49 protein-coding genes and 2 pseudogenes (2 of these 51 cut by a window edge) are annotated in these 56,581 nt (G+C 73.4%); 22 read left to right on the plus strand and 29 right to left on the minus strand.

The window, feature by feature from the left end:
* The 5 genes from QSK45_RS32350 to QSK45_RS32370 all read right to left on the minus strand — a co-directional run.
* On the minus strand, positions 1-34 hold the start of the coding sequence (locus QSK45_RS32350; RefSeq protein WP_285562459.1) for a class F sortase. Its footprint begins 647 nt before the window's first position; 34 of the gene's 681 nt are visible here — the first part of the coding sequence; the start codon lies at positions 32-34; its stop codon lies beyond the left edge, outside the window.
* Positions 21-695, minus strand: a complete 675-nt coding sequence (locus QSK45_RS32355) for a hypothetical protein (RefSeq protein WP_285562460.1) — start codon at positions 693-695, stop codon at positions 21-23. Before QSK45_RS32355 ends, QSK45_RS32350 begins: the two co-directional genes overlap by 14 nt.
* Before the next feature lie 144 nt (positions 696-839).
* On the minus strand, positions 840-3,071 hold the full coding sequence (locus tag QSK45_RS32360; protein WP_285562461.1) for a molybdopterin oxidoreductase family protein: 2,232 nt from the start codon (positions 3,069-3,071) through the stop codon (positions 840-842).
* Positions 3,072-3,154: 83 nt separating this feature from the next.
* Positions 3,155-3,772 carry a TetR/AcrR family transcriptional regulator gene (locus tag QSK45_RS32365; RefSeq protein ID WP_285562462.1) on the minus strand — a complete coding sequence of 206 codons (618 nt, stop codon included), beginning with the start codon at positions 3,770-3,772 and terminating at the stop codon, positions 3,155-3,157.
* A 64-nt stretch (positions 3,773-3,836) separates the two neighbouring features.
* Positions 3,837-4,415: a hypothetical protein gene (locus QSK45_RS32370; RefSeq protein WP_285562463.1), complete on the minus strand. Its 579-nt coding sequence runs from the start codon at positions 4,413-4,415 to the stop codon at positions 3,837-3,839.
* A gap of 239 nt (positions 4,416-4,654) precedes the next feature.
* On the opposite strand from QSK45_RS32370, the gene hmgA reads away from it, so the two are divergent.
* From hmgA to QSK45_RS32385, 3 genes are read left to right on the plus strand one after another with little or no spacing between them, the layout of a single operon-like run.
* Positions 4,655-5,974: a homogentisate 1,2-dioxygenase gene (hmgA, locus tag QSK45_RS32375; RefSeq protein ID WP_285562464.1), complete on the plus strand. Its 1,320-nt coding sequence runs from the start codon at positions 4,655-4,657 to the stop codon at positions 5,972-5,974.
* A gap of 44 nt (positions 5,975-6,018) precedes the next feature.
* Entirely contained in the window at positions 6,019-6,768 is a 750-nt protein-coding gene (locus QSK45_RS32380; RefSeq protein WP_285562465.1) for a GntR family transcriptional regulator, read from the plus strand.
* A 26-nt stretch (positions 6,769-6,794) separates the two neighbouring features.
* Positions 6,795-7,952: a type ISP restriction/modification enzyme gene (locus tag QSK45_RS32385; RefSeq protein ID WP_285562466.1), complete on the plus strand. Its 1,158-nt coding sequence runs from the start codon at positions 6,795-6,797 to the stop codon at positions 7,950-7,952.
* Positions 7,953-7,961: 9 nt separating this feature from the next.
* Here the strand turns inward: QSK45_RS32385 and QSK45_RS32390 are convergent, their stop codons facing one another.
* On the minus strand, positions 7,962-8,672 hold the full coding sequence (locus tag QSK45_RS32390; RefSeq protein ID WP_285562467.1) for a TetR/AcrR family transcriptional regulator: 711 nt from the start codon (positions 8,670-8,672) through the stop codon (positions 7,962-7,964).
* 61 nt (positions 8,673-8,733) lie between these two features.
* On the opposite strand from QSK45_RS32390, the gene QSK45_RS32395 reads away from it, so the two are divergent.
* Genes QSK45_RS32395 through QSK45_RS32405 form a run of 3 tightly spaced genes read left to right on the plus strand, consistent with a single transcriptional unit; the run spans position 8,734 to position 11,812 of the window.
* Positions 8,734-9,735: an ATP-binding cassette domain-containing protein gene (locus tag QSK45_RS32395; protein ID WP_285562468.1), complete on the plus strand. Its 1,002-nt coding sequence runs from the start codon at positions 8,734-8,736 to the stop codon at positions 9,733-9,735.
* The gene (locus QSK45_RS32400) at positions 9,732-10,511 is read left to right on the plus strand and encodes an ABC transporter permease (RefSeq protein WP_285562469.1); all 780 of its coding nucleotides are present in this window, start codon (positions 9,732-9,734) and stop codon (positions 10,509-10,511) included. The genes QSK45_RS32395 and QSK45_RS32400 overlap by 4 nt, the downstream gene beginning before the upstream one ends.
* Before the next feature lie 47 nt (positions 10,512-10,558).
* Positions 10,559-11,812 (plus strand): CaiB/BaiF CoA transferase family protein, encoded by a 1,254-nt coding sequence (locus QSK45_RS32405; protein WP_285562470.1) that lies wholly within the window; start codon positions 10,559-10,561, stop codon positions 11,810-11,812.
* A 94-nt stretch (positions 11,813-11,906) separates the two neighbouring features.
* Here the strand turns inward: QSK45_RS32405 and QSK45_RS32410 are convergent, their stop codons facing one another.
* Both QSK45_RS32410 and QSK45_RS32415 read right to left on the minus strand, forming a co-directional pair.
* Positions 11,907-12,176, minus strand: coding sequence for a hypothetical protein (locus QSK45_RS32410; protein ID WP_037658345.1), 270 nt, complete (start codon positions 12,174-12,176; stop codon positions 11,907-11,909).
* A 605-nt stretch (positions 12,177-12,781) separates the two neighbouring features.
* Complete coding sequence (locus tag QSK45_RS32415; protein ID WP_285562471.1) at positions 12,782-13,585, minus strand: SGNH/GDSL hydrolase family protein; 804 nt, start codon at positions 13,583-13,585, stop codon at positions 12,782-12,784.
* A gap of 273 nt (positions 13,586-13,858) precedes the next feature.
* Here QSK45_RS32415 and QSK45_RS32420 point away from each other — a divergent pair, with 273 nt between their 5' ends.
* The 5 genes from QSK45_RS32420 (at position 13,859) to QSK45_RS32440 (ending at position 20,811) form a co-directional block, all read left to right on the plus strand.
* Complete coding sequence (locus tag QSK45_RS32420) at positions 13,859-14,242, plus strand: hypothetical protein (protein ID WP_285562472.1); 384 nt, start codon at positions 13,859-13,861, stop codon at positions 14,240-14,242.
* A gap of 409 nt (positions 14,243-14,651) precedes the next feature.
* On the plus strand, positions 14,652-15,473 hold the full coding sequence (locus QSK45_RS32425) for a glycosyltransferase family 2 protein (protein WP_285562473.1): 822 nt from the start codon (positions 14,652-14,654) through the stop codon (positions 15,471-15,473).
* Positions 15,470-16,462, plus strand: a complete 993-nt coding sequence (locus tag QSK45_RS32430; RefSeq protein ID WP_285562474.1) for a glycosyltransferase family 2 protein — start codon at positions 15,470-15,472, stop codon at positions 16,460-16,462. The genes QSK45_RS32425 and QSK45_RS32430 overlap by 4 nt, the downstream gene beginning before the upstream one ends.
* Entirely contained in the window at positions 16,455-17,264 is an 810-nt protein-coding gene (locus tag QSK45_RS32435; RefSeq protein WP_285562475.1) for a polysaccharide deacetylase family protein, read from the plus strand. Before QSK45_RS32430 ends, QSK45_RS32435 begins: the two co-directional genes overlap by 8 nt.
* A complete protein-coding gene (locus QSK45_RS32440; protein ID WP_285562476.1) occupies positions 17,257-20,811 on the plus strand; it encodes a lipopolysaccharide biosynthesis protein in 3,555 nt (1,184 codons plus the stop codon). The genes QSK45_RS32435 and QSK45_RS32440 overlap by 8 nt, the downstream gene beginning before the upstream one ends.
* 3 nt (positions 20,812-20,814) lie before the next feature.
* Here QSK45_RS32440 and QSK45_RS32445 read toward each other — a convergent pair whose 3' ends face one another.
* On the minus strand, positions 20,815-22,173 hold the full coding sequence (locus tag QSK45_RS32445) for a glycoside hydrolase family protein (RefSeq protein ID WP_285562477.1): 1,359 nt from the start codon (positions 22,171-22,173) through the stop codon (positions 20,815-20,817).
* Between the two features lie 119 nt (positions 22,174-22,292).
* Between QSK45_RS32445 and QSK45_RS32450 the strand changes: the two genes are divergently transcribed.
* Together QSK45_RS32450 and QSK45_RS32455 are read left to right on the plus strand one after the other, a co-directional pair.
* Complete coding sequence (locus QSK45_RS32450; protein WP_285562478.1) at positions 22,293-23,387, plus strand: DUF5925 domain-containing protein; 1,095 nt, start codon at positions 22,293-22,295, stop codon at positions 23,385-23,387.
* Between the two features lie 15 nt (positions 23,388-23,402).
* Positions 23,403-24,170, plus strand: a complete 768-nt coding sequence (locus QSK45_RS32455) for a DUF72 domain-containing protein (protein WP_285562479.1) — start codon at positions 23,403-23,405, stop codon at positions 24,168-24,170.
* A gap of 8 nt (positions 24,171-24,178) precedes the next feature.
* Here the strand turns inward: QSK45_RS32455 and QSK45_RS32460 are convergent, their stop codons facing one another.
* A complete protein-coding gene (locus tag QSK45_RS32460; protein ID WP_285562480.1) occupies positions 24,179-24,553 on the minus strand; it encodes a GntR family transcriptional regulator in 375 nt (124 codons plus the stop codon).
* Positions 24,554-24,624: 71 nt separating this feature from the next.
* Here QSK45_RS32460 and QSK45_RS32465 point away from each other — a divergent pair, with 71 nt between their 5' ends.
* The gene (locus QSK45_RS32465; protein WP_285562481.1) at positions 24,625-25,554 is read left to right on the plus strand and encodes a GNAT family N-acetyltransferase; all 930 of its coding nucleotides are present in this window, start codon (positions 24,625-24,627) and stop codon (positions 25,552-25,554) included.
* Positions 25,535-26,035 (plus strand): ribonuclease FAU-1 family protein, encoded by a 501-nt coding sequence (locus tag QSK45_RS32470; protein WP_285562482.1) that lies wholly within the window; start codon positions 25,535-25,537, stop codon positions 26,033-26,035. The genes QSK45_RS32465 and QSK45_RS32470 overlap by 20 nt, the downstream gene beginning before the upstream one ends.
* Before the next feature lie 53 nt (positions 26,036-26,088).
* Here QSK45_RS32470 and QSK45_RS32475 read toward each other — a convergent pair whose 3' ends face one another.
* From QSK45_RS32475 to QSK45_RS32485, 3 genes and pseudogenes are all read right to left on the minus strand, one after another.
* A complete protein-coding gene (locus tag QSK45_RS32475) occupies positions 26,089-26,709 on the minus strand; it encodes a class I SAM-dependent methyltransferase (RefSeq protein ID WP_285562483.1) in 621 nt (206 codons plus the stop codon).
* Between the two features lie 261 nt (positions 26,710-26,970).
* The gene (locus QSK45_RS32480) at positions 26,971-27,831 is read right to left on the minus strand and encodes an esterase/lipase family protein (protein WP_285562484.1); all 861 of its coding nucleotides are present in this window, start codon (positions 27,829-27,831) and stop codon (positions 26,971-26,973) included.
* 159 nt (positions 27,832-27,990) lie between these two features.
* Positions 27,991-28,413: pseudogene (locus QSK45_RS32485) on the minus strand (MarR family transcriptional regulator).
* 11 nt (positions 28,414-28,424) lie between these two features.
* Between QSK45_RS32485 and QSK45_RS32490 the strand changes: the two are divergent.
* Positions 28,425-28,780: pseudogene (locus tag QSK45_RS32490) on the plus strand (cupin domain-containing protein).
* On the opposite strand, the gene QSK45_RS32495 reads toward QSK45_RS32490, so the two are convergent.
* The 8 genes from QSK45_RS32495 to QSK45_RS32535 form a co-directional block, all read right to left on the minus strand.
* On the minus strand, positions 28,734-29,759 hold the full coding sequence (locus tag QSK45_RS32495) for a DNA polymerase Y family protein (protein ID WP_285562485.1): 1,026 nt from the start codon (positions 29,757-29,759) through the stop codon (positions 28,734-28,736). The pseudogene QSK45_RS32490 and the gene QSK45_RS32495 sit on opposite strands and share 47 nt — an antisense overlap.
* Positions 29,756-33,208, minus strand: coding sequence for a DNA polymerase III subunit alpha (locus tag QSK45_RS32500; protein ID WP_285562486.1), 3,453 nt, complete (start codon positions 33,206-33,208; stop codon positions 29,756-29,758). The genes QSK45_RS32495 and QSK45_RS32500 overlap by 4 nt, the downstream gene beginning before the upstream one ends.
* Positions 33,209-33,461: 253 nt before the next feature.
* Positions 33,462-34,544: a S1 family peptidase gene (locus QSK45_RS32505; RefSeq protein WP_285562487.1), complete on the minus strand. Its 1,083-nt coding sequence runs from the start codon at positions 34,542-34,544 to the stop codon at positions 33,462-33,464.
* Between the two features lie 354 nt (positions 34,545-34,898).
* Positions 34,899-35,798: a S1 family peptidase gene (locus QSK45_RS32510; RefSeq protein ID WP_285562488.1), complete on the minus strand. Its 900-nt coding sequence runs from the start codon at positions 35,796-35,798 to the stop codon at positions 34,899-34,901.
* Between the two features lie 216 nt (positions 35,799-36,014).
* Positions 36,015-36,797 carry a DUF1684 domain-containing protein gene (locus QSK45_RS32515; protein WP_285562536.1) on the minus strand — a complete coding sequence of 261 codons (783 nt, stop codon included), beginning with the start codon at positions 36,795-36,797 and terminating at the stop codon, positions 36,015-36,017.
* Between the two features lie 1,282 nt (positions 36,798-38,079).
* Entirely contained in the window at positions 38,080-38,841 is a 762-nt protein-coding gene (locus QSK45_RS32525) for an amino acid ABC transporter ATP-binding protein (RefSeq protein WP_285562489.1), read from the minus strand.
* A gap of 26 nt (positions 38,842-38,867) precedes the next feature.
* Complete coding sequence (locus tag QSK45_RS32530; protein ID WP_285562490.1) at positions 38,868-40,625, minus strand: FAD/NAD(P)-binding protein; 1,758 nt, start codon at positions 40,623-40,625, stop codon at positions 38,868-38,870.
* Complete coding sequence (locus QSK45_RS32535) at positions 40,622-41,479, minus strand: amino acid ABC transporter permease (RefSeq protein WP_285562491.1); 858 nt, start codon at positions 41,477-41,479, stop codon at positions 40,622-40,624. Before QSK45_RS32535 ends, QSK45_RS32530 begins: the two co-directional genes overlap by 4 nt.
* Before the next feature lie 440 nt (positions 41,480-41,919).
* Here QSK45_RS32535 and QSK45_RS32540 point away from each other — a divergent pair, with 440 nt between their 5' ends.
* Positions 41,920-42,861, plus strand: a complete 942-nt coding sequence (locus QSK45_RS32540) for an ABC transporter substrate-binding protein (protein WP_285562492.1) — start codon at positions 41,920-41,922, stop codon at positions 42,859-42,861.
* 6 nt (positions 42,862-42,867) lie between these two features.
* Here the strand turns inward: QSK45_RS32540 and QSK45_RS32545 are convergent, their stop codons facing one another.
* A complete protein-coding gene (locus QSK45_RS32545; protein ID WP_285562493.1) occupies positions 42,868-44,058 on the minus strand; it encodes a DUF5685 family protein in 1,191 nt (396 codons plus the stop codon).
* A gap of 267 nt (positions 44,059-44,325) precedes the next feature.
* Here QSK45_RS32545 and QSK45_RS32550 point away from each other — a divergent pair, with 267 nt between their 5' ends.
* Positions 44,326-44,763: a cell division protein SepF gene (locus QSK45_RS32550; protein WP_285562494.1), complete on the plus strand. Its 438-nt coding sequence runs from the start codon at positions 44,326-44,328 to the stop codon at positions 44,761-44,763.
* A gap of 37 nt (positions 44,764-44,800) precedes the next feature.
* On the opposite strand, the gene QSK45_RS32555 is transcribed toward QSK45_RS32550, so the two are convergent.
* Positions 44,801-45,985: an acyl-CoA dehydrogenase family protein gene (locus QSK45_RS32555; RefSeq protein WP_285562495.1), complete on the minus strand. Its 1,185-nt coding sequence runs from the start codon at positions 45,983-45,985 to the stop codon at positions 44,801-44,803.
* Positions 45,986-46,072: 87 nt separating this feature from the next.
* Positions 46,073-47,875 (minus strand): MFS transporter, encoded by a 1,803-nt coding sequence (locus QSK45_RS32560; RefSeq protein ID WP_285562496.1) that lies wholly within the window; start codon positions 47,873-47,875, stop codon positions 46,073-46,075.
* A 256-nt stretch (positions 47,876-48,131) separates the two neighbouring features.
* Between QSK45_RS32560 and QSK45_RS32565 the strand changes: the two genes are divergently transcribed.
* Positions 48,132-49,460 carry a hypothetical protein gene (locus tag QSK45_RS32565; RefSeq protein WP_490993650.1) on the plus strand — a complete coding sequence of 443 codons (1,329 nt, stop codon included), beginning with the start codon at positions 48,132-48,134 and terminating at the stop codon, positions 49,458-49,460.
* Positions 49,461-49,698: 238 nt separating this feature from the next.
* Entirely contained in the window at positions 49,699-50,724 is a 1,026-nt protein-coding gene (locus tag QSK45_RS32570; protein ID WP_285562497.1) for a phosphatase PAP2 family protein, read from the plus strand.
* 100 nt (positions 50,725-50,824) lie between these two features.
* Here QSK45_RS32570 and QSK45_RS32575 read toward each other — a convergent pair whose 3' ends face one another.
* A complete protein-coding gene (locus QSK45_RS32575; RefSeq protein WP_285562498.1) occupies positions 50,825-51,040 on the minus strand; it encodes an I78 family peptidase inhibitor in 216 nt (71 codons plus the stop codon).
* 498 nt (positions 51,041-51,538) lie between these two features.
* Positions 51,539-52,192, minus strand: a complete 654-nt coding sequence (locus QSK45_RS32580; protein WP_285562499.1) for a LysM peptidoglycan-binding domain-containing protein — start codon at positions 52,190-52,192, stop codon at positions 51,539-51,541.
* 539 nt (positions 52,193-52,731) lie between these two features.
* Here QSK45_RS32580 and QSK45_RS32585 point away from each other — a divergent pair.
* Together QSK45_RS32585 and QSK45_RS32590 are read left to right on the plus strand one after the other, a co-directional pair.
* Positions 52,732-53,514 carry a DUF8842 C-terminal domain-containing protein gene (locus QSK45_RS32585; protein ID WP_285562500.1) on the plus strand — a complete coding sequence of 261 codons (783 nt, stop codon included), beginning with the start codon at positions 52,732-52,734 and terminating at the stop codon, positions 53,512-53,514.
* Between the two features lie 62 nt (positions 53,515-53,576).
* Positions 53,577-53,975, plus strand: a complete 399-nt coding sequence (locus QSK45_RS32590) for a hypothetical protein (protein WP_285562501.1) — start codon at positions 53,577-53,579, stop codon at positions 53,973-53,975.
* A 61-nt stretch (positions 53,976-54,036) separates the two neighbouring features.
* Here the strand turns inward: QSK45_RS32590 and der are convergent, their stop codons facing one another.
* The 3 genes from der to cmk form a co-directional block, all read right to left on the minus strand.
* Entirely contained in the window at positions 54,037-55,518 is a 1,482-nt protein-coding gene (gene der / locus QSK45_RS32595; protein WP_285562502.1) for a ribosome biogenesis GTPase Der, read from the minus strand.
* A gap of 93 nt (positions 55,519-55,611) precedes the next feature.
* Positions 55,612-56,322 (minus strand): lysophospholipid acyltransferase family protein, encoded by a 711-nt coding sequence (locus QSK45_RS32600; protein ID WP_395482583.1) that lies wholly within the window; start codon positions 56,320-56,322, stop codon positions 55,612-55,614.
* Positions 56,280-56,581 carry the end of a (d)CMP kinase gene (gene cmk / locus QSK45_RS32605; RefSeq protein ID WP_285562503.1) on the minus strand. Its footprint extends 394 nt past the window's final position, so 302 of the gene's 696 nt are visible here — the last part of the coding sequence; its start codon lies beyond the right edge, outside the window — the gene reads right to left on this strand; its stop codon occupies positions 56,280-56,282. The genes QSK45_RS32600 and cmk overlap by 43 nt, the downstream gene beginning before the upstream one ends.

A 56,581-nucleotide genomic window follows, 5' to 3' on the forward strand; every position in this document is an offset into this window, starting at 1 on the left:
ACCAGGGCCTGCGTCCGCGCCTACGCGGCGCCATGCGGCCGTCGGCGGCTGCGCCGGAGGTACGCGGCTCCGCCGACCGCGATCAGGCCCACCGCCGCGGCGGCGCCCACCGGGGAGTACGCGGCCGCGGTGTCGACCAGTCCGCCGCCGCCCGCGTGCACCCCGCCCTGCGGGCCGTCGTGGTCGCCGCCCTCGCCCCAGCTCGTGTCGTTGTGCTGCTGCGGGTCCTCGTGCTGCTGCGGGTCACCGATCTGACCGGGCGCGCCCTGGGCGCCGTTCTCCCGGCAGTTGACCCGGAAGACCTTCTCCTTGAGGGCGCCGGCCACCGTCCAGGTGATCCGGTACTGGCCGTCCGCGAGCCCCAGCGGGTCGGTGTGTCCGGCGCCCGCGGCGAGCTGGATGGTGCCGGTGACGGTGGCCGCGGTGGGCAGCGGAGGCTGCGGCGTGATGGTGTAGGCGATGACGGGCAGCACGTCGAAGTTGACGGCGTCGAGGTAGAACCGGCAGACCGTGGGGTCGTCCTTCGAGACGCCGAAGGGCGTGCCGACCCGGTGGACTCTGATGTCGCCGTTCTCCCCTTGGGCCATGGCAGTCGGTGCCGCCACCCACGAGGCGCCCGCCGCGGCGAGTGCGGTCAGGACGACGGTGGCGCCGGCGCGGGTGCCGGCGGTGCGTGGGAATGTCCGGGTGGGCATGCGCATTTCCTCCGAGTCAGACGATTTTCATACAAATCGATCTCGTCTGGACTCTGCCCAATGCACACGGACGCCGACGGCACCGACGCCCGGCGCGCCGTCAGATATCCCCCTGGCGGCGCAATGTGAGGGAACGTCCGTACGTCAGGGGGCCGCGGCCAACTCGACGGGGATGCCGTTGAGGACGGCGTTGCCCGACAGCGGGTCGAGCAGGGTGCCGTCGAGGAGTTGGTTGACGTTGACGCCCGGGGTGGTGGCCGCGTGCGCGAGCCGGGCGCCGGGGCGGTCGTGACCCCAGCCGTGCGGCAGGCTGACCACGCCGGGCCGCACGGCGTCGGTGATCTCGGCCGGTGCCACCAGCTCTCCACCGGCGCCCTTGACGCGCACCCGCGCGCCGTCCCGGATGCCGAGCCGGGCCGCGTCCTCGGGGTGCACGTGCAGGGTGCAGCGGTTGCTGCCGCCGGTGAGGACGGGGACGTTGTGCATCCAGCTGTTGTTGGAGCGCAGATGGCGGCGGCCGACGAGGACCGGTCCCGCGGGGCGCTCGTCGCGGGCCGCGCGCAGCCGGGGCAGGTCGGCGGCGATCGGTGCGGGCAGCAACTCCACTTTGCCGCTGCGGGTCTTGAGGGGCCCCGGGAGGCGCGGGCGCAGGGGGCCGAGGTCGATGCCGTGCGGGTGGGCGAGGAGCACGGCCAGGGTCAGCCCGTCCGGCCGGGCGCCGAAGCCGTCGCCGTAGGGGCCGAGGCGCAGCATCATGTCGAGCCGGCGCTCGGGTCCGGTCCCGCCGGTGAGCGAAGCGGCGAGTTCGCCCGGATCGCGGCCGTACACGGGCGAGCCGGGGTCCCGTACGGCCTTGCCGAGGGCCTGCTCGACGACCATCGCGTCCACGGCGCCGGGGTCGGCTCCGTGCATGCCGGTGGCCGCGAGGGTGAGCCGGGCGAGGATCTCGGTCTCGGCCATGCGGCCGGGCTCCAGCGGGATCGCGGGGCGGGTGTAGCGGACCTGGTTGCGCACGGCGAAGGCGTTGAACGCGAAGTCGTGGTGCGGGCTCTGCGAGGGCGGCGGCGGGGGCAGCACGACGTGGGCGTGGCGCGAGGTCTCGTTGAGGTACGGGTCGACGCTGACCAGGAAGTCGAGGGAGCCGAGCGCCTTGTCGAGGCGGTTGCCGTCGGGCGCGGACAGCACCGGGTTGGCGGCCACCACGATCAGCGCCCGGATCGGCTCGCCCTCCTCGGTCGCGGTGTCGATCTCCTCGGCGAGCGCCGCGAGCGGCAACTCGCCCTTCGCCTCGGGGTGCCGGCGTACCCGCGAGTGCCAGCGGCCCAGCGCGAAGCCGTGACCGGGGCCCGGCGGGCGGGGGGTCCTGGCGGTGGCGGCCAGCGGGAAGAGGACGCCGCCGGGCCGGTCCAGGTTGCCGGTGAGGATGTTCAGCACATCGACCAGCCAGCTCGCGAGGGTGCCGTGCGGGACGGTGCAACTGCCGATGCGGGCGTAGACGGCGGCGGTGCGGGCGGCGGCGAGTTCGCGGGCGAGGGCGCGGATCTCGTCCGCCTCGACGTCGCAGGCGGCGGTGACGGACTCGGGGGTGAAGTCGCCGAGCGCCGCCCGGAGTTCCTCGATGCCCTCGACATGGGGGGCGAGGCCGCCGAGGTCCACCAGGCCCTCGGTGAAGAGCACCTGCGCCATCGCGGCGAGCAGCAGCGCGTCGGTGCCGGGCCGGATCGCCACGTGCCGGTCGGCGAGGCGGGCGGTGCGGGTGCGGCGCGGGTCGACCACCGTCAGGTGTCCGCCGCGCGCCCTGAGTGCCTTGAGCCGGCCCGGGAAGTCGGGGGCGGTGCACAGACTGCCGTTGGACTCCAGGGGGTTGGCACCGATGAGGAGCAGGTGGTCGGTGCGGTCCAGGTCGGGTACGGCGATGGCGTGGGCATCGCCGAACAGCAGCCCGCTGGAGACGTGCTTGGGCATCTGGTCCACCGTGGAGGCGGTGAACAGGCTCCGGGTGCGCAGGGCGCCGAGCAGGACCGGCGGGTAGAGGGCGCCGGCCATGGTGTGCACGTTCGGGTTGCCGAGGACGACACCGAGCGCGTCGGGGCCGTACCGCTCCACCACGGGGCGCAGCCCGGCGGCGACCGCGTCGAACGCCTCCTCCCAGCCGGCCTCGCGCAGCCGGCCGTTCTCCCGCACGAGGGGGGTGCGCAGCCGGTCGGGGTCGCCGTCGACGGCCCCGAAGGCGGCGCCCTTGGGGCAGACGAAGCCCTTGCTGAAGACGTCCTCGCCATCGCCGCGGGCGCCGGTGACACGGCTGCCCTCGATGGTGAGGGTCAGTCCGCAGGTGGCCTCGCACAGCGGGCAGATGCGCAGGGCGGTGCGGGACACGGGTCCTCCCGGAGGGTCGGCGACGGCACGACGGGGAGCCTACCGACCGGTTGGCATGTTCGGGAGCCCCTGCGGCCGGCCTCTCAGTCGAACAGCCGCCCCAGGTACGCCCGCAGCAGTTCCCGGGTCTCGCGGATGATCGCCTCGTCACCCTCCGGATCGACCCGGAAGGCCAGCTGGACCAGGGTGTCCGCGCTCTCCACGGCGATGAGGAAGGCCCGCCGCAGGTCCTCGTCGGGGGCGCGGCCGATATAGGCGGCGAGCAGCTCCGAAAGCCGGTCGGCGACCCGGCTGTTGGGCTCGGCGCGGCGGACGCCGACCGGGATCTGGTTGCCGAAGTCGACCAGGGAGAAGCCGGGCGCGGTGCGCTTCATCGCCAGGTACTCGTCCAGGACCGCGTCCATCGCGGCCCGCCAGTCCCCCGCCACCGACCGCTCCAGGCGCTCGGTGACGTGCGCGGTGAACAGCTCCAGATTGCGCTGCGCGAGCGCGTCGACCATCTGCCGTTTGTTGCCGAAGAAGCGGTAGACCGAGCCGATGGGCACGTCGGCGCGCAGTGCGACGGCGCGGGTGCTCAGTCCGTCGTAGCCCACCTCGTCGAGGAGTTCGGCGCAGGCGTCGAGGATCCTGGCCAGCCGTTCGGCGCTGCGCCGCTGGACGGGGGCGCGGCGGAGCGAGGTCGCGTGGGGCACGGGCTTCATGATGCCTTTCCGCCGGGGTCCGGTGAACCTGGTCCCAGGGTACGGAGAAGCGCGGCCGAAGCCCTCAGCCGTCCGACTGGCGGTCGGCGCCCCGGCCGGACGGCCGGGGCGCCCGGGTGACGGACACCGTTATGTCGGCGGTGCTCTGGACCGGTTTCCCGTGGACGGCCCACACCGTGCCGTCGTCGGCGTACAGGCGGGCGGTGACGTGGTGGGTGCCGTGCGGGACGAGCCGGGCGGGCAGCCGGTACTCGGGGCTGTGCAGCCGGGCGACCCGGCGGCCGTCCACGAAGAGACAGGCGAGCCCGCGCCCGGTCACCGCCCTCGGGCGGGCGCCGGGCGTGGAGACCCGGAAGTGCCGGAAGGTCAGCCGCACGTCCCAGCCGCCCGCGGTGTCCGGGGTGATCTCGACGCCGACCCGGGGGGCGTCCCCGCCGCCCACCTCGCGCAGATGACGGCCGGTGCCGTCGGTGTCGTCCAGCACCTTGCCGACGGGCGAGGGCGAGTCCACGCCCGCCGCGCCCGTGCCGCCGCCGGTACCCGTGCCCCCCTGCGCCGTACCGCAGCCCGCCGCGCCGAGCGGCAGCAGGAGGCACACCGCGAGCGCGGCCAGGCGTCCTCGGGTCTCCCTCGTCCACGACATGCCCGGGAGCGTAGAACACCGCGCCGGGCCCGGGAATCCGCCTGAAGTCGGGTTCCGGGCCTACCCCGGAGGGAGGAGGGGCCCTCGGTGGGCGGAACGCCCCGGAGTGCGCCCCTTGGACCTGCCGGACCACGGCACCCACCCGGCCCGCCCCCTTGCGCGCGGCTCCCCGCATTCCTACGGTGATGCATAGGAATCCGCGGATGTACTCAGAAGCGCAAAGGAGCGTGGGGAAGACCATGAGCGGGGACGCGCGCAAGACCGCCGAGGGGCTGTCCTATCTGACCGGGTTCGGCAACGAGCACGCCTCGGAGGCGGTGCCGGGTGCCCTGCCCGAGGGCCGCAACTCGCCCCAGCGCGCGCCGCTCGGCCTGTACGCGGAGCAGCTCAGCGGCGCGGCCTTCACCGAGCCCCGCGCGTACAACCGCCGCTCGTGGCTGTACCGGATCCGCCCGTCGGCCGCCCACCCGCGGTTCACCCGTACCGCCAACGGATCGATCCGTACGGCACCCTTCAACGAGACCGTACCCGACCCCAACCGGCTGCGCTGGAACCCGCTGCCGGAGCCGGCCGCGGGCACCGACTTCCTCGCCGGCCTGTGGACGCTCGGCGGCAACGGCGACGCGACCCAACGCGCGGGCATGGCCGTGCACCTGTACCACGCCAACGCCTCGATGGAGCGCGTCTTCTCCGACGCCGACGGCGAGTTGCTGATCGTCCCGGAGCGCGGCGGGCTGCTGCTGCACACCGAGTTCGGGCGGCTGCACGTGGAGCCCGCGCACGTGGCGCTGATCCCGCGCGGGGTGCGGTTCCGGGTGGAGCTGCTGGACGAGTCGGCCCGCGGCTACGTCTGCGAGAACTACGGGGCGCCGTTCCGCCTCCCGGAGCTGGGCCCGATCGGCGCCAACGGCCTCGCCAACGCGCGGGACTTCCGCGCGCCGGTCGCCGCGTACGAGGAGACCGAGGGCCCGGTGGAGGTGGTGAACAAGTTCTGCGGCAACCTCTGGACGGCCCGCTACGACCACTCGCCCCTCGACGTCGTCGCCTGGCACGGCAACCACGTGCCGTACGTGTACGACCTGCGCCGCTTCAACGTGATCGGCACCATCTCCTACGACCACCCGGACCCCTCCGTCTTCACGGTCCTGACCGCCCCCTCGGACACCCCGGGCCTGGCCGGCGTCGACTTCGTCGTCTTCGCGCCGCGCTGGCTGGTGGGCGAGGACACCTTCCGGCCGCCGTACTTCCACCGGAACGTGATGAGCGAGTACATGGGCCTGATCGAGGGCGCCTACGACGCGAAGACCGCCGGCCCGGGTGGCTTCGTGCCCGGCGGCGGCTCGCTGCACAACATGATGTCGGCGCACGGCCCGGACCGGGAGACGTTCGAGCGGGCGAGCGCGGCCGAGCTGACGCCCCAGAAGATCGACGACGGCCTCGCCTTCATGTTCGAGACCCGCTGGCCGGTGACGCTCACCCCGCACGCGGCCCGCGCCGACCACCTCCAGCAGGGCTACGACGACGTGTGGCGGGGCCTGACGCCGGACTTCCGTATCTGACACGCGTGTTGCGCCCGTTGTTGCCGACCGGTACGGATATCAGCGTGACCTCCTTCGCCCCTGACTCGATCGTCCTGAACCGCAAGCTGCCGCTCTGGTATCAGGTGTCGCAGTCGCTGCGCGCCTCGATACTGGGCCGCTCGCCCGCGGACCCGCTGCGCCTGCCCACCGAGGAGCGCCTCGCGGAGCACTACGGGGTGAGCGTGCTGACCATGCGCCAGGCGCTGAAGGAGCTGGAGGACGAGGGGCTGATCACCCGGCACCGGCGGCGCGGCACCTTCATCGAGCCCGATGCCCGGCGCGGCACCCCGGTGCGGCTGCTGGGCTCGGTGGACGCGATCGTGGCCCAGCAGTCCGGGATGCGCACGGAACTGCTGGGCCACGGGCCCGCGCCGGTGCCGGGCGGGCTCACCGACTGCTTCCCGGACCTCACCGAGGTGGCCACGTACCACCGGCTGCGCTTCGACGAGCAGACCGACGAGCCGACCAACCACGCCGTCAACCACGTGCGCCCCGAACTGGCGGCGCGGATCGACCTGGAGGACCTGGTCCGCTGGCCGATGACGAAGGTGCTGCGGGACGTCGTCAAGGCCGACATCAGCCGCATCACGGACACGGTGGAGGCCCGGATCGCCGACCCGGAGACCGCCCGCCTCCTCCGGGTCCCGCTGCTCAGCCCGATCCTGCACTACACCGGCATCACCTACGACACCGAGGGCCGGGTGCTGGACGTGGCGGTCATCCACTACCGGGGCGACCGCTTCTCCTTCACGGTGACCTTGGACGCCACCTGACCCGCCCGCGGGTCCCGGCCCGTACGATGCCCAGCGTGCCGTACGACGACGACGCTCCGCTGCTGGCGGACCTCATGCCGTGGTCCGTCGCACCGCTGCGGCCGGGCCGCACCTGGCCGACCGCGCCCGACCCGGCCTCGCTGAAGGCCCGCTGGGACACCCTGCTGAAGGCCGGACCAACGGACCGCGAGGCCCTGTTCGAGCCGAGCAGGGCCCGCACCCTGCACTCGGCCGTGGGCCAACTGCCCGGTCAGCCGACCGGCACGGAGCGCCTGGCCCGCGCCGGGGGACCCTGCGCGGAGCCGGTCCGGGTCCTGGCGGGCCCCTTCGACGAGCAGTGGCTGATCCCGGACCACCGGCTGCTCGACGCGGCCCGCCCGGAGCTGTGGCGCGTGGCGGACGCCGACCAGATCTTCCTGGTGGAGACCCCGGACGACCGCCACCCCCTGCTCGCCACGTCCCTCCTGCCCACCCTGCGCACCGGCCGCGTCCGCCCCCTCCACCGCCGGCCGGGCGCCGCGGAACCCAACCTGGCCCCCGGGCTCCTGGACCACCTGACGGCCCGCCTCGGCGTCCGGGTCACCCCGCTCGACCTGCTGTGCTGGTTCCTGGCCACGACCCGCCCCGACCACACGGTCCCCCTGACCGCCGACCCGGGACTGTGGTCGGCGGGAGTGGAGTCGGGCCGACGCACCCTGTGGCTGCTGCGCCGCGACGGCGACCGCCCCAAACTGCCGGGCGGGCGCCGCCCCTACGTCCGCGCGCCCCTGCCGCCCCGCCCCTCGGCCCTCCGCTACGAACCCGAGGAGCAGACCCTCCACCTGGACGAGGGCCGCGTCTCCCCCGTCCTCCCGGAGGTCTGGGACTACCAGCTGAACGGCACCCGCGTCCTGGAGTCGTGGTTCACCTCCCGCACGGCCGCGGCGGCTCCCGGCACGCTGGAGACGATCCGCCCGGCGGCCTGGCCGCAGTCCTGGACCTCGGAGCTGCTGGAGCTGATCACGGTGCTGGCGCTGCTGGCCGGACTCCACCCGCGGCGAGCCGAGCCGGAGGTGACCTCACCGATCACCGCGGACGATCTCCGGCGCTCGGGCGTCCTCCCGCCGCCACCCGCGTCCCGCCGACCCGCCTCGGTCCTGGACCGCCCCGAGGAAGGCCCGGAGGGGCAGTTCGCCCTGTTGTAGCCGGTCCGGCTAGTGCGGGGAGTAGGCGTCCAGGACCCTTCCCAACGCCCGCTCGAAAACCGCCTCCATGTCCACCGGCCCCGGGTCCTGCGCGAACGCCTCCGCCAGCCTCGGGTACTTCCCGGACGCCACCTGCCGCGCCAGGTACGCCCCCCGCACCGCGGTCTCCTCGTCCTGCGACCACGGCAGCGCCCGCACCCGCTCGGCGGTGTCCAGCTCGTTGCGCACGTACGTCGTCACCACACCGTTGACCATGGCGATGAGTTCGAGCTTCGTCCCGTAGGGGGCCTCCAGCGGGTCCAGACACGCCAGGCAGTGCTCCAGGTACCGCAGCGTGTGCGGACTGAACCCGTACACCGGCGACATGAGCCGCGGCATCCACGGATGCCGGCGCATCAGCGACCGCGCCTGGTGCGCCACGCGCATCAGCTCCGCCCGCCAGTCGCCACCCGGCTCCCACAGCACGTGCTCCGCGGCGACCGCGTCCATCATCAGCTCGTACAGGTCCTCCTTGCGCGGCACGTAGTTGTACAGGGACATCGTCCCGCACCCCAGCTCCGCCGCGACGTGCCGCATCGACACGGCGTCGAGCCCCCGCGCGTCGGCGATCCGCACGGCCGCGGCCGCGATGTCGTCGCGGCTGTACGCCGGTCTCGGCCCACGCCCGGTGCGCTCGGGGCGCGCCCAGATCACCTCGGGTACGGCCCCTCGGACTGCCATGTCATCACCTCGGCCACCATCCTAGTTACGTACACCGTACGTAGTGCGCTATGGTCCCCTCATGACGACTACGTACGCTGTACTTAGTGAAGGGCTGGAGAAGCGCTTCGGCGGCACCCACGCCCTGCGCGGGCTCGATCTGGCGGTCGCGCGGGGCACCGTCTGCGGCCTGCTGGGGCCCAACGGCGCCGGGAAGACCACCGCCGTGCGCCTGTTGACCACGCTGCTGCGGCCGGACGCCGGCTCCGCGCGGATCGCCGGGCACGACCTCGTGCGGGAGGCCGCCGCCGTACGGAGCCTGATCGCGGTCACCGGGCAGTACGCCTCGGTCGACGGCGATCTGACCGGCCGGGAGAACCTGCGGCTGTTCGCCCGGCTGCACCGGGTCCGCGGGCCGGCCGCGCGCGCCGACGAGCTGCTGGAACGCTTCGGGCTCACCGGGACCGCCGACCGCAAGGCCTCGGCCTGCTCGGGTGGCATGCGGCGCCGCCTCGACCTCGCCGCGAGCCTCGTGCGCCGCCCGGAGGTGCTCTTCCTGGACGAGCCGACGACCGGCCTCGACCCGGCGAGCCGCGGCGACATCCGGCAGGCCGTTCGGGAACTCGCGGCGGACGGCACGACGGTGCTGCTGACCACGCAGTACCTGGAGGAGGCCGACCAGCTCGCCGACGACATCGCCCTGATGGACCGGGGCCGGATCGCGCACACCGGCTCGCCCGCCGAACTCAAGGCGCTCATCGGGTCGTACGCCGAGGCCGTGGTCGCCCATGCGGACGCGCTCGGCACGGCGGCCGCCGTACTGGACCGACTCACCGGCCGGGAACCGGCGTTCGACCGCGAGCGCACCGCCGTCGGCGTCCTCACCACCGACCCCACGCTGACCCTGCCCCGGCTGGTGCGCGAACTCGACGCCGCGGGCGTGCCGTTGCTCGACGCGAGCCTGCGCCCGCCCACCCTGGACGACGTCTTCCTGCGGCTCACCGGAACCCGGGCCGAAGCCGGAACCGGAACGGGAGCCGCAGCCGGTCGCGCCGCCGGCACCACCGAGGAGCACGCCGCATGAGGGCCCTCGCGTACGACGGACTCGCCCTGACGGGACGGCAGTTGCGCCGGGTCCGCAACAGTCCCGGCCTCGCGGTCCTGACCCAGATGATGCCGATCAACATGCTGCTGTTCTTCGGGTACGTCTTCGGCAGCGCACTGGCGATGCCCGGCCGGGAGTACCGCGCCTTCCTCGTGCCGGGTCTGCTGGCCGCGACCGCGGCGGGCGGGCTGATGACGGGGATGTTCCAGGCCGCCGCGGACACCCACCGCGGGGTGAGCGACCGGCTCCGCACGCTGCCGGTGAGCCGGGCCGCCGTGCCGCTCGGACAGGCGGTCGCGGACCTCGTCGTCACCGCCGTCGGCACCGTCCCGCTGCTCCTGGTGGCACTCGCGGTGGGATGGCGGATCGAGGGGCCGGCTCCCGAGGCCGCCGGCGCGGTGGGGCTGCTGCTGCTCTTCCGCTTCGCCTGCACCTGCGCCGGCGTCTGGCTGGGCCTGCTCACCCGCAGCGAGGAGGCGGCCGGGCAGCTCGGCGCCGCCTCCTTCGTGCTGCCGCTGCTGTCCGACGCGTACATCCCGACGGACCATCTGCCCGGATGGCTGCGCACGCTCGCCGAGTGGAACCCGATCAGCGCGGTGACCACCGCCCTGCGGGACCTGTTCGGCAACGCGCCCGTGCCGCGCGGCGCCGCCTGGCCGGTGGCCCATCCGGTCGCCGGCTCGCTCGGCTGGAGCCTCGTCCTGATCGCGGTGTTCCTGCCGCTCGCGGTGCGCCGCCACAGCCGCGGGGAGTGACATACGCGGTACTGACAAACCCGCCCAAGGGGGAGATCATCCACCCCATGGAACACCCCGTGGAGCACCAGCCGCCGCCCCTGGAGGGCATCACCGTCGTCGCCGTCGAACAGGCCGTGGCCGCGCCCTTCGCGACCCGGCAGCTCGCCGACCTGGGGGCCCGGGTCATCAAGGTGGAGCGGGTGGACGGGGGCGACTTCGCGCGGGGCTACGACACGGCGGCGGGCGGCCTCGCCTCGCACTTCGTGTGGTGCAACCGCGGCAAGGAGTCCATCGCGCTCGACCTGAAGGACCCGCGCGGCCTGGACGTCGTACGGCGGCTGGTCGCGGACGCGGACGTGTTCGTGCAGAACCTGGCGCACGGGGCGGCGGCCCGGCTCGGCCTGGACGCGGCGACCCTGTGCGCGGCGCAACCGCGACTGGTCGCCGTGGACATCTCGGGCTACGGCCCCTCCGGGCCGTACGCGGACAAGCGTGCCTACGACATGCTGGTGCAGTGCGAGGCGGGTCTGGTGTCGGTCACCGGGACGCCGGAGCAGCCGGTGAAGGCGGGTATCCCGGCGGCGGACATCGCGGCGGCCATGTACGCGTTCTCGGGGGTGCTGGCGGCGCTGGTCCGCCGGGGCGCCACCGGGCGCGGCGGGCCGGTGGAGGTGTCCCTGCTGGACTCGCTGGCCGAGTGGATGGGACATCCGCTGCACCACACGATGCACGGCGGCGAGCCCCCGGCGCGCACCGGTCTCGCGCACCCCGTCATCGCGCCCTACGACGTCTACGCGACGGCGGACGGCGGACGGGTGCTGCTGTCGGTGCAGAACGACCGGGAGTGGCGACGACTGACCGAACAGGCCATGGAACAGCCGGAGTTGGGGACGGACCCGCTGTTCGCGACGAACGCGGCACGGGTCGCGCACCGGACGGAGACGGACGCGGCGGTGGCGCGCGCGCTCGGCGCGCTGGACGCCGACGAGGCGATGGCCCGCCTGGAGAAGGCGGGCATCGCCTGTGCGCGGCTACGGGATCTGCGCGAGCTGGCGGAGCATCCCCAACTGGCGGCCCGGGACCGCTGGCGTCAGGTGGGTTCGCCGGTGGGACCGTTGCGGGCGCTGCTGCCGCCCCTCACGCTGCCGGGCGGGGACGAGGCGCGGATGGGCGACGTGCCCGCGCTCGGACAGCACACCGGGGCGCTGCTGCGCGCCGTGGGGATGACGGACGACGAGATAGCAGCGCTGTGCCGGGACGGTGTGGCGGCCGAGGCGCGGGCCCTGGAGCGGGACCAGGACCGCCGGTTCGCCCGGTGAGCGCCGGGTGGGCGCTCAAGGGGCCGAGCAGTGGCCGGATCGGGGCCGGATCACGACCGGATCGGGGCCGGCCCAGCGGCCGGCCGGTGACCGGCTAGTGGCCGCCGAACAGCGAACGCCGCAGTCGGCGCAGCGGTGCGAACAGGGAGACCCGCCTCACCCGCGCGCCCCGGTCGCTGTGCGTGCGCCGGGTGTCCCGCGCCGTCAGCTCCCGCATCAGCGAGGTCGCCTCGACGGTCTTCTGCTGCGGTATGGCGGGACCGCCCAGCACCGCCAGATGCCGGTCGAGGCGCGAACTGGTCGCGCTGCTCCCGCAGGTGATCGCAGGGACCCTGGCCCTGCTGCGCACTGTTATCTGTTCCATGTCACTCCCCACCCGTACGAGTCCACCCGGCCCCGGGCAGAGTAACCCTATCTCCCCACCAGGGCACGCGTGTATCGCGCCTACAGGATTCACCTTTCCCGTAAGGGGGTTGACCATCCCGCGCTGACTACTCTCCGAATCCGACCGGTTTCAGGGCGAGTTGGACAACCGGCTGGCCGACGGCTCGCACCGGTTCGCCGCACCCGGCCGATCATCACGGCGTGTGACGGCCACCGGACCCCGACCCCCTCGCGACCAAGGGCGTGTTCGGCCCCGCGGGGCCCCGGGGCGGCGACGGGCCCCGCGGCGGTCCGGAAGCGGTCACTCCGCCGCCGCGGCCGCGGGCGCCCGCACCGGTCCCGGCGCGGGCGGAGGAGGCGGCGTGGAAACGGCCGGGAACGTGGCCCATCTCACGTGCCCGGCCGGCCCGCCGGCGGAGGCCCCGTCGGCCAGGGTCCCCGCCGCCGCGGCGGGGCGACCCCGCCGGCGGTGCGGCGGGGTCGCCCGGGAGGTACCAGGTATCACGTCGACGCCTCGGGCCGGTCCGCGAGTTCACCCTGACGGGCGGGCCCGGTGGTGCGCCGTACGGTGCTCACCCGAACGGGTCAGCCGGCGGCGTTGGTGAGCACCGGCAGGTAGCCACCGGACTGACCGTCGGCGGTGGGGTGGTACGACTCGGTCAGGTCGAGCCAGTTCGTGCTGTGGAGCCAGGAGCTGCCGGAGCAGATCTCGTGGGTGGAGAAGGGGGTGCGGACGTCACCGAAGACGAAGCCGTGCGCCGAGACGCGGGTCTGGATGGTGTTGTCCAGGATGTCGGCCGCGTCGTTGATGGCCGAGCGCTTGGTGTCGGACAGGCCGAGGCAGGTCTGGCCGAGCAGGTAGAAGCGCGGGTAACCGACCACGACCACACGGGCGTTGGGCGCCTTGGAGTGGATGGCGTTGTAGACGGTGTCGAGCTTCCCGGGCAGCGTGGAGGTGATGTACGACTCCGCGCTGGAGATGGCGGACAGGCAGGTGCTGTCCGAGTACAGCACGCACGTCTGCATGACGTTCGCGAAGCCGGCGTCGTTGCCGCCGATGCTGATGGACACCAGCGAGGTGGAGGAGTCGAGCGAGCCGAGCTGGTTGGCCATCACGTCGTCCGTCGTGGCGCCCGAGCACGCGTTGAAGGCGAACGAGGCCGGGCTGTGCGCGGCGTTCCAGAGGTAGGCGGCGGCCTTGGTGCTCCGGTCGCAGGAGCCGCTGGAGCTGATGTAGCTGCCGGAGCCGACGCCGGAGGCGTAGGAGTCGCCCAGCGCGACATAGCCACCGCTGTTGGAGGCCGCCTGCGCCGACACGGCCTGCGTGAAGCCGAGACCGAGGGCGAGGAGGAGTGGAGCAACGAATCCGACAAGTCGGGAACGTCTCATGGTATCTCCCAGGTGAGCAGGAAGTCTGCGGCAACTTAAGTAGCAACTACGCGCGTTGACCGGAAGTGTTCATGCCAAGAATTTTTGACTCTCAATAAGACCGACTTCAAAGATTTACTGCTCATGTATTGCGCGTACATGTCAAATGTGTTGACGGCCTCTCAGGCACGTGCTCCCGCGGGGTTTCAGGAGGGGTCGGCCGGTCTTGACGCCCCCTCGGCTCTGCGTCACATTGAAGCCCGGCATCCGGCGCTCCGGGGGGCGAAGTCGCCAATGCGCACCTTGCGGATCAACAGGGACCTGTCGCCGCTGCTCACGGGAGCCGCCGCCGCCGTCGCGACGGCCGGCGCGCTGCTCGCCCTCGCCGGCTCCGAATCCGCGCTGCGCGGCCCGTGCGCGCTGCTGTTCCTCCTGTCCGCGCCGGCCGCGGCGATCGCCACCGCCCTGCGCGGCCTCGACCCCTTCGCCCGGACGCTGTGCGCGCTCGGGGGCGCGATCGTCGTCGACATGCTGGTGGCCCAGGCGATGCTCGCGCTGCACCTCTGGTCCGTCCGGGGCGGGGTGGCCGCGGTCGCCGTACTGAGCCTGCTGTTCCTGCTCCCCGCGCTTCTCCGGAACCGGGTTCGTCGCGGCTCTCCAGGACCGGATTCCGAGTAAAAGCACATAAGAGTGAGCAAGGTGAGCCACTGTTACGCAACGGACCAATCATGGGAAAGGTGAGACACCTTCCAGGTCTTGCCTTTCGGGCTCAACCGTCAATACCGTCATACATCTCAACCGCATCGGTTCGCCGACGCACGGCCCATGGGGAGGGCCGGGCGCCCCGGTGACACCGGTGCGGAGCGCGGTAGGGGGGTGCCGTGCCCGGTGACCGCGAGCGGTGACCGGGCCGGGCCGCGCGACCGGCCGTCGTCGCTCGACCGGCGGCCCGGACAGCTTCGCCAAGCTCGTCCACGGGCACGGAGTTCCGCTCGCCGTGCCCTGGAGGAGAACCCCCCTTTCGAACCGGACCCTGAGCCGGGCCGCCCCGGGGCGGGCGGTCCACCGGACGAGAGGGAAGACAACCATGAGTTCAGCGCTGCGCCCGCCGAGTCCGGGCCGCGAACCGCTGCTCGTCCCGCACTACCGGCCCATCTCCTCGCACCTCGCGATCACCCCGCCGGTGAGCGTGGTGATCCCCGCCATGAACGAGGCGAGGAACCTGCCCTACGTCTTCGAGAGTCTTCCCGACTGGATCCACGAGGTCGTCCTCGTGGACGGCAACTCCACCGACGGGACCGTCGAGGTGGCCCGGTCCCTGTGGCCGCGGCTCAAGGTCGTCCCGCAGCGCGGCCGGGGCAAGGGGGACGCCCTGATCACCGGGTTCGGGGCATGCACCGGCGACATCATCGTGATGGTCGACGCGGACGGCTCGGCCGACGGCGGCGAGATCGTCAGCTACGTCTCCGCGCTGGTCTCCGGCGCCGACTTCGCCAAGGGCTCCCGCTTCGCCAACGGCGGCGGCACCGACGACATGACCTTCGTCCGCAAGCTCGGCAACTGGGCGCTGTGCACGGTCGTCAACCGCAAGTTCGGCGCCCGCTACACGGACCTCTGCTACGGCTACAACGCGTTCTGGCGGCACTGTCTCGACAAGATCGACCTCGACTGCACCGGCTTCGAGGTCGAGACACTGATGAACATCAGAGTGGTCAAGGCGGGCCTGAGAGTGCAGGAGATCCCGAGCCACGAGTACCTGCGCATCCACGGCGCCAGCAATCTGCGGGCGGTGCGCGACGGGCTGCGGGTGCTGGGGGTGATCCTGCGCGAGCGCTCCAACCGGCGTGCCCTGCGGCGCCGGGTGCGCCACTCCCCGCTCCTCAGGGCCCGGCGGGGAGAGGTGTCTTGAGCGGTCCCGGCATCTCCGTCGTGATCTGCGTGTACACCGAGGACCGCTGGGAACACATCCTCGCGGCGGTCTCCTCGGTGCGCGCGCAGTCGTACCCGGCACGGGAGACCCTCCTGGTCGTGGACCACAACCCGGCCCTCCGCGCACGCCTGGAACGCGCGTACCGGGACGAGGAGCAGGTGCGCGTGCTGCCCAACTCCGGCCCGCGCGGCCTGTCCGCGGGCCGCAACACCGGCATCGCCGCCTCCCGCGGCGAGGTGATCGCCTTCCTGGACGACGACGCAGTGGCCGAACGGGACTGGCTGCGCCGCTTCGCCGAGGCGTACGCCGATCCCCGGGTGCTGGCCGTCGGCGGCCGCACCGAGCCGGTCTGGGCGTCCGGCCGGCGGCCCGTCTGGTTCCCGGAGGAGTTCGACTGGGTGGTGGGCTGCACCTACCGGGGCCTGCCGCCGGGCCGGGTGCGGGTCCGCAACGTCCTCGGCGGCAACGCCTCGTTCCGGCGCACGGCGTTCGAGGCGGCGGGCGGCTTCGCCACCGGCATCGGGCGCGACGGCGGCCACCGCCCCCTCGGCGGCGAGGAGACGGAGCTGTGCATCCGCCTCGCCCGCGCCCGACCCGACGCCGTGCTGCTCGTCGACGACCGCGCGGTGATCCACCACCGCGTGCCCCGCCCCCGGGAACGCTTCGCCTACTTCCGCTCGCGCGCCTACGCCGAGGGCCTGTCCAAGGCACTGGTGGCGCGCAGCGTCGGCGCGGCCAGGGGCCTGGAGTCCGAACGCCGGTACGCCACCCGGGTGCTGCCCGCCGGTGTCGTCCGCGGACTGCGCGACGCCCTGCTCGGCCGGCCGGGCGGCGCGGGCCGCGCGGGCGCCATCGTCGCCGGTGTGCTCACGGCCGCAGGAGGGTTCGCGGTGGGGAGCGTACGGGCACGGCGGGGCTCGTACGCCTTCGCGAAGACCGGCGGCCGGACCGGGGGTCCGCATGAGTGACCTGCCCGTACCGATCCTCATGTACCACTCCGTGGCCGACACGCCCAACGACGCCACCCGGACGCTGTCGGTCAGCCCCGAGGCATTCGCCGAACAGATGGCGCTCATCGCGGAGTCGCGCTTCACACCGGTCACCACCACCGAGCTGGCGGCGCACTGGCGCGGCGGCCGACCGCTGCCCCCGCGTCCGGTGCTGATCACCTTCGACGACGGCTACGAGGGCGTCCACCGGCACGCGCTGCCCCTGCTCGCCCGGCAGCACTTCCCGGCCACGCTGTTCGTCTCCACCGGCTGGCTCAGGGGCGCCCACGACACCGGGGGCGGCCTCGACACCATGCTCGACTGGCCCCAGGTGCGCCGGCTCGCCGCCTGCGGGGTGGAGATCGGCGGGCACAGCCATACGCATCCGCAACTGGATCAGCTGGACGACGGCGCGCTGGCCGAGGAGCTGAGCCGGTGCACGGAGATCGTCGCCGGTGAACTCGGGGCGCGGCCGGTGTCGTTCGCGTATCCCTACGGCTACTCCAGCCGCCGGGTGCGCGCGGCGGTGCGCGCGGCCGGGTACGCGCAGGCGCTCGCCGTCGGCAACGGGCTCGCCCGCCGCGCCCAGGGGCCGTACGCGCTGCGCCGGGTCACGGTGCGGCGCGGCACGGACGCCGAGGAGTTCACGCGGCTGCTGCGGGGACGCGCCCTCGGCCGGACCTTCGCCCGGGACCGTGCGCTCACCCGGGGGTACGCGCTCGTGCGCAGGGCACGGCGGGCCGGCCTGATCGTGGGGAAGGCTGGTCGTCCCCTTGGCTGACACCACCACCGCACCCGGGCCCGAGGCGGCGAGGGCGCCCGGCACCGGCCACTCCCCGGGCGGCGGCCCGCTGCTCCGCAACGCGTACGCGCTGATGCTGAACACCGGCGTCTCCGCCGTCCTGGGCCTCGGCTTCTGGCTGGCCGCGGCGCACTACTACTCCGATGCCGCGGTCGGCCGGGGCTCGGCCGCCATCGCCGCGATGAAGCTGCTCGCCGGGCTCACCTCGGTGACCCTGACCGGCGCCCTGGCCCGGTTCATCCCGGTGTCCGGGAAACGCACGGGCCGGTTCCTCCTGCGTACGTACGTGGGCAGTTCACTCGTCGTGGCGCCGGCGGCCGGGGTGTTCCTCCTGACCCTGGACGCGTGGGGGCCCTCGTACCGCTTTCTGCACGGCCCGCTGCCCGGCCTCGGCTTCGTGGCGGCCGTGGTCGCCTGGAACGTGCTCACCCTCCAGGACGGGGTGCTGACCGGGCTGCGCAGCGCGCCCTGGGTGCCGGTGGGCAACACGGTCTTCTCGGCGGTGAAGCTGGTGCTGCTCGCCACGTTCGCCGTCGCCGTCCCGGCCGCCGGGGTCTTCGTGTCGTGGGTGGCCGCGATCGCCACCTCCGTGGTACCGCTGGGCTGGCTGGTGTTCCGGCGCCTGGTGCCCCGGCACGTCGAGGCGACCGCCGGCCGGGTGGGACCGCCGCGGGCGCGGGAGATCGGGAGGTTCCTGGCCGGGGACTGCACCGGCTCCCTGTTCTCGCTCGCCGTGGTCTGCCTCGTGCCGGTGATCATCGCCGCGCAGGTCAGCTCCGAGGAGAACGCGTACTTCTACATCGCCGCCACCATCGGCGGCACCTGCAACCTGCTCGCCGTCAACATGGGCGCGTCCCTCACGGTCGAGGGCTCGCACGACCCGGAGCGGCTGGCCGCCCACGCCCGCGCTGCGCTCCAGCGGATGGCCCGGATCATGCTGCCGATCAGCGCCGTGCTGTTCGCCGGCGCGCCCTGGGTCCTCGGCGTGTTCGGCGCGGGCTACGCCGGCGCGGCGACCCCGCTGCTGCGCTGGTTCGCCGTCGGCATGCTGCTCCGGGTCGTCATGGAGACCTACTTCGCGGTCCTGCGCGCCCGAAGCCGCACCGCCGGACTCGCCTGGCTCCAGGGTCTGTTGTGCGTACTGGTCCTCGGTCTCACCCTGCTGCTCCTGCCGCGGATGGGGCTCACGGGGGCGGGGGTCGCCGAGGTCTCCAGCCTGGCCGTCATCGTCTCGCTCACCGCGCCGCGGCTCTGGCGGACGGTACGGGCCGTGCCCGCGCCGGGTTCCGGGTCCGTGCCGGACGCGGCGGCGCCGGACGGGGATCTTGCGGACCTGGGGATGAGCGAGGCCCCGGTGCGGCGCAGGGCGCCGGCGTGGGCGCGGGCGCGGGTTGCCGAGGGAGCCGTACCCCTGGCGCGGCCCGCGCCCTCCCCCCACCCCGCGCCCTCGGCCTTCTCGCCGCCCCCGCCCCCGGCGGAGACCGCGTCCCCGTCGGACGCCGCGCCCCCGGCCGCCTCCGCTCCCCCGCCCCGTCCCCCGCACCGGCTCTCCGGACTCCCGCTCACCTGCCTCCTGGCCGCCGCCCTCCTCCTGTACTGGCTGCCCGCCCTGCGCCTCGGCGAGACCGATCTGGACCGGATGGGCGGCCTGGGCCTGGTCTCCGTCCTGCCGTTGCCCACCCTGGTCGGCGCGGCCCTGCTCGTGGTGGTCTTCGCCGGGCTTCTGCGGCAGCGGCGTGAGCACCGGGCCCTGCTGCTGGTGACCCTGCTCGCCACGGTCGTCTCGCTGCACGCGCTGCCCGCGGTGATCGAGCCCGAGCCCCGGTTCGCGACGGCCTGGCAGCACCTGGGCTTCCTCGACTACATCGACCGCACCGGGTCCGCCGTCCCCGACCTGGACGCCCGCTGGAGCTGGCCGGGCTTCTTCGCGGTGGCCGCGTTCGCCGGCCGGGCGTGCGGGGTCACCGACTTCACCGGGGTGATCCGCTGGTGGCCGACCGCGATCCAACTCGCCTACCTGGCGCCGATGGCGCTGCTGACCCGGTCGATGCGGGCGCACTGGCGGGCGAAGTGGACCGGTGTCTGGCTGTTCGCGCTGTGCGGCTGGGTCGGCCAGGACTACTTCTCGCCGCAGAGCTTCACCTTCCTGCTGTACCTGCTCTTCGTGGCGATCCTGCTGGTCTGGTTCCGCCCGCCGCGCGCGCTGTCGGCGAGGCTGCGGCCGGGCGAGGCGGAACCGGCACCGGCCGACCGGCGCCGGCGCACCGTGCTCCTCCTGCTGCTGACCGGCCTGTACGCCGCGACCGTGCCCGCGCACCAGCTGACCCCGTTCATGATGCTGGGTGTGCTCGCGGCCCTCGTCCTGCTGCGCCGCTGCGAACTGCGCGGCCTGCCGCTGCTGTTCGCGGTGGTCGTCGCGCTCTGGCTGGGCTTCATGGCCGAGCCGTACTGGTCCGGGCACTTCGACGACCTCTTCGGCGGCGTCGGCGGGGTCGGCGGCAATGTCTCCAGCTCCGTCGCCGGCCGTATCCAGGGCGGCGATCCGACCCACAAGCTCGTCCTCTACACCCGCGTCCTGCTGGCCGGTGCCGTGCTGGCACTCGCCTGCGGGGGCTGGTCGCGCCGACGCCTGCACCGGTACCGCGAGCGCTCCCTGCTCGTGCTCACCCTCGTCCCGTTCCTGGGCTTCGGCATGCAGTCGTACGGCGGTGAGATGGCCCTGCGCGTCTTCATGTTCGCGGTGCCGGGCGCGGCCCTGCTCGGCGCCCTCGCGCTCTTCCCGCGCGCCGGCGACCGGCCGGGGCTCGCCCCGGTGGCCGCGCTGCTCGCCGGGCTGCTGCTGATGGGCGGCTTCCTGGTGGCCCGCTGGGGCAACGAGCCCTTCGAGCGCACCCGGCCCGGCGAGGTCGCGGCGATGGACTGGGTGTACGCCCATGACCGGCCGACGGTACGGCTGCTGTGGCTGAGCGAGGACACGGTGGACGACGTGACCCCGTCGCTGCCGTGGGGCGCGAAGGACATGGAGCGGGTCGACTACGTCCCGACGCTCGCACCGGCCGACCCGGCTCGGGTGTCCGGGCTGGTCGAGGCGCTGAAGGAGGCGGGCCCGCGCTCGTATCTGATGGTCGACCGGAGCCAGGTGACGTACCTGCGCCTGGCCGCGGGCTATCCGGCGGCCTGGCAGCCCCGGCTCACCCGGAGCCTGGACGCCCGGCGGGACCTGACGAAGGTGCTGGTCAACGATGACGTCTCGGTGTACGCCCTGCGCGGCCGGCCCCCGGGACCGGTCCCGCTGCCACGACCCGGGCCGATCGGACCCCGGGTGACCTGGACACCCTGGTCGGTGGTGGGCGCACTGGCCGCCGTCGTCCTGACGCTGGTGCTGGCCGCGCGCGAGGTGGCGCGGGTGGCGGTGCGGCCGGGAGTGCGCCGGCTGCGGCTGCTCCAGGGGAGTCTCTGGTTCTGCGTGCCCTTGCTGGCGGTGGTGCTGGCCGTGCTGGTGCAGCGGTTCCTGACGCTGAAGTGAGGATCAGCGGTCGAGCCACCTCACCTCGTACGGCCGGAGCCGGAGCCGTCCGCCGTCGACCCGCGCACCGGTCGTACGGCCGCGGGTGTTGACGACGAGGACGGTACGGTCGCTCGCCAGGACGCGCAGGCCGGGCGCGGCGGCCGGATCGACGGAGACCGTCCGGTACGTCGTGCCGGGCGGGAAGGCCGCCGCGAACCGGGACACCAGGTCGTACATGGGCAGGGGTCGTCCCCCGTCGGCGCGGTCGGTCGGGGTCCACAGGCAGCCGGGGCAGCCGGGGCCGGTCCGCTGCTCCGGGTTCCAGTAGAAGCCGGTCTCGGCACCGCCCCTGACCAGGGCGATCATGCCGGCGGCCTGGACGGCGACCCGGTGCGGCTCGGACCAGCCGGCGGCGCCGTCGCCGGGCTCCACGTAGTACTCGGCCCACCACAGGGGCAGGCCGTGGGTCTGCCGCCGCACCCACGCCCCGACGGCGGTCAGCTTGTCCGTGGCGGTGAACTCGTCCGGCCGCGGAGCGCCGCCGCGGGGGTAGCTGGCGCCGTCGACCACGGTGAAGTCGGCACCGGCCTTGTGGGTGTTCCAGTAGGAGAAGGCGTCGAGGACGCGCTGGTCCATCGCGCCCCAGGCGCCGCGTACCGCCGGGGAGGCGTGGGGGTCGTCCGGGGCGACGCTGTCCATCGCCGGATAGGGGCCGCCGACCATGACGTCCTCGCCGGTCTTCTTCAGCGCGCGGTACACGAGGTTGTACAGCCGGGTGTACCCCTCGTAGTCCCAGCGGTTCCCGGCCTCGTCCCAGAAGCCCTTGAACTCGTTCCAGACGATGAAGTGCCGCACGTCCGGGTAGCGCCGGGCCACGGTCGCGGCGAGGTCGGCGAAGTCCTGGTAGTGGGCGGGGGCGGGCGCGGTCTCCAGGGCGGACCGGCTCCAGTCGGTCCGGTCCGCGCCGGACTCGCCGCCCTTCATCCAGTCCGGGGCGCAGCACAGGGTGATCACCGGGGTGCCGCCGGAGGCGCGGACGAAGCCGACGCGGTGGTCCAGGGCGCCGAAGTCGTAGTGCCCGCGCGACGGTTCGGGGTTGTCCGCGCCCCAGCCCATGATCGCCTGGTCCTGCGCCAGCCCCCCGCCGGACCTGAGCAGTCGCCGTACCCGGGCGGTGGCGGCGGGGTCGCCGCCGTCGGCGCTGAACCGGGTGTGGGTGAAGCCCCAGCCGACGGCGGCGCCCGGCGGTGCGGAGCCGCCCGCCCTGCCCGGCGGGCCGCCGAGCAGGACCGGCGGCACGGCGAGCACGGCCGCGATCCCTCCGGACAGGACGAGGAGCCGCCACCACCGACCGTAGGATTCCCACCCCTGACATGCCATCAAGGGCAACGGTAACGGCGCGGTACGGGGCTTGGGCAGACCCGGGGCGACCCCGGGACACCCGGGACAAGCGGTGGAAATGCCGTGCACGGAGGGCACCGGTGACGGATCATGGCGGCATGCCTGCGAACCCGCACGACGCTCTGCCGATCCGGCTCCACGTCGACGATTCCGACTCGCCGTCCGACGTCGTCGACGCGCTGTTCCTCGGCCGTTTCGCGACGGGCGAGCAGCCGTACTCGCACGCGGTGAACATCGACCGCGTGCGCTCCGGCGCGACCCTGCTGCCCGAGGGGGCGAAGGTGCTCCGGGTCGCCCGGGACGACGACCGCAGCGCCACCCTCGCCGAGGGCGACGGCTGGACCCTGCTGGTCTCCCGCTGGAGCCGCGGCGCGGACGTCACCGTGACCGCGACCAGCGCCGAACTGGCCCAGGAGATCCTCGACCGGGCCACGGACGGCGCGGCCGACGAGCCCGAACCCCAGCCGGAGAACGTGACGATGGGGTTCTGGTACGTCTCCCCGCGCCGCGGCCCGCACCGCACCACCCGCCAGATCTCGGCCGGCACCTGGTCCGAGGTCCGGTCCAACTACACCGCGCCGGTGGCCGAGGCGATGGACCGGCTGATGAAGACCACCCCCGAGGACATCGCGGGCCGCCTCCTGCTGCTGCACGGCCCGCCGGGCACCGGCAAGACCTCGGCGCTGCGCACCCTGGCCCGCTCCTGGCGGGACTGGTGCCAGGTCGACTGCGTCCTCGACCCCGAGCGGCTCTTCTCCGACGTCGGCTATCTGATGGACATCGCGATCGGCGAGGAGGACGGCGCGGGCAAGGGCCGCTGGCGGCTGCTGCTCCTGGAGGACTGCGACGAGCTGATCCGCGGCGAGGCCCGGCACACCGCGGGCCAGGCGCTGTCCCGGCTGCTGAACCTCACCGACGGCCTGCTCGGACAGGGCCGCAATGTGCTGGTGGGCGTCACCACGAACGAGGACCTGGAGCGGCTGCACCCGGCCGTGGTCCGCCCCGGCCGCTGCCTCGCCCGCATCGAGGTGGGCCCGCTCACCCGCGACGAGGCGGTGCACTGGCTCGGCACCGAGGAGGGTGTCGGCCGGGAGGGGGCGACCCTGGCCGAGCTGTACGCCCTGCGCCGGGGCACCACGCCGACCTCGGTGCCGGGTGCGCGCAACGGCGCGGACGCGGGGCTGTACCTGTAGTGCTTTCATGAAGGCGTGACCTTGTTCGTCGGCACCTCGGGGTGGCAGTACAAGGACTGGCGGGACCTCGTCTATCCGGCCGGGGTCCCGGCACGGCTGTGGCTGGAGGAGTACACCCGGCTGTTCGCCACGGTGGAGATCAACAACGCCTTCTACCGGCTGCCGTCGTACGACCATTTCGCCGCCTGGCGGGCACGGGTGCCGCCGGACTTCGTGGTCGCGGTCAAGGCCAGCCGGTTCCTCACCCACATCAAGCGGCTCAGGGAGCCCGAGGAGCCGGTACACCGGCTGATGACCCACGCGGCGGGCCTCGGCGACCGGCTCGGCCCCGTCCTGCTCCAGCTCCCGCCGACCCTGCGCGCCGACCCGGCCCTGCTGGACGCCTGCCTGGCCTGCTTCCCGCGCGGTACGAGGGTCGCGGTGGAGCCCCGTCACGACTCCTGGTGGACACCGGAGGTGCGCGAGGTCCTCGCCTCCCGGGGCGCGGCCCTGTGCTGGGCGGACGTCCTGTCCCGCCCGGTCACCCCGTGGCGCACCACCGACTGGGGCTACGTCCGCTTCCACCAGGGCCGGGCCCAGCCCTGGCCCCGCTACGGCCGCCGCGCCCTGGAGACCTGGGTCGACCGCGTCGCCACGGCGTTCCCCGACGGCGAGGACGTCCACGCCTACTTCAACAACGACCCGGGCGGCGCGGCGGTGGCGGACGCGGTGACGTTCGGGAGGGCGGCGCGGCGGGCGGGGCTCGCGGTGACGCGGGTGCCGGAACCCGCGCGGCTCCGCTGACGCCCCGGCTACCCCTGTCCCCCGTAGGCGGCCCGCAGGGCGTCCCGCACCGCGGCCAGCGCCTCCTCCTCCCCCAGCCCCAGCCTCCGCACCCGGTCGGCGTACGCCTGCGCGGCCGACGACGCCTCGCGCTCCGCGGCGGAGCCGGCCGCGGCCACGTAGGTGCCGCGGCGCCCCCGCGTCTCGATCACCCCGTCGCCCTCCAGCGCCCGGTACGCCTTGGCCACCGTGTTCACCGCGAGCCCCAGGGACTCGGCCAGCCCTCGTACCGTCGGCAGCCGGTACCCCACGGGCAGCACCCCGGACCGCGCCTGCTCGGAAATCTGCGCCCGCACCTGCTCGTAGGGGGGCGCGCTGTCATCGATGCGGATCTTCAGGCTCACGGCCCCGATTCTCCCGTACGGACGGAAAATGAGAGGCATCCCCGGCGCATCTCCCCGTACGGTCCCTGCCCATGACACTGATCGTCCGTGACCTGCGTCCCGACGTGCCGGCCGACCCCGAAGGCTTCGCCCGGGTGCGCCGACTCGCCCTGCCGTACATCCTGTTCACCTCGGAGTCGGTCCGGCACAACGCGCTGCACACACATCCCGACGCCCACTACCGGCCCCTGGTCGCGGAGGAGGACGGCGAGATCATCGGCACCGCCCAGGTCCTGCTGGCGTACGACAGCAGCGAGCCGGGCCAGGGCGTGCTGAACATCTACGTCCGGCCGGACCGGGCGGGCCGCGGCGCGGGCGGGCTGCTGCTGCGCACGGCCGAGGAGTACCTCGCCTCGCTGGGCGCGACCAAGGTGCTCGGCTGGGTCCTGGACGAGCCGGCCAACCGGGCCTTCGCCGAGCGGCACGGCTACCGGGCCAGCCGGTCCGCGCACTTCCTGCGCCTGGACCTGGTGGCCGCCGGCCTGCCGCCGCTGCCGCCCACCCCGCCGGGCGTCGAACTGCGCTCGGCCGCGGACTTCGCGGACGACCCGCGCCCGCTGTTCGAGCTGGACGCGGAGACGCTCCAGGACGAACCGGGCGACCTCGACTTCGAGTCCCGGGGCTACGACGACTGGCTGGCGCGCACCTGGGACCATCCGCTGCTGAACCGCGAGCTGACCATGGCCGCGTGCGTCGGCGGCCGTCCCGTCGCCTTCAGCACGGCCTACACCGACGGCGACGGCCGGTACTCCACCGCGATGACGGGCACCGCCCGCGCCCACCGCGGCAAGGGACTGGCCAAGCTCGCCAAGCTGCACTCCCTGCACCGGGCCCGTGCCGCCGGCGTCACCGAGGCGTTCACGGGCAACGACGCGGGCAACGACCCCATGATCGCGATCAACAAGTGGCTCGGGTACGAGATCTGCGCGACGGAGGTGCACCATGTCCGCGAACTCGGCTGACCCGACTGCCGACTTGACGGTCGTGCTGGTCAAGGGCGGCCGCACGAAGATCCGTTATCCGGCCACGCTGCTCGGGGACGACGGCACCCGGGTCGTGGTCCGGGCGCCCTGGGCGGGCTCCGGCACCCGCGACTTCGGGTTCGTACGCTTCGAGCCGGGCGATGTGTTCACCGAGTACTACTGGCGCGACCGGTGGTACGCGGTCAAGGAGGTGCGCGCAGCGGACGGCTCGGTCAAGGGCTGGTACTGCGACATCACCCGGCCCGCGGTGCGCACCGGCACGGAGCTGGTGGTCGAGGACCTGGACCTGGACCTGTGGCGCTCGGCCGACGGCGGGGACGTACGCCGCCTGGACGAGGACGAGTTCGCCGCGAGCGGGCTGGCCGGGACGGACCCCGAGGCCGCCGCGGCCGCCGTGGCCGCTCTCGCCGAACTGGAGCGGCTCGCCCGCGCGGGCGGCTTCGGCGACCTGCTGGCGTGAGCGAACGGCGGGCTTCCGCGGGGAGCGGCCGGCCCGGTCCGCGGCCGGCCGCCTCACACGGTCGCCACCACCGCGTACCGCTCGTCCGTCACCTCCTTCCCCCACAGCACCGCGTCACCGGACAGTCGCTCCACGCGTGCCCCGGCCGTCAGCGGCTCCAGCAGCGCGGTGAGCCGGTCCGCGGGTACGCCGACGGGGTCCGCCTCACCCCAGACGCCCTCGACCAGCACGAACCGGCCGCCGGGGCGCAGCAGGTCCCGCCAGTGCCGCAGGACACGGGCCTGGTCGGGCAGCGCCCACAGGACGTGGCGTACGAGGACCACGTCGAAGCGCCGCTCCCCCACGGGCGGGGCCTCGGCGGGTCCGCGCAGCACCTCGGCCCCGTGCCCGGCGAGCTTGGCGCGGGCCAGCTCGGTCATGGCCCGGGACAGGTCGACGGCCGTCACCCGGTGCCCCCGCTCCGCCGCGAGGAGCGACATGCTGCCGGTGCCGCAGCCGAGGTCGAGCACGTCGGCGGGGTGTCCCGGCAGCCAGGAGCGGAGTCTGGCCGACCATGCGGCCCGCACGCCGGGATCGCGCAGGCCGTGGTCCGGCTCCTCGTCGAAGTCCGCGGCCCGCGCGTCCCAGTCCACGGCACGGGCGGTCGTACCGCTGTGCTCACGTTCATCTGCCATGACCGGAGAGTGACACACGCCACTGACAGTCCCGGGCGGACGAGGAACGCTCGCCGAAAGCGCCTGCCTCCGCGCGAGCGCGGCACCCGGTGGGCACCGGAGGAGGCAGCCATGCGCCGGACACCCGTGCGGAAGCCGCCGAGGAGGACGGACAGCCGCCGGGGCCGCGAAGGGGCGGAGGAACGCCCGGCGGGTCGCCCGGAGGTGTGCGAGGACACCGCGCGGACGTGGTGGCCCGACGGCTGAACCCGCGCCCGCTCGTCAGCTGAGGGCGGAGGCGCAGGTGGTGGCGCTGGCGTGCGCCGGGTCGAGGGCGTTGGCGACCTCGTGGAAGGCGATGCGGTCGGTCAGGGCGATCACCACGTGTTCGGAGAGGTCCAGCGGGCACAGGTCCTGGAGCAGGACGTTGTGGACGTCGGAGCCGCTGAGGTACTGGCTGCGCCAGGGAGTGGCCACCTCGTCGTACTTGGTCGCGATGACCGTGTAGTGCACTCCGGGGACGGTGTCGCCGCCCGCGTTGAGCTGGGTGAGGAAGGCGGAGTCGGGGATCTGGTCGGCGAGGCCGGGGGTGGTGGCCTTGATCAGGTCCGCCGCGCCGGGGAAGTACGGCAGCAGGTTGGTGAGCCCGCTGAGGGTGGCGCCGTGGTTGTCGGGCGCGATGCCGACGAGCGCGTTCACCTTGTCCGCGCCGCCGAGGAACTTCAGGTAGTAGCGGGGCATCATGCCGCCCTGGGAGTGTCCGACGAGGTCGACCTTGGCGGCGCCGGTGGCGGAGCGCACCTGGTCCACGAACGTGGCGAGCTGCGCGGCCGACCGGTCGATGGGGCCGAGGCCGAAGAAGACGGGTACGCCGGGGAGTTGACCGTAGTCGAGGGAGAAGACGCAGTACCCGCGGGCCTCCAGGTAGGGAGCGAGGCCGAGCCAGTTGTCGACCGAGTTGCCGAGGGTGCCGTGGACCAGGACGACGGGGCGCGGATGGGCGGTGGAGGGTTGGCAGGAGTAGTCGTTCCAGCCGCTGTGGGGGGCGGTGTCGGCGTGCGCGGCCGTGGCGGGCAGGGTGACGGCGGCGGCGGACAGGAAGAGGGCTGCGAGGGGTCTGAGCACTCGCTTCCAGGGCAGCATCGGGTGATCTCCTTGCGGCTCAAGGGGGAGTACGGCGGCCTTGCCCTGTGATCCGGATCACGAGGATGCTGTTCATCCGTCAAGTTACGGGCGGGTAGCCCACGGGGGAAGTTACGCGCAAGTAAAACTTCCGGCGTCAACCAGTCGCGCGACGCCCCGTCACCGGACGGGCCGTACCGGCCCGTAGGGCGCGAACTTCGCCAAGTCGGCCCGTGGGGACCGCACTTCCCCCTCGACCGGCAGCCCGGCCCACCCCCCGGCGGCCTCGGCCGCCGTCTCCTCCGCCGCCCGGGTGCGGGCCCGTCCGCGCTCGGCCGGAACGATCACCCGCGCCCGCGCGTCCCCCAGGACGAGGCCGCCGCTCGGCGGACCCCTGGCGCACCACGTCGTCCACCGGCCGGCTCGTCGCCTGCTCGGTCACCCCCGAGTGCGCGGCGGGTCCGGTGACGGTCGTCCCGTCCGGCGCGAGCCGCGCGGAGGCGAACCCGTGCGCGGGCCGCGGGCCGGCGAACCCGCGCGCCGCGACCCGTCATGGATGCGCTGTGTGAGATCGCCCGCCACGTCGGGCAGGGCGGCGGACAGGGCCGTGACCGATCCCCGCCACGCCCGTCCGCCCGTCCGAGGCCGTGGCCCATGAGATCCACGGCGTCCGCTTCGTCCCCTACGCCACCCCGCTCACCGGCGGCAGACGGCCGTGCGCCCGGCGCGGGGAGATCCTCCATCCGCTCGTCGGCCAACCGCTCGTCACTCTCGACGGCCGCACCGAGCGCCGGCGCGCGGGCGACACAGTGATCGTCGACGCCGGGCCACCCCAGGTGTGGAGGACCCGACCGACCACACGGTCCTCTCCCGGACCACCACCTCCGTCGGGCTCACGGGTGAACCGGCGGACGGCAGCCGGATCACCCCGCCCTGGGCCAACCGACCCCGCCCGAGGTGTCACCGGTGAAGCGCGCCGCCGCGGCGGGCCGGACCGCGTCCGGACCGAACCGGCGGCGGGCCCGGTCCGCCGCGGCCTCGGCGGCGCGGGCGCGGGTGTCGGCGGGGTCCAGGGAGAGCTGGTGGTAGGCGTCGGTGGCCGGGCGCAGGCCGTCGGCGCGCAGGGTGAAGGCGCGGACCCGGGCCCGTTGCAGGCCCAGGGAGGACAGCAGGTCGAGGGCCACCGCGGCAAGGGCGGGCGAGTGGTCGGTGGGCTCCGGCAGGGTGCGCGTCCGGGTGCTGGAGCCGCGGTCGGCGTAGCGCACGGTGAGGGTGACCCGGCCCGCCACCCGCCGCTCGCCACGCAGGAGTTGGCCGATCCGGTCGGCGAGCCCGAGGACCGACCGGTGCTGTTCCGCGGGATCGAGGCAGTCCCGGTCCAGCACGCGGTCGGCGGTCAGCTGGGCCACCGGCTCCCTGGGCATGACGGGGCGCGGGTCGTGGCCGCGGGCGCGTTCGGCCAGCAGCCGGGCGGTGCCCGCGCCGAGGAGGCGTTGCAGGGTCGCCGGTGGCAGGTCGGCGACCTGGCCGATGGTGTGCAGACCGTACCTGCCGAGGGTGGTCGCCGTGACGCGTCCGATCCCGGGCAGCGCGGTGACCGGCCGGGGGTGCAGCCATGCGGCGGCCCGTTCGGCGGGGACCCAGGTGGTCTCACCCGGCGCGGACGCGTCGGCCGCCATGGCCGCCACCATGCGGTTGCCCGCCAGCCCGGCGCTGCTGTCGATGCCGTAGAGCGCCTTCAGGCGCATCATCGTCATCTGGACCACGTCGTAGGGAGACAGGCCGAAGTACCGGAGCGCCGAGGTCAGGTCCAACTGCACGGCGTCGGGCGGCATCTCCTGCACATACGGAGTGATGCCAGACACCAGTTCGATTACATGGCCGTACTGCTCCTCGCTCAGCGAGCCGTGCAGATACAGATGGGCGATGTGCCGCTGACGGGTGCTCATCCGGCGCTCCCCGGACTGGTGTAACCGAACTTCTTCAGGTCGGCCGAGCGGCTGCCGGCGGGCAGCAGATCGGCGTACGGGTGCAGGCGGGCGCCGGTGGTGCCGTTGGCCAGGGTGCGCCGCGGCTGGGCGGGGGTCGGGTGCGGGTGGCGCTCGCCGAGGAGGGCGAGCGCGGCCTCGGGCCCGTGGTCGCGGCGGGCGGCGGCGATCCGGTCCAGGTCCCAGGCCATGGTGCCGACGACGGTACGGCGGGTGCCGCGCACCTGCACCGTGCCGCGCACCAGCAGCAGCCCGCTGTGGAAGACGGTGTACGCGCAGGCCGGGTGGGAGTCCTCGAAGAACGCCAGGTCGACCAGGCCGGAGCCGTCCTCCAGGGTGACGAAGATGATCCGCTTGCCGCTGGCGATCGGCGGAGTCTGGGTGGAGGCCCGCACCCCGGCGACGAGGACCTGCTGACCGGCGCGCAGCCCGGCCAGGTGCGCCGCGTCGGTCGCGCCGACCTCCCGCAGCAGCCGGTGGTGGTGCTCCATCAGGTGCCGGGAGACATCGATGCCGAGGCTGTTCAGCTCGGCGCCGAGCGCCTCGCGGCCGGTCATCTCCGGCAGCCCGCTCGGCTCCGAACCGCCGACCGCGCCCGCGATCAAGGGCAGTTGCCCGGTGCCGGCGGACCGGTTGCGGGCGGCCCGGTGGAGTTCGGCGATCTGGAGCAGCAGATCGCGCCGGGTGAGCCGGCCGTCGTGCAGGGGACCCAACGCACCGATCTCCGCGAGGCGTTCGGCGACCGGGCGGCTGGGCCGGGCCCGCTGCCAGAAGTCCGACAGCGATGCGTACGGCTGCCCCTCCTCGATCCGCGCGCACTCCTGTTCGCCGATCCCGCGCACGGCGGACAGGGCGAGGCGCACGCCCCACCGGTCGCCGTCGGCCTTCTCCACGGTGTGCCGTGCCCTGGACCGGTTGACGTCGACGGGCAGCACCGGCACCCCGCGCCGGCGCGCGTCGGCGACCAGGACCCGCTTGGGCCACATCCCGGGGTCGTGTTCGAGCAGCCCGGCCAGCAGGAAGGCCGGATGGTGCGCCTTGAGCCAGGCGCTCTGCAGGGCCGGGACGGCGAAGGCGACCGCGTGCGCCCGGCAGAAGCCGTACGCCCCGAAGGCCTCGACCGTCCTCCACACCTCGTCCCGTACGGACGCGCCGTAGCCGCGCGCGCGGGCCCGCTCGTGGAACCACTCCCTGATCTCGGGCAGTCGTTCCTTGTCGCCGAGCGCCCGCCGGGTGATCTCCGCGAAGGCCCGGTCGCAGCCGGTCAGCACCCGCAGCGTCTCGATGATCTGCTCGTGCCAGATGGTCACGCCGTAGGTGTCGGCGAGCACCGGCTCCAGGTCCGGGTGGGCGTACGCGGGCGTGCCGCCGTGCCGGGCGGCGATGTACCGCTCGGGCATGCCGCCCGCGACCGGCCCCGGGCGGAAGAGGCTGATGTCGGCGATGACGTCCTGCTGGTTGCGCGGCTGGAGCCGGGACAGCAGGTCCTGCTGGCCCGGCGACTCCAGCTGGAACAGGCCGAGGGTCTGGCTCTCCTGGATCAGCTTGAACGCGAACACGTCGTCCAGCGGCACCTGCTCGGGGTCGTCCAGGTCGATGCGCTCCCCGGTGGTCCGCTCGATCTCGGCCACGGCGTGGGCCATCGCGGACTGCATCCGCACGCCCAGGACGTCGAGCTTGATGTTGCCGAGCGCCTCGATCTCCTCCTTCGCGGCCATGGCCATCGGGTAGTCGCCCTGCGGGGTGGGCTGCACCGGCAGCCGGTCCAGCAGGCCGGCGTCGCTAATGACCACGCCGCAGGGGTGCATGGCCATGCCGTGGACCAGGGAGTCGAGTCCCTCCGCGAGTTCCCACAGCGGGCCGTACCGGCGCGCCTCGGCAGCCAGTTGGCGCAGTTCGGGAAGTTCGGCGAGGGCGCCGGTGATGTCGGAGGCGCGCAGGTGCGGGAAGCTCTTGGCGATCCGGTCGACCTCCGCGGGCGCGATGCCGAGGGCGAGGCCGGTGTCGCGCAGGGCCCGGCGCGCCCGGTAGGTCTCGGGCATCGCGGTGACCGCGACCCGCTCCTTGCCGAACCGGTCGAAGATCGCGTCGTAGCACTCCAGGCGGCGCGCGGACTCCACGTCGATGTCGATGTCGGGCAGCGAGGCCCGGCGCACACTGAGGAACCGTTCGAACAGCAGACGGTGGTCGAGCGGGTTGGCGGTGGCGATGCCCAGCGCGTGGCAGACCATCGAGCCGGCGCCCGAGCCGCGGGCCGCGACCCGGATGCCCTTGGCGCGGATGTCGGCGACGACCTGGCCGACGGCGAGGAAGTACGAGTCGTAGCGCAGCCGGGAGATCACGGCGAGTTCCTCGTCGAGGCGGGCGAGCGCCGCCGGATCGTGGTCGAGGCCCCGGCGGGCGAGGCCCTCCTCGCAGCGCCGGCGCAGCAACCGGGCGGCGCCGTCCGCCCCGGGCCCGGCGCCGAAGAGCGCGGGCTCGGGGAAGTGCCGGGTGCCGAGGCCCAGGTCCGCGGCGGGGTCGAGGGCGCACCGGGCCGCCGTGGCCGCGGTGTCGGCGAGCAACCGGCGGGCCCGCCGCTCGTCGGCCCCGGCGCACTCGGCGACCATGCGCGCGAGGACCGTCATCGCCCGCTCGTCCTTGATCCAGCGCTGCCCGCTGTCCAGGCGGCGCCGGTCGATGGGCCTCAGCAGCCGGGCGGCGTCCAGGACGTCGGCGAGGCGGTGCTGGGCGGGGTCGGCGTAGCGGACGGCGTTGGTGAGGACGGCGGTCGTGCCGGTGCGGTCGGCGAGCGCGAGGGTGCGGGCGGCGAGGCGGAGGGAGCCCGGACCCACGCCAAAACGTTTCTGCGCGACGACTTCCAGCCGGACCTCTCCCCCGAAGACCTCCCGCCACGGCGCCAGCAGCCGTACCGCGACATCCTCCCGGCCCGCCGACAGCGCCCGCACCGGCTCCGAGAGCGGGCCGAGCAGGACGATCAGACCGGGGCCGCCGTGCTCCCGCAGCGCGGTCCACGGCACCACGGGCGCCCGGCCGCCGAGGGCGTCGGCGTGCGCGGCCGAGGTGATCCGGCACAGCCGCGCCCAGCCCTCACGGTCCCGGGCGAGCAGCACGACCCGCAGCGGCGGCTCGGCCACGTGGGCGCCGCCATGCGCCGGGGTGCGGCGCCGCCGGCCGGGCGGCGGCGGGGCGAGCGCCTCCACCGCGAGGTCGACGCCGAAGACCGGCCGCACCCCTTCCTTCGCACACGCCCGCGCGAATCGGACAACGCCGCTGACGGTGTCCCGGTCGGTCAACGCGAGAGCCGTCATGCCCCGCTCGGCGGCCCGGCGCGCCAGCTGCTCCGGGTGGGCGGCGCCGTAGCGGGCGGAGTAACCGGACGCGACATGCAGATGAGCGAAGCCCGCCATGTCGCACCTCCCTCATCCACCCCTTTTCAGCCATACGCCCGATACGTTCATCGTACGCTCGTTCGAATACTGTAACTCCATCGACGTTGGTCGGCGAGCTCATTCGAACAGACGAGTGATTGTTCACGGCGAGTGAGCAGGGAGTGAGGGAAAGTGAGCGGTGGCCGAAAGGCGACATCCCGTCCCGAGGGTTCGGGACGGGATGCCGCGGGAGCCGTTCGACCGCGGGAACGGCCGGCCGGAACGGCTTCGGTCAGCCGATCTCGGTGCCGGTGGCGGAGAGAGCCGCGGTGACCGGCTGGAAGAAGGTCTCCCCGCCGGAGGTGCAGTCGCCGCTGCCACCGGAGGTCAGGCCGATCGCGTCGCTGCCGGAGAACAGGGAACCGCCGCTGTCGCCGGGCTCGGCGCAGACGTCGGTCTGGATCAGCCCGCTGACCGTGCCCTCCTGGTAGTTGACGGTGGCGTCCAGGCCGGTGACCGTGCCGTCGTGCACATGGGTGGTCGACCCGCTGCGCGTGACCTTCATGCCCACCGTGGCCTCGGCGGCGCCGGTGATCTGCCGGGTCGAGCCGTCGTAGAGGTCGACCTCGCTCGGGTGGGCGGCGTCCGAGGTGTACTTGACCAGGCCGAAGTCGGTGCCCGGGAAGTGGGACTCCGCGTTCTGCCCGATCTCGTCGCCGTCGGCGTCCGACCAGGTGGAGATGGACGCGGTGCAGTGCCCGGCGGTCAGGAAGTACGGCTGCCCGTCCTTGACCACGTTGAAGCCGAGCGAGCAGCGGCCACCGGATCCGCCGATGGCGTCGCCGCCGGCGATGAAGGGTTTGAACTCGCCCTGGAAACGCTTGAGTTCGGCCTTGTCGCCGAGCCCGTCGACCACCTTGCCCAGCTTGTCCCAGCGGGCGCCGGTGACCGACTTGTCGGCCGTGACGACGACCTTGTTCGACACCGGGTCGATGGACCACGACGTGCCCGGGATGGTCGCGTCCTTCTTCAGCGTCGCACGGGCGCCGTCGAGCTGGGCCAGCGTGTGGGTGACGATTCTGGCCTCGGCGCCCTTGGCCTCGACGGCCTTCGCGGCGGTCTTGTCGAGCACGTTCACGACGAGGCTCCTGGCCTTGGCGTCGTAGTAGCTGCCCGCCGCGTCCGAACCGAGGTGTGCGCTCAGTTCGGAGGCCAGCGTCGCGGCCGCCGGAGCGGACAGCGGCCGGGGCCGGGACACCGGCTTCGCGGGCTCGCTGGCGTTCGCATTCTGCAAGGTGACACCCGCTGCGGCCAGTGCGGCGACACCCGCGCCGACCATGACGAGTCGGCGCCCGGGTATGCGTCGGTGCTTCAACTCACGTCCTCCTGTGGGGGGGGATGGCCGTCCAGGTTGTGGGGACCCGACGGCCGGAAGGCTGGTTGACGGGCGCCCACTCTTCCGAAACCCACAGGGGACACACAAGGCCGAGTTCCGGACGCACGACGGAGGGGCTTGCCCGAGCCCGCTCGCGGATGACCGGCCGTCACCGCCGAGGAAATTTCGTGGCGCAAACACTACGAGCGAGTAGCCCTCACCCGACCGTGACGGCCCCTCATGGCCTGTTCCTTTCGCCGCCCTCGCCCTTCCTTCACGAGGCGGGCATGAAGAGGCCCCCGCACACACGCATGGGTGCGGGGGCTCGTGGCAGCCGGCCTAAGCCGGGGCCGGTTAGGGGAGCGTGACGCCGTAGTAGCTCAGCGCCTCGGTCACCGGCTGGAAGAAGGTCGTGCCGCCGGAGGTGCAGTCACCGCTGCCGCCGGAGGTCAGACCGTAGGCCACGGTGCCGTTGTACAGCGGGCCGCCGCTGTCGCCGCCCTCGGCGCAGACCGTGGTCTGGATCAGGCCGGAGACGATGTCGCCGCTGCCGTAGTTGACGGTGGTGTTGAGCGCGGTGACCTTGCCGCTGTGCGTACCGGTGGTGGAACCGCGCCGGTAGACGGTCTGGCCCACGCTCGGGGTGGCCGCGCTGGAGATGGTCTGGCTGCCGACCGCGCTCGGGTGGGAGATCGAGGAGTTGGTGTACTTGACGAGCGCGAAGTCGTTGCCCGGGAAGCTGTAGCCCACGTTGGTGCCGAGCACCGTGCTGTGGCTGGAGTTGCTGTACCAGGTGGAGGCGACCTGGCCGCAGTGCCCGGCGGTCAGGAAGTAGTACGTGCTGCCGCTGTGCACGTTGAAGCCGAGCGAGCAGCGGTACTGGCCGCCGTAGATGGCGTCGCCACCGCTGATCAGCTTGTTGAACTTGCCGGCCGTGCGCTTGATGGTGAGCGCGCCCGCTTCGGCGCCGGCCTGCTTCTTGATCTTGGCGATCCCGGCCTGCGAGACCGTGCTGTCGACGGTGACGACGACGTGGTTGTTCTTGGCGTCGACGGCCCAGGCGGTGCCGGGGACGTCCGCCTTCATCACCGAGTCGCTCGCCCGGGTGAGCTGCGCGGCGCTGAAGGTGTGGGCGTCGCTGGCGCTCGCGGTGGGGGCGGCGAAGGCGGCTGCGGCCAGGAAGCCCGCGGCCACGGCGATCAGCCGGGTCCGTCTCGCCGAACCGGGGCGGGGAGTGGTGCGCTCGATCCTCACGTTTCGTTCCCTCCAGAGGGATTCGGGGGCCCGCGTGGGGTCGGGGCCCGGTGAGGCGCAGCCGGGGACACGTCCGGGGTCTCGGCTTTACATGTCCCTGACAGGCGCTGAGGGGGAGTATTCGGCCGAACGACCGGTAGGCACAAGGGTGCCTTTCGGCCGTCGGACTTTAGCCCTCCTTTGCCCCAACGCCCGTCGTTTTAACTGCCATTGGTGTCAGCGCAGGGTCCGCTCCCCCGCCTCGACGGCGATGTCCAGCGTGTTCCCGGGCGGCGGGAAGGGGCAGAGGAAGTGGTCGGCGAAGGCGCAGGGCGGGAGTTGGGCCCGGTTGAAGTCGACGGTCGTACGGCCCTGAGCGTCCGGCGCGTCCGGGAACAGGAAGCGGAAACGGAAGCTGGTGTCGCCGCTGGTGGCGTCGGCGAACACCACCCACAGCGGCCCCTCGCCCTGCCGTGCCACGGCCAGCGTCCGTTCCCGCCCGCCCACGGTGAAGGCGAGTTCACCGGCGAGCGCGAACCCGCGGGCCCGGCCGTCCGCGTTGCCGAGTCGTACGACGCGCCGCGCGTCGTACGGCGTGAAGCGGCCGGGCACCGCCCAACCGGGGTCGTACGCGGTGGCCTCGATGCCCCGGAAGGCACGGCGGGCCTCGGCGCCGGGGTCGTAGACCCGCACCCCCCAGACGCCCTCGCGGACCAGCACGACCAGCCGCTTCTCACCGAGCGAGACGCGGGCGGCGGCCTCCGGGCCGGTATCGGCGGTCAGCCGGATCTCCCCGCCGAAGGGACGGCGGTCCACCTGGAGTCCGTCGGTCTCGACGGCCGTCAGCACAACGCCCTCGCCGTCCGCCACCCAGGTCCCCGGAATGTCCGGAAGTCGACCCTCCGGCTGGTCCTCGATCCAGTGGGTGGCGGTCAGCGCGAGCGGCCCGTAGGGCGCGGTGACCGATTCCTCCCGCTTCTCCCGCCACTGCTTCCATGCGTCGGACGCGTCGATTGCCATGCTGTTCCATCCTTTTATGTGCTTGATCTTCTTCGGCCGCGGAGAGTGGTGGACGGGGCGGGCCAGGCCCAGGTGCTCGCGCAGGGTGCCACCCGGATAGAAAGTGCGAAACAGGCCGCGGTGCTGGAGCAGCGCGACGGTGCCGTTGACCAGCCGCTCCAGATCGCGGCGGGGTTCGACGGGGACCAGGTGGAAACCGTCGGCGGCGCCCTCGGTGTGCCAGGCGGCGAGCAGGTCCGCGAGGTCGACCGGCCCGCCCCGGTACAACGGGCCCTGCGCGGTGGGCCGGGGACCGCCCCCACCGTGACCGGGCTCGGCCGCGCGCTCCCCGCCACCGAGGTCGACCCGCAGGCTCACCAGGATCCGCAGGGCACCCGGGTCCCGCCCTGACCGCGTCGCCCTCGACCGCAGATCCTCGCGCACGGCGACCGCCTGCGCCGGGGTCGCGGCGCGGACCAGGGCCACGTCGGCGAACCGGGCGGCGAAGGCGCGGGCGGGGCGGGTGCCGGCGTCGGCGACACGGACGGGGTGGGTCCGGGGAGGGGCGGGGGCGAGGAGGGTGGGATGCGGATGGTCCCGTGCGGGGGCGGACGCGGAGGATGCCGTCGCGCCCCGGACGCCGACGCCGGCCTCCGGTACGTCCGGCGCCCCCTCGGCGGCACCTCCCGCGGCGTCCCACGGTCCCCGGGCGGCACCGGCTGGTCCGGCCGCCTCGGGGCCGGTACGGCCGGCCGCACGCGCCGCCGCCTCCGTACCCGGCGCCTCGATCCACCGGCCCGCGCGGCCCCCGGCGATCCGGTCGAGGACGGCCCAGGCGGCCGGCTCCGGCGCGGGCCGCCCGGCCGGTCCCGAGGCGGCCGACCCGACCGGTTCCGGCGTGGCCGGCTCCGGGACGGCCCAGGCGGCCGGCTCCAGGGCGGCCGAGGCCGTCGGTTCCGGGGCGGCCGGTGCCGCCCACGGGGCGACCGCCCCCGGCAGCACCCCCACCAACCCGATCCGCCGCGTCGCCGACGCCACCGCGGCCAGCAGGTCGAGCGCCTCGGCTCCCGGCCGTCCGGTCGAGTCGCCCAGGGTCACGAAGTCCAGCCGGCCGTGCTCGGCGAGTCGTACCAGTTCGGCGCAGGGGCCGGCGCCGGGGCGGTCCGGCAGGTCGACGGCGGCGGCCAGATGCAGCATCCCGCGGCGGTACCGCCCGCTCATCCGCCCGCCTCCGGCCACCGCGCTCCTCCGGCCCGTCCCCTTCCCCGCGCCGGTCGCGCGCACCCCGCCTCCGCTCCCATCCTCACAACACCTTCGCCAGGAACGCCCGTGTCCGCTCCTCGCGCGGCGCCCCCAGCACCGCGTCCGGCGGCCCCTGTTCGACGATCCGGCCGTCGTCCATGAAGACCACCGTGTCGGCGACCTCGCGCGCGAACGCGATCTCATGGGTGACGACGATCATCGTGGTGCCCCGGGCGGCGAGATCGCGGATGACGTCGAGGACCTCGCCGACCAGTTCGGGATCGAGTGCCGAGGTCGGCTCGTCGAACAGCAGCAGCCGGGGCTTGAGCGCCAGCGCCCGTGCGATGGCGACGCGCTGCTGCTGCCCACCGGACAACTGCCCCGGGTACGCACGCGACCTGTCCGCGAGTCCCACCCGGGCGAGCAGCCGGAGCGCGTCCTCCTCCGCCTCCTCGCGGGACCGTTTCAGCGCGGCCACCGGCGCCTCGACCACGTTGTCCAGGACGGTCAGGTGCGGGAAGAGGCGGAAGTCCTGGAAGACGAAGCCGATCTTGGTCCGCCGGCGCAGGACTTCCCGTTCGGGCAGCTCGTACAGCCGGTCCCCGGCGCGCCGGTATCCGATCGGCGCGCCGTCCACGGTGATCTCGCCGCGGTCCGCCTTCTCCAGGTGGTTGATGGTGCGCAGCAGCGTGGACTTGCCGGAGCCGGAGGGGCCGAGCACGACGGTGACCTCGCCGGCGCGGACCTGGAGGTCGATGCCCTTGAGGACGTCGAGCGGGCCGAAGCTCTTGTGCACCGATCTGATGTCGACCATGACGGTCATGGCTCTTCCTTTGGATAGAAGGGGGTTCATGCGGCGGCGTGTCCGGCCCCGGCCCGCAGGAAGGCCAGCGCCGCCCGCGCGGTGGCGTCGTTCTGGCGGAAGGCGGGGCCGCCGGTGCGCGGCCGGGTGAAGGCGCCGGGGGTGCGGGCGTCGGTGTAGGGGCCGAGCGCGAAGCGCCGGGGGTGCGGGCGCCCGGCGCCGTCGAGGACGCGGCCGTCGCGGGGGTCGACCCGCAGCAGGCCCTCGGGGGTCTCGGCGGCGCCGTCGGCGTGCAGTTCGCGCAGCAGGGGGTCGCGGGCGCGACCGACGGTGGGCGCGGGCAGCCGGGCCTCGACCAGCGCCCGCGCCGTGACCGAGTGGCCCGGCACGGTGGGGCTGGCCGCCCGGAACAACCCGTCCTCGGCGGTGACGGCCATGTCGGCGCCGAGGAACCGCAGCAGTCCCGCCCGGGACAGCGCGAGCATCTGCCGCAGCCGGGGGCCGGGCGGCCCGGACGCCAGATAGCTGAAGAACCCGTGCCACCAGGGCCCGATGTCCCCGAGTCGCACCAACTGCCCGTAGACCGAGAGGAGGCCGAGGAAGACCCCCAGGTCGGCGCTGAAGGCGGGATCGTGACGCCTGTCCAGATCGGCCTCGATATAGGCGCGCAGACCGTCCTGGAAGTCCTCGGGCGAGGCATGGCGCACTCCGGCGAGCGGGTGGTCGAGCGCGGTGAGGTCGAGCCGGTCGGCGGGGTCGGGTACGGCGGCGGCGGCCAGCGCGTCCAGTTCGGCGGGGCCGGACGCGGCCGCGTACTTCTCCTCGAAGTCGGCCCAGGCGCTCGCCGTGCGCTCCGGGTGGGCGGTGAACAGCCGGTGGTAGTGGGCGAAGCCCAGCTCCTTCTCGACCAGCGGCCACACATCGCGCCGGAAGTCGAAGCCGTCCGGCCTGGAGCGCAGTTCCCGGATCTCGGCGGGGCCCAGGAAGCGGGGCAGCGGGGGCCGGTCGCCGGTCCAGTCGTAGCCGATCTTCGAGTGGTACGGCACCCCGCGCCGCGAACCGACGTACAGCACCGGCTCCCGCCCCGAGGGAAGGTAGGTGTCGCCGTCGTACCGGCCGCCGCGGCCCTCGGTGAGCAGCACCATCAGGTCGACGAAGGCCAGTCCGAAGCCCCGCACGAGCACCGGTTCGCCGGGCTTCAGGGCGGACAGGTCGCTGTCGGCGGTGAAGTCGGGCGGCAGGTGCACGAGGCCGTTCGCTCGGGCGTACGCCGCCAACTCGGCCTGCTCCGGTTCGAGTTCGGCGTCGAGGTGGCCGAGCGCGAGGATCACCAGGTCGGCGAGGAGGGGGCGGGTCCTGCCCTCCAGCCACACCTGCTGGCGTCCCTCGCGGGGGCCGCCGACGCGCAGGGCGCGGGTGGGGTGGTGGCGCACGGTGATGCCGGCGGGCAGCTCGGCCAGGGCCCGCTCGTACACGAAGCGCAGATAGCGGCCCTGGATCCGGCGGTCGGCGAAGGTGCGGCCGTCCAGCGCGGCCCACTCGTGCAGCGTGGGGCCCTCGCGCACCGGTCCGTCCATGCGCACCGTCTCGTCGGTGAACATCGTGACGTCCTCGGCGTGCGAGTTCATCCACAGCAGCGGCGACTGATCCTGACGCCAGATGCGTCCGCCACCCGGTGGATGCGGGTCCACGAGATGGATGTCGAGGCCGGAACCGGCGTACAGCTGCGGGGCGTTGGCGGCGATGCGTTCGAGGAGCCCGGTCCCCCGCGGCCCGGCGCCCACGATCACCAGCCGGGGCCTCATCGGGCCTGCTCCGTACCGCGGGCGTAGTGCTTCTCCACGTAGTGCTGGCCGATGCCGAGCACGCCGGTGACGACGGCGTACCAGAGGGTGGCGACCATCAGCAGCGGGATGACCTGATAGGTGCGGTGATAGATCAACTGGGTCGAGAACAGGAGGTCGTCGACCGCGATGACACTGACGATGGACGTGCCCTTGAGGGTGCCGATCAGCATGTTGCCGGCGGGCGGCACGATGGAGCGCATCGCCTGCGGCAGCACGATCCGCCACCAGCGGCGTAGGCGGCCCAGGCCGAGCGCCTGGGCGGCCTCGACCTGGCCCCGGTCGACCGAGAGGATGCCGCCGCGCACGACCTCGGCGGCGTAGGCGGCCTCGTGCAGCGTGAGGCCGACGACGGCGACGGCGACCGGGCTGAGCAGGTTGACCGTCCTGACCCCGAGCACCGTCGGGTACAGCGCCCCGATGTTGAACCACAGCAGCAGCTGCACCAGGATCGGGATCGACCGGAACAGCCAGACGTAGCCGGAACCGACCGCGCGCAGCACGGGGTTGGCGGACAGCCGGAAGGCGGCGAGCAGGGCGCCGAGGGCGAAGCCGAGGACCATCACCACGGCGGTCAGCCAGAGCGTGAGCCACAGTCCGCGCAGCACCGCGCCGGTGGTGAAGTAGTCGGCGACGACGTCCCACTGGAACGCCTGGTTGCGCACGACGGAGGCGAGGGCGAGGCCGAGCAGGACGAGGACGACGACGGCGGCGGTCCACTGTCCGTAGCGGCGCTGGGGCACGATCCGGGGGACGGCCGCGGGCCCGGGTGTCTCCGGGGCGGTGGGTGCGTGGGCGAGGGTGTCGGATGACATGCGAAGGCTCCGTGACGCGATCGGTCGAACGTCGGAACGGTTGATGCCTTCACACGGGTGCGCCGAACACATGGCGCGGTCACGGCCGAGCCCCTCAGCAGGGCCGTGCACCGAGAGTACGCAAGCGGTCGCCCGCGCTGTCAAGCGTGTCCGAACTGTGAGCAGTACGTCTCACGTCGGTTGACGCGGAACCGGATGCCTGTTCCACTTGCCCCATGCATCCACAGCAGTGGCTGGTCACCCGCTCCCACATCGACTTCGGTCGCGTGTGGTCCTCCTCCTGTTGAGCTGACCCCCTGCGCACGCCCGCCGTCAGCGGGCCTCCTTCGCGCTCTCCGCTTCTCCCCGCGTTCCGCGCCTCCCCGCTCCACCGCGCCTTCACACGCGCCCCTCCCCTCGCGCTCTCGCACACCCATTCCCCGTTCAGGAGAACGCCTCCGATGCGTACGCCGATCCATCGATTCGTCATGCCCTTTACCGCCCTGGCCTCGGCCGCCCTGCTCCTCACCGCCTGCGGCTCCGGGTCCGCGGGCGGGACGGACGCCTCCGGGGTGGCGGCCGCGTCCGACGCCGTGCCGACCACGGACGTGGTGTCGGCCGAGAGGACGGACCCGGCGGCGGCGAGGCTGCTGCCCGCCGGCACCAGGCACCTCACCATCGCGATCAGCGTCGGCGGCACGCCGCCCGGCACCACCTACCTCGCCGACGGCAGGACGCTGACCGGCCAGGACGTCGACTTCGCCAAGGCGGTCGCCAAGGTCCTCGGCGTCGAACTGACCGTGGATCAGGCGAGTTTCGAGGCGATCCTGCCCGCCCTGAGCAGCGGCAAGTACGACGTCGGCGCGAGCAACTTCGGGGTCACCGACGAGCGCCGCAAGACCATCGACTTCGTCACCTACATCAACGACGGCCAGGGTTTCGCCACCCGCGAGGACAGCAGGCTCTCCAGGATCACCGATCTGAAGCAGCTGTGCGGACTGAACGTGGCGACCGGCGCCGGAACGACGTTCGAGGCCACGCTGGAGGAGAACAGGCACCTGTGCGCCGACGCGGGCGAGAAGCCGTACCGGGTGCAGACGTACGCCGAGCCCAGCGCGATCTGGTCCTCGGTGCAGCAGGGCCGCAGCGACGTGGTGATGTCCACGATCAACGGCCTGCGCTACGCCGTCGCCCACCAGAGCGGCCTGAAGTTCCTCAACGCGTTCCACCGGCTCGACGTCGGCTTCGCCTTCAAGAAGGGCACCGCGCTGGCGCCCGCCTTCCAGGCCGCGGTGGACCGGCTGATCGCCGACGGCACCTACGACAGGATCCTGGAGAAGTGGGGCACGACGGGCTCGGCGATCACGAAGTCACGGATCTCCCCGCCCGAGCTGAAGAACTGAGCGGGGTCAGCAGTCGCAGGCACAGCACTCGCAGCACTCGCAGCAATCGCAGCAATCGAGCGCCTCGCAGCAGTCGCAGGAGGAGCAGCAGCCCTCGCGACGCTTCCGCGACCACGGGCCCTCGAACTCGTCGGCGCAGCACACCTTGCAGGTGCAGCACACGGCGAGCGCGGCGGCGCAGCCGGCCCAGAAGCCCCGCTTGCCGGGACCCTTCGACAGGTCGTCGTAGGGGTTGCCGTGCGGGTCGCCCGGCGCGTGCGGACCCCGCGTGCCCGGGGTCCCCGGCGCGTACGGCCCCGTCGGCGGCCCGAAGGCGGCCTCGGGAGAGGAGTGTCCGCAGGACGTCGTGCCGAACGCCCGGTCCACCGAGCGCCGCAGCTCGTGCACCAGCAGCAGATGGACCAGGGCGCCGTCCTGGAACTCGGTGTCCCTCAGGGCGAGTCGGATGCCGTGCAGGGCGTCGTCGGCGAGCCTGCGGGCCTCGGTGAGGGAGGTGCCGGTGGCGGTCAGCGGGTTCCAGGCGCCGCTCGCGGCGTCGGCCTCCCGGTCCTCGACCGCGTCCAGCAGGTGCGCGAGCCGCCCGAAGAGCCGCCCGGTCTCGGCGAGCGGCGCCGCGTTGCCGGGCCGGCCGGCCAGCCGCGCGGTGTGCGCGAAGGCGGCGGCGGTGGCCGTCTCGGTGGGCTCGGTGACGGTGAGGATCGGGGTGCCGGGCCCGGCCAGCGTCTCGATGCCGAGCTGGCGGTCGACGGCGTCCACCAGGACACCGGTGTCGAAGCCGACCGCCGCCCCGCTGTGCTCCCCGGCCCGGCCCCAGCTCGCCGCGACCCTGCGGGCGGCGGCGGCCACCGGCCTGCGGGCCAGCAGCCCGTCCCGGTCGGCGACATGGTCGCGGACCTTCGCCGCGGCGAGCACCAGGGAGACGGCCGCCGCGAGCCGCGCGCCCTCGCCCCGCGCCACCGACGCCGTCCGCATCCCGCGCAGCGCGCACGGCCCCGCCGTCCGCCGTCCGCCCTCGCCGCGACCGAGCTGAGCCTCCGTCAACACGGAGATCAGCAAACCGTCATAGTTGGTGACAACACGTGCGAGCTGACCATGGTCACCGCGCAACGCGAGACAGAGCCCGCACAGATGCGCCATCCACTCGCCCTTGAAGCGGTCACCGAGCCGGTGCGAGCAGGGTCTGACTATTCCGAACACAGCGTTTCCCCCGTGCGTTGACGTGTCAGCGGCTTCACCCGGACGCACCGAGCGTCACCCATCCGCCGCCGACCATCATATTTCACTCACAGTCAGCAGCCGTACGTGTCACAACCCTTGCGAGACAAGGCGTCTCGACGGATCGGCTGTGCACCAGTACCGTCACAAACCCCCCGCGCGGCGACTATCCACTTGGCGCGTTGTCAGCATCATGGATGACCATAGGGGAACGGACAGCACGAGAGACCGCTGTGAGAGGAGGCGTCCATGGGATCGGTACGCAAGGCGAGTGCGTGGCTCGGCCTCGTCGACGACAACGATGACGAGCGCTACTACGACGACGACTACTCCGAGGGCACCGCGTCCGGGGACGCCTGGGTGACCGACCCCCGGGTGCAGGTGGCCACGGACAAGGCCGAGGAGAGGAGCCGGCGGATCGCCACGGTCACCCCGGACAGCTTCCGGGACGCCCGTGCCATCGGCGAGCTGTTCCGGGACGGGGTCCCGGTCATCATGAACCTCACCGGCATGGAGCCCGGCGACGCCAAGCGGGTCGTGGACTTCGCGGCGGGGCTGATCTTCGGTCTGCGCGGCTCCATCGACCGGGTCTCCACCCGGGTGTTCCTGCTGACGCCGGCCGACACGGAGATCATCAGCGGTGAGGCGTCCGCGCACCGCTCGGACGGCTTCTTCAACCAGAGCTGAGGCGGGGCCGCTCACCGGCCCCGCCCCACCCGGTGGCTCACCGGAACGCGTCGAGCCCGGTGAGCGCCTTGCCCAGCACCAGCTGGTGCATCTCGACGGTGCCCTCGTAGGTGAGCACCGACTCGAGGTTGGTCGCGTGCCGCATCACGGGGTATTCGAGGGAGATCCCGTTGGCACCGAGGATCGTCCGCGCCGTACGGCAGATCTCGATGGCCTCGCGGACGTTGTTGAGCTTGCCGAAGCTGACCTGCTCCGGGCGCAGCCGGCCGGCGTCCATCCGCCGCCCCAGATGGTGGGCGAGCAGGATTCCCTTGTGCAGTTCGACCGCCATGTCGGCGAGCTTGGCCTGGGTGAGCTGGAAGCCGCCGATGGGCCGCCCGAACTGCTCCCGGGTCTTCGCGTACTCCACGGCCGCCTCGAAGCTGCTGCGCGCGGCGCCCATCGCGCCCCAGACGATGCCGTAGCGGGCGTGCGACAGGCAGCTCAGCGGGCCGCGCAGCCCCACGACCTCCGGCAGCACCGCGCTCGCGGGCAGCCGCACGTCGTCCAGGACGAGCTCACTGGTGACGGAGGCGCGCAGCGACCACTTGTGCTTGATCTCGGGCGCCGAGAAACCGGGCGTGTCCGTCGGCACGACGAAGCCGCGGATACCCTCCTCGGTCTGCGCCCAGACGACGGCCACCCCGGCGACCGAGCCGTTGGTGATCCACATCTTGCGCCCGTTGAGCACCCAGTCCTCGCCGTCCCGCTTGGCGTGGGTCCGCATCGAGGCGGGGTCGGAGCCGTGGTCCGGCTCGGTGAGGCCGAAGCAGCCGATCACCTCGCCGGCGGCCATCCGCGGCAGCCACTCCTGCTTCTGCTCCTCGCTGCCGAAGCGGTGGATGGCGTACATCGCGAGGGAGCCCTGCACCGAGACCAGCGAGCGGATGCCGGAGTCGGCCGCCTCCAGCTCCAGGCAGGCCAGACCGTACTGCACGGCCGACGCGCCCGCGCAGCCGTACCCGCTGAGGGACATCCCGAGGGCGCCGATGCCGCCCAGCTCGCGGGCGAGTTCCCGGATCTGCGGCAGCTCGCCCTTCTCGTACCAGTCGGCGACGTACGGCAGCACGCGGTCGGCCGCCCAGCCGCGGACGGTGTCCCGGATGGCCAGGTCCTCCGGGTCGAGCAGATCGTCGATCCCCAGCGGGTCGGTGGCGTCGAACGGGGGCAGCTTCGCGGACATGGGACACCCTCCGGTACTAAAACTAGCAGCGCTAGTTACGGCTTCGCAGCCGACGTTACGGGGCAGTTTCCCGCACGTCCAGAGGGGTCAGGCGGAGACCCGCGGCTTCTCGGCGGGACGCGGGGCGGGTACCTCGGCCGCGAGCGGCCCGGCGTCGCCCGGCACGGGACCGGCGACCGGCGGCACGGCGTCCGCTTCCGAACCCCCCGGCAGGGTCTTCGGCACGGCACCGCCCCGCACCGCCCCCGGCCCGTCACCGCCCCGCACGGCCTCCGGCTCGGCGCCGCCCGGCACCGTCCCCGTGTCCGCCTCCGCGCCGCCCGGCACCGTCCCCGTGTCCGCCTCCGCGCCACACTGCATGATCCGCGGCAGCCGCAGCGCCATCACCGCGCCCAGCAGCAGCAGGCCCGCGCTCACCAGCAGCGTCAGGTGCAGCCCGTGCACGAAGGAGTCCCGCGCCACCTGGCGCAGCGCCGCCCCGGCCGGGCCGCCGAGCCGGTCGGCGACGTCGTAGGCCTCGCCCAGCGAGTGCCCGGCGGCGGCCGCGTCGGGGGCGGAGACGCCGGGGACCGAGCGCAGCCGGGGCGTGTAGGCGGCGTTCATCACGCTGCCGAGCAGCGCGATGCCGATGCCGGCGCCCAGCTGGTACGAGGTCTCGCCGATCGCCGCCGCGCCGCCGGCCCGGTCCGCCGGAGCCTCGCTGAGCATCGACTCGTAGGCGCCGAACAGCGTGGTCTCCAGGCCGAAGCCGAGCAGTACGAAGCCGGACAGCAGCAACGGCGCGTTGTCGGTGCCGCCCATCGCGGTCAGGGTCAGCACGGCGGCCGCCGTCAGGCAGAACCCGGCGGCAACCATCCGGCGCGGCCCGAACCGGCGCAGCACGCGCGCGCCCAGCAGGCCCGCCGCCATCGCCGCCACGGTCAGCGGCAGCAGCCGCAGTCCGGTGGCGAGCGGCGAGAGGCCGAGCACCAGCTGGAGGTACTGCGCGGCGATCAGCTCCAGGCCGACCAGGGCGAGCATCGCCAGCACGATGCAGCCCACCGAGGTGCTGAAGGCGGCCCTGCGGAACATGCGCAGGTCCACCAGCGGATGCGGCAGCCGCCGCTGGCGGCGCACGAAGACGACGAGGAGGGCCGCGCCGGCCAGCAGCGGCAGCAGGGTCAGCGGGCTCGCGGGGGCCTCGCCGCCGCCGAGCCGCTTGACGCCGAGGACGACGCCGAACAGCCCGGCCGCCGCCATCACCGCGCCGGTCACGTCCCAGGGGCCGTCGGCCCCGCCCCGGGACTCGGGCAACAGCATCCGCCCGACGGGGAGGCTGATCAGCATCAGCGGGATGTTGATCAGGAAGACCGAGCCCCACCAGAAGTGCTCCAGCAGGAAGCCGCCCAGCAGCGGGCCGACCGCCGCGCCGACCGCGGCGACCGCGCTCCACACGCCGATGGCGAGCGCGCGCTCGCGCCGGTCGGGGAAGGACTGGCGCAGGATCGACAGGGTCGCGGGCATGATCATGGCGCCGCCGACGCCGAGCAGGGCACGGGCGAGGATCAGCACCTCGGCCGTGTGCGCGCACGCCGCCACGGCGGAGGCCACGCCGAAGAGGCCGTAGCCGAGCAGGAGGACCCGTCTGCGTCCGACGCGGTCGCCGAGGGTGCCGAAGAGGATCAGCAGCGAGGCGCAGACCAGCGGGTAGACGTCGACGATCCAGAGCAGCTGGACGGCGCCGGGCCGCAGGTCCTCGCTGACCGCGGGGACCGCCACGTGCAGCACGGTCGCGTCGAGGGCGACGAGCAGCAGGCTGACGCAGAGGACGACGAGGACGACCCAGCGGTTGGCACCGGGCCCGGTCGCCCGACCCCGCGGCCGGACATCGGCCGTGGTCGTCCCGGACATGTACGTACCTCCCAGATCTTCCCTCGCGTGGGGCGCCGCGACAGGGGCTCCCTTGTCGTACGGCCGGGAAGAACGGTGTCCCCGGCCCGCGCTTGACCCACGGGGATGGCTCGTCAGCCTACGCGAGTCCGTCGCGGCCACACGTGGCGGACCTCTCACCCGACGGAGGGAACCCTTGTGGGGTACACCACGTCGCACCGGCTTGACCGCGCCCCGGCGAGCGGTCCGTTCCCCCGTCCGGTCGATAATCGAGCCCGTGACCGACCTGAGGACCGGCGTGGCCGCACCCCACGCCCCGCCCCCCGTCCCGCCCTCCGCATCGCTGCCGCGCCGGGCGGTGCCGGCCGTCCTCGGCTACGCGGCGGTCCGCGCTCTCGGGCTCGTGGTGCTGGCGGTGTGGAGCGCCGCGCGCGGCAAGAGCGCGCTGACGCTGCTGAGCGCGCGCTGGGACTCCCTCTGGTACGCACGGGTCGCCGAACTGGGCTACGGCTACCAGGTGCGGCTGCCGAACGGCGACGTCCACTCGAACCTGGCGTTCTTCCCGCTGCTGCCCTGGCTGGAGCGACTGCTGCACGCGGCCACCCCGCTGTCGTACGCGCACGCGGGACTCGTGGTGAGCCTCGTGGCCTCGCTCGCAGCGGCGGCGGGGATCTTCGCGGTGGCCGACCACCTGTACGGGCCACGGGTGGGTGTGTGCGCCGTACTCCTGTGGGCCGTCCTGCCGGTCGCGGCCGTGCAGTCGATGGCGTACAGCGAGTCGCTGTTCACGGCACTGGCGGCCTGGGCGCTGTACGCGGTGCTGACCGGGCGCTGGGTGAGCGCGGGCCTGCTCGCGGCGCTCGCGGGCCTGACCCGGCCGGTGGGCGGTGCGGTGGTGGCGGCGGTGTGGGTCGCGGCCGCGGTCTCGTTCGTGCGGGACCGAAGCGCGGCGCGCGCGGACGGCGCCCGACCGCCGACACGCGCCCCCTCTTGTTCCACCGCTCCCCCGTCGTCCACCGCTCCCCCGTCGTCCACCGCTCCCCCTTCGCCTTCCACCGCTCCCCCGTCGTCCACCGCGGCCCGTTCGTCCACCGCGGCCCGTTCGTCCACCGTGCGCCGTCTCCTCGGCATGGCCGTCGCTCCGCTCGGCGCGGCCGGCTACGTCCTGTGGGTCGGCCACCGCACCGGCAAGGGCCCGCTCGGCTATCTGGACGTGCAGGCCGGTTGGCGCAACGGCTTCGACGGCGGGTACGCCTTCGCGCGCTTCGTCGCCGAGAAGTTCACGTCTTTCCCCGGCGCGCTCGCCGGCGTCGGCCTGATCGTCGGCGTCGCGCTGCTGCTCTGGCTCTATGTCACCGGCGTGCGCCGGGGCCAGCCGCTCGGACTGCTCGTGTACACCGGCGTCGTGCTCGCGCTCGCGCTGTGCGCGTCGAGCTACTTCGGGTCCAAGCCCCGGCTGCTGCTGCCCGCCTTCCCGGTCCTCTTCCCTCTCGCCGCCGCGCTCGCCCGGCTGCGGACCCCCCGATCCGCCCTGGTCACGGCCGGGTTGGCGATCGTCTCGGCGGTCTACGGGGCGTTCTGGCTGAACGGCTCGGGGCCTCCGTGATCCACCCCGGCCGCCCGATGACACCCCGGAGAATTGCGGCCGAGGACCGGGTTAACGCATTTATAAGTGCCATATAAACAACACCCGGCATGATCAAAGGAATTACAGAGGACGGCCTCGCGCGATTGCGTAATCCGGTGAAATTCGGCCGCCCTTGAGAGGTTTCCCACATCACATCGTCATCACAAAGCCGCTGCTTCGACCGGGACCACAGCTCACTCGCTGTAACGTCGATTGGGTGCGTACCGAACGGAACCTCACCCGGCGTCTGGACCGGGTGTTCGCCAGGCTGGACCGCGAGCCGGAACGGCCGGCCCATATCGACGTGCCGGTGATGAGCCGGCACCGGGTCGTGCTGTTCTCCGCGACCCTCGCCTTCTACCTGGCGATCGTGTGGGCCGTGGTGACCACCTCCTGGCTCGTCCGGCTCGACTGGCAGGTCATGTTCTTCCGGCCGTACCAGCAGTGGCCGCAGATCCACGCCTTCCTCGACTATTACGTGGTGCTCGGCCAGCGCGGCCCCACCGCCGTGATGGTCGCGGCCTGGCTCGGCTGGCGCTCCTGGCGGCAGCACACGCTCCGTCCGCTGCTCACCCTCGCCACCTCGCTCCTGCTGCTGAACGTCACGGTCGGCGCCGCCAAGTACGGCATGGGGCGGCTCGGTCCGCACTACGCGACCGTGATCGGCTCGAACGAGATGGTCCGGGGCGGCGATATATTTCCCAGCGGCCACACCGCCAACGCGGTGGTCACCTGGGGCATCCTGGCCTATCTGGCCTCCACCCCCCACGCCCGCCGCTGGCTTTCGGCGGTCTCCGCGATCACCTCGCTCGGCGTCGGCCTCACCACCGTCTACCTCGGTACGCACTGGCTCAGCGACGTGCTCCTCGGCTGGGCCGCCGGCCTGCTGATCCTGCTCGCCCTGCCCTGGTTCGAGCCGCTGATCGCCCGGACCGAGGTGTGGCTGTTCGACCTGCGCGACCGCTGGCGCGCCCGCCGCAGCCGGCCCGTGCCCGAACCGGTCCGCCCCGTCGCCCCGGTGGTGTTCACCTCGCCGCGCGGCGCCCCGGCCGAACAGTCCGCACCGGCCCGCGAGCCGGTCTCCTCGACCCGCGCCTCCCGGGGCCTGGCGCACCTGGCGCCCGGACCGCACACGGCCCGCTCGGAACGCAGCCCGGTCACCCCGGTGGGCCCCCGCCGCCCGCCGGGCGCCGACCGGGCACCGCGCGGCACCTCCCCGGCCCGCCCCCTCACCGGCGGCTGACGGCCCGGCGGGCTCCGGTACGCACCCCGGCCCACGCCATGGCGAAGGCCCCGCTCCCCTTCCCGGGAGCGGGGCCTTCGTCATGTCCACGCTGGTGCGGTCAGCCCTTCCAGGAGCGGGCCACCCGGCCGTCCCGCACCTCGAAGTTGAGCCGCCCGACCCGGTACTCCATGGTGATGATCGCGCCCGGCGGCAGCGACCGCACGGTCGACCAGCCACGCTCCCGGGCGAGCCGTTCGGCCTGCTCGGCGTCGAGGCCGACGTACCCGTCCGGGCTGTCCTGGGGCTCCGCCGGCGGAGTGGGAATCGGTGCCATACGACCACGCTAGGACGACACACGCGGTGACGGAAGCCGGGCGCGGCAGGGTAAGAGCAAGATCAGACTCCCGTCACACTTCTGTCACAGCTTCCGGGGGATCGTTTCGATCGAACTCCCTCACCCGATCGGATGTTTCCGTACCGCCCGACGGGGGATTCGAACAGAATTCCCGCATGTCGCGACGCTCCCTCGAATTACCCGGCGGAAAGTGCCTCGGCGAGGATCGGGACGGGTCCCCGGAAGCCTGATTCCCCGGAGGCAATCCGGCGCTATGCCACGGAGCTGACGGCCCATGGGAAATTTCACGGATTCCGCACATCCCGGCGCGCGGCGGCGGACACCGGTCCGGGACCGGCAGGCGTCGCACCCTCCCCCGCGGCGCGACTTCAGACCCGCGCCGTTCGACCCGCGCCCTCCGGCCCATACCGCGCGGGCCCCCCGGCCGGAGCCGAGGGGCCGTTCACAGGGAGGCGCGACGCCGCGGTCGCCGTCGGCTCAGAAGGTCAGGTGCGTTCCGGGGACGATGAGGTCGGGGTCGTTGCCGACGACGGCCCTGTTGGCCGCGTAGAGGCGGTGCCAGTCGACGCCGTGCCGTGCGGCGATCCCGGACAGGGTGTCGCCCTCGCGCACGGTGTAGCCGCCCGTGCCCCGGGACGGGTGTCGCTGGGTCTTCGGCGCCTTCGGCGTCGTCGAGGTCCGGGAAGGGGCCGGCCGCTTCGTCGTGCTGCCCTTGTCGAGGCTCACCTGGGAGGGGGCGGAGCCCATGGCTCCCGCGCGCCCGGCGCAGACCGGCCAGGCGCCCCAGCCCTGGGCCCGCTGGACCCGCGTCGCGACGGCGATCTGCGCGCTCCTGGAGGCCCGGTCGGCCGTGGGGGCGTACGCGGCGCCGCCGTACGCGCGCCAGGTGTGGGCGGAGAACTGAAGTCCGCCGTAGTAGCCGTTGCCGGTGTTGATGTGCCAGTTGCCGCCGCTCTCGCACCGGGCGATGCGGTCCCACACCCCGTTGTCCGCGGCGGCGGCGCTGCCGGTCGCGGCCAGCAGTCCCAGCGGGGCCAGCAGCGCGGCGCCGGCGAGTGCGGCCGTCGTACGGCCCCTGCGGGCGCTGTCGTCACGGGCGGTGGTACGGCTGGTATCGGCACACTCGGACATGTAACTCCCTCTCGGACAACCCGGGTTCCCCCGGGCGGAGCGCGTCATCCCGCGCAGGACCGCGGTTCGTCGCGCCCGCCCCGTCCGTGCCCCCGGTGCCGGCGATGACGCGATGCCGGCGCCGGGTGACGGACGAACCCGAGCGGTGCTCGTTGCACACGGCGGAGGAATGTAGGGAACGCGGGCGCCGGACATCAACCAAATGACCGTCGTGCCAGGCCAGTTGACGGTTACCGTCGGTATCGGCGATTTCCGGACACCCACTACATCCACTGATTTACCGACTTCTCACCCCTGCCGGACGTCTTCCTGTGAGCCACCTCACCCGTTCAAGCGGCTTGACCTGACGGCGAGTTGACAGGGAGTGGCCGATTCCGTACCGAAGGTGACCCTGCGCGGCGGTTGGTTCGAACCGGTGCTCCGCCATGCGTGACCCCCACCACAGGACGCCCGTTGTCTTCTTCATGAGCCCGGAACCCTGGGGCTCATCGGCCGGGAGCCACCCGACCGGTCCAGCACGCATCCCAAGGGAGCCACCCGTGCCGCGCATGCTCGACGTCAGTGACGCCGTACGCGCCGAGATCGGCGACGAAGAAGCCGACCGGCTGCTCGCCGGAGAGAACGCCCCGGGCAGTTACGACTGCACGTCCTGCCGCACCCCGGGCGACTCCGAGCAGGAGCGCACCAGCACCGTCCTCTTCGTCGGCGAGGAGACCGCGGTCCTCGCCTTCGCCCACGCCAGCTGCCTGCCCTCGCAGGTCGTCCAGGTCACCGAGGAGCAGTTGCAGGGCGCCGTCCGCTCCATCGGCGCGCAGTTCGACGGCGGCGAGCCGGAACGCCCCGCGCCCGAGCAGGCGGTGCTCGGCGTGACCAGCGGACTCGTCCTGATCGAGGGCGAGTTGCACCCCGCGCTGGTGGTCGAGCCGACCTCGCCCATCGTGCGTCCGGGCACCGCCGGCCTCGGGGACGACTTCCTGCCGCTCCTCGTCGAGCAGGGCTTCATGCCGGTGACCGAGCTGGTCGCGGTGCCACCGGTGCTGCACGGCTGGTCGGTGCTGCTGGCCGTGGGCCAGCTGCACGCGGTCCTCCAGCCGGGCCCGCCCGGCGGCCACCCGGTCGCCTGGTGGCAGGCCCACCAGCCGCTCCAGGTCACCGACGGCTGGCGGGCCGCGGCCAACAAGCACCAGCAGGTGCTGATGTTCGCCGCGCCGGTGGGCTCCATCGGCCGCCAGCCGCGCGAGGACCTGCTGCGGGACTCGCTCGACAAGGCCGCCGCCAACGGCAGGTTGGTGGCGGCGGCGCTGCCGCTCGCGGGGACCTGAGCCGCGCGCAAAGGAAGGTCGCGAAACCGCATCCCTTCCCGTGCGCCGTCGTTTGGACATACGTGCACGCATACGACACTTCGCCCCGACGGTCCTCGTTCTCCTCCGTTCCGTCCGCCCGGACGGGGCAGGAAGGGGCGGGTGGTGCCTCGGCCACGCCCATCTTCGACATGCTCGCCGCGGAGTGGGTCAAGGCCTTTCGCACACTGCCGGGCGACCGCAGCGGCGAGGAGGGGCTGAGGTTCGTCCCCTTCGGTCTGCCGGACCGCACGGGGTGGTCGTACGGCGGCCACCGGGCGGGGTCGTTCAGCAGCTCGTACAGCGCCTACAGCGCGGGGGCGTACAGCGCCCGTCAGCAGTCGCAGTGGCAGCGCGTCGGCACCGTCGGGCGGCCGCAGCAGGACACCGGGATGCACCATGTGCCCGCGGCGCTGCCACCCGGACCGCGCCGCGGCGCGTGACACCCGCACACGCGAAGGGCGGCCCCTGGGAACAGGGGCCGCCCTTCGCGTCGTACCGCGCCTACTTCTTCTTCGTGCCGCGCTTCTCGCGCACCCGGACCGAGATGTGGATCGGGGTGCCCTCGAAGCCGAACTCCTCGCGCAGGCGGCGCTCGATGAAGCGTCGGTAGCCCGCCTCGATGAAGCCGGAGGCGAAGAGCACGAAGCGCGGGGGCTTGGTGCCGGCCTGGGTGCCGAAGAGGATGCGCGGCTGCTTGCCGCCCCGGACCGGGTGCGGGTGGGACGCGACCAGCTCGCCGAGGAAGGCGTTGAGCCGGCCGGTGGGGACGCGGGTCTCCCAGCCGGCGAGGGCGGTCTCGATGGCCGGGACCAGCTTCTCCATGTGGCGGCCGGTACGCGCCGACACGTTCACCCGGGGCGCCCAGGCGACCTGGGCCAGCTCGGTCTCGATCTCCCGCTCCAGGTAGTAGCGGCGCTCCTCGTCCAGCGTGTCCCACTTGTTGTAGGCGATGACCATCGCACGGCCCGCCTCCACGGCCATGGTGACGATCCGCTGGTCCTGGACCGAGATGTTCTCCGAGGCGTCGATCAGGACGACCGCGACCTCGGCCTTCTCCACGGCCGCCGCGGTGCGCAGCGAGGCGTAGTAGTCGGCGCCCTGCTGGAGGTGGACACGCTTGCGGATGCCCGCCGTGTCCACGAACTTCCAGGTGACGCCGCCCAGTTCGATCATCTCGTCGACCGGGTCGCGGGTGGTGCCCGCCAGCTCGTTGACGACGACGCGCTCCTCGCCGGCGACCTTGTTCAGCAGGGAGGACTTGCCGACGTTCGGGCGGCCGATGAGCGCGATGCGGCGGGGGCCGCCGACGGCGGTGCCGAAGGACTGCTCGGGCGCCTCGGGCAGCGCCTCCAGGACGGCGTCCAGCATGTCGCCGGTGCCGCGGCCGTGCAGCGCGGAGACCGGGTGGGGCTCGCCGAGGCCCAGGTTCCACAGGTACGCCGCGTCGGCCTCGCCGCTCGGGCCGTCGACCTTGTTGGCGCACAGCACCACGGGCTTGCCGGCCTTGCGCAGCAGTCGTACGACCGCCTCGTCGGTGTCGGTCGCGCCGACCTTGGCGTCGACCACGAAGACCACCGCGTCGGCGGCCTCGATCGCGTACTCGGCCTGGGCGGCCACGGAGGCGTCGATACCGAGGACGTCCTGCTCCCAGCCGCCGGTGTCGACGACCTTGAAGCGGCGGCCGGCCCACTCGGCCTCGTAGGTGACGCGGTCGCGGGTGACGCCGGGCTTGTCCTCGACGACCGCCTCGCGGCGGCCGATGATCCGGTTCACCAGGGTCGACTTGCCGACATTGGGGCGGCCGACGACGGCGAGCACGGGCAGCGGGCCGTGGCCCGCCGCCTCGATGGCGCCCTCGACGTCCTCGATGTCGAAGCCCTCTACCGCGGCGAGCTCCATGAACTCCGCGTACTCGGCGTCGCCGAGAGCCCCGTGCTCGTACTCGTGCTCTGCCGAGCCGTCGGGCTGGATGTCGTCGGTCATGAAGTCCGTACCTCGTCGTTCATCGTGGTGATCGGTGGAACAGGCCCTGGTGGGCATATCCCTCGATGGGCTGATCCACTACTCAAGTGTCGCCTAGCGCCCGGTCAGGCGCCTGGCGTTTTCCAGGTGGCCGGTGAGCTGCTTCTGGATGCGCTCGGTCGCCTCGTCCAGCGCCCGGCGCGTGCGCCGCCCGGAGCCGTCGCCCGCGTCGAACGGGTCGCCGAAGACGACGTCGACGCGCGAGCGCAGCGGGGGCAGCGCCTTTATCAACCGCCCCGGGCGGTGGGAGCTTCCCAGTACGGCCACGGGCACGATCGGCGCTCCGCTGCGGACCGCGAAGTAGGCGAGGCCCGCGCGCAGCGAGGCGAAGTCGCCGTCGCCCCGGGTGCCCTCCGGGAAGATGCCGAGGACTCCCCCGGCGTCCAGGATCCCGAGGGCCTGGGTGATGGCGGCGCGGTCGGCGGCCGCGCGGTCCACCTTCAGCTGGCCGATGCCGGTCAGGAAGGCGTCCAGCGGGCCGACGAACGCCTCCTTCTTGATCAGGAAGTGCGTCGGGCGGGGCGCCACGCCCATGACCATGGGGCCGTCGATGTTGTGGGAGTGGTTGACCGCGAGGATCACCGGGCCGCTGGCGGGCACCTTCCAGGCGCCCAGCACGCGCGGCTTCCACAGCCCGTACATCAGGCCGACGCCGATGCGCCGGCCGACCTCGGCGCCCCTTGCGGAGGGGAGGTCCACGTCCCGTCTCCCGGAGGGCAGGCTCACTTCGCCGCCCGCTTCTCCTCGACCAGGGTGACGACGCACTCGATGACCTGGGCGAGGGTGAGCTCGGTGGTGTCCACCTCGACCGCGTCGTCGGCCTTGGCGAGTGGGGAGGTCTTGCGGCTGGAGTCGGCGGCGTCGCGCTTGATCAGCGCCTCGCGGGTGGCGTGCAGGTCGGCGCCCTTCAGCTCACCGCTGCGCCGGGCGGCGCGGGCTTCCGGGGAGGCGGTGAGGAAGATCTTCAGGTCGGCGTCGGGCAGCACGGTCGTGCCGATGTCGCGGCCCTCGACCACGATGCCGC

This window comes from Streptomyces hygroscopicus subsp. hygroscopicus, assembly GCF_030269125.1.
GTDB classification, from domain to species: domain Bacteria; phylum Actinomycetota; class Actinomycetes; order Streptomycetales; family Streptomycetaceae; genus Streptomyces; species Streptomyces hygroscopicus_C.

Excerpts from the sequence above, each read along its gene's own strand:
- QSK45_RS32355 (WP_285562460.1), bottom strand. The coding sequence starts at position 695 with ATGCCCACCCGGACATTCCCACGCACCGCCGGCACCCGCGCCGGCGCC.
- QSK45_RS32365 (WP_285562462.1), bottom strand. The coding sequence starts at position 3,772 with ATGAAGCCCGTGCCCCACGCGACCTCGCTCCGCCGCGCCCCCGTCCAG.
- QSK45_RS32370 (WP_285562463.1), bottom strand. The coding sequence starts at position 4,415 with ATGTCGTGGACGAGGGAGACCCGAGGACGCCTGGCCGCGCTCGCGGTG.
- hmgA (WP_285562464.1), top strand. The coding sequence starts at position 4,655 with ATGAGCGGGGACGCGCGCAAGACCGCCGAGGGGCTGTCCTATCTGACC.
- QSK45_RS32385 (WP_285562466.1), top strand. The coding sequence starts at position 6,795 with ATGCCCAGCGTGCCGTACGACGACGACGCTCCGCTGCTGGCGGACCTC.
- QSK45_RS32390 (WP_285562467.1), bottom strand. The coding sequence starts at position 8,672 with ATGGCAGTCCGAGGGGCCGTACCCGAGGTGATCTGGGCGCGCCCCGAG.
- QSK45_RS32395 (WP_285562468.1), top strand. The coding sequence starts at position 8,734 with ATGACGACTACGTACGCTGTACTTAGTGAAGGGCTGGAGAAGCGCTTC.
- QSK45_RS32400 (WP_285562469.1), top strand. The coding sequence starts at position 9,732 with ATGAGGGCCCTCGCGTACGACGGACTCGCCCTGACGGGACGGCAGTTG.
- QSK45_RS32405 (WP_285562470.1), top strand. The coding sequence starts at position 10,559 with ATGGAACACCCCGTGGAGCACCAGCCGCCGCCCCTGGAGGGCATCACC.
- QSK45_RS32410 (WP_037658345.1), bottom strand. The coding sequence starts at position 12,176 with ATGGAACAGATAACAGTGCGCAGCAGGGCCAGGGTCCCTGCGATCACC.
- QSK45_RS32415 (WP_285562471.1), bottom strand. The coding sequence starts at position 13,585 with ATGAGACGTTCCCGACTTGTCGGATTCGTTGCTCCACTCCTCCTCGCC.
- QSK45_RS32420 (WP_285562472.1), top strand. The coding sequence starts at position 13,859 with ATGCGCACCTTGCGGATCAACAGGGACCTGTCGCCGCTGCTCACGGGA.
- QSK45_RS32425 (WP_285562473.1), top strand. The coding sequence starts at position 14,652 with ATGAGTTCAGCGCTGCGCCCGCCGAGTCCGGGCCGCGAACCGCTGCTC.
- QSK45_RS32435 (WP_285562475.1), top strand. The coding sequence starts at position 16,455 with ATGAGTGACCTGCCCGTACCGATCCTCATGTACCACTCCGTGGCCGAC.
- QSK45_RS32445 (WP_285562477.1), bottom strand. The coding sequence starts at position 22,173 with ATGGCATGTCAGGGGTGGGAATCCTACGGTCGGTGGTGGCGGCTCCTC.
- QSK45_RS32450 (WP_285562478.1), top strand. The coding sequence starts at position 22,293 with ATGCCTGCGAACCCGCACGACGCTCTGCCGATCCGGCTCCACGTCGAC.
- QSK45_RS32465 (WP_285562481.1), top strand. The coding sequence starts at position 24,625 with ATGACACTGATCGTCCGTGACCTGCGTCCCGACGTGCCGGCCGACCCC.
- QSK45_RS32470 (WP_285562482.1), top strand. The coding sequence starts at position 25,535 with ATGTCCGCGAACTCGGCTGACCCGACTGCCGACTTGACGGTCGTGCTG.
- QSK45_RS32475 (WP_285562483.1), bottom strand. The coding sequence starts at position 26,709 with ATGGCAGATGAACGTGAGCACAGCGGTACGACCGCCCGTGCCGTGGAC.
- QSK45_RS32480 (WP_285562484.1), bottom strand. The coding sequence starts at position 27,831 with ATGCTGCCCTGGAAGCGAGTGCTCAGACCCCTCGCAGCCCTCTTCCTG.
- QSK45_RS32495 (WP_285562485.1), bottom strand. The coding sequence starts at position 29,759 with ATGAGCACCCGTCAGCGGCACATCGCCCATCTGTATCTGCACGGCTCG.
- QSK45_RS32500 (WP_285562486.1), bottom strand. The coding sequence starts at position 33,208 with ATGGCGGGCTTCGCTCATCTGCATGTCGCGTCCGGTTACTCCGCCCGC.
- QSK45_RS32515 (WP_285562536.1), bottom strand. The coding sequence starts at position 36,797 with ATGGCAATCGACGCGTCCGACGCATGGAAGCAGTGGCGGGAGAAGCGG.
- QSK45_RS32525 (WP_285562489.1), bottom strand. The coding sequence starts at position 38,841 with ATGACCGTCATGGTCGACATCAGATCGGTGCACAAGAGCTTCGGCCCG.
- QSK45_RS32530 (WP_285562490.1), bottom strand. The coding sequence starts at position 40,625 with ATGAGGCCCCGGCTGGTGATCGTGGGCGCCGGGCCGCGGGGGACCGGG.
- QSK45_RS32535 (WP_285562491.1), bottom strand. The coding sequence starts at position 41,479 with ATGTCATCCGACACCCTCGCCCACGCACCCACCGCCCCGGAGACACCC.
- QSK45_RS32540 (WP_285562492.1), top strand. The coding sequence starts at position 41,920 with ATGCGTACGCCGATCCATCGATTCGTCATGCCCTTTACCGCCCTGGCC.
- QSK45_RS32550 (WP_285562494.1), top strand. The coding sequence starts at position 44,326 with ATGGGATCGGTACGCAAGGCGAGTGCGTGGCTCGGCCTCGTCGACGAC.
- QSK45_RS32555 (WP_285562495.1), bottom strand. The coding sequence starts at position 45,985 with ATGTCCGCGAAGCTGCCCCCGTTCGACGCCACCGACCCGCTGGGGATC.
- QSK45_RS32560 (WP_285562496.1), bottom strand. The coding sequence starts at position 47,875 with ATGTCCGGGACGACCACGGCCGATGTCCGGCCGCGGGGTCGGGCGACC.
- QSK45_RS32575 (WP_285562498.1), bottom strand. The coding sequence starts at position 51,040 with ATGGCACCGATTCCCACTCCGCCGGCGGAGCCCCAGGACAGCCCGGAC.
- QSK45_RS32580 (WP_285562499.1), bottom strand. The coding sequence starts at position 52,192 with ATGTCCGAGTGTGCCGATACCAGCCGTACCACCGCCCGTGACGACAGC.
- der (WP_285562502.1), bottom strand. The coding sequence starts at position 55,518 with ATGACCGACGACATCCAGCCCGACGGCTCGGCAGAGCACGAGTACGAG.